This is a genomic window from Paenibacillus sp. FSL H3-0469, assembly GCF_038051945.1.
Taxonomy (GTDB): domain Bacteria; phylum Bacillota; class Bacilli; order Paenibacillales; family Paenibacillaceae; genus Paenibacillus_AQ.
Map to the genome: position 1 here is coordinate 115343 of NZ_CP150302.1, position 56642 is coordinate 171984.

Below are 56642 nucleotides of genomic sequence, written 5' to 3' on the forward strand. Positions count from 1 at the left end.
GCTGCATGGAGCCAAAGCCGAAGCCGTAGCATAGGGCGGCCGGGAACAAGCCCGCTGTTGTGGAGGCGAAGGATAGCAGCAAAAGCCCTGTGGCGATGAACAGGCTTCCCGGGATGAGCAGGGCAGGCGCACCATAGCGGTCGTAGATTCTGCCGGAGAGCGGCCGGATCACGACAATGGCTAAGGCATTGAACAGGAAGAAGTAAGCGATATGCTGGAGGTGCTTCTCTTGCCCGTAGAGCGCCAGGAAGCCGAGCAGCCCGCCGTAAGAGATGGATAAGAGAAAGTTAAGCAGGCAGGGAAGCAGCAGCCTGCGGTAAGGATTGCTTCCGGCAGCTGCTGCCGGAACTGCGGACGGCTCCAAATGACCGCCAGGCAGTGACTTCGCCAGGCGGAAGCCCATCGGCAGGATCAGAGCAAGCGCGACAGCCGTCCCCAGCAGCAGGGACCCGAAGCCTGGTCCTTGCAGCAGGCTGAGTCCGATTAGCGGGCCAGCCGACATGGCGAGGCTGGTGGATAATCCGAAATAGCCCATGCCCTCGCCCATGCGGCGGATGGGAATGACATCGGAGGCCATGGTCGGGAACGCCGTGCTGGCCATACCGAAGCCTATGCCGAACAGGATGCGGAACAGCAGCAGGGTGAGGATGCTGCCTGCGAAATAATAGCCCGCCACCGCAGAGAGGGCAATGGCAAGGCCGAGGAAGATCAGCAGGTTGCGCCCGCCTTTCTCCATGGCTTTGGCGGAGATGAGGCGGGAGGCAATCGCACTGAGGGCGAACAGGCTGGTCACAAGACTGACCTGCACGGGTGAAGCATGCAAAGCACTTTCCGCATAAGCAGGAAGGGTAGATAAGGTCATCTGCAGTCCTATGAACAGCAGAAGGTTGCAAAGGGTCAGTGTAATGAAGGATGTGGTCCATAGACGTTCAGAGGTTTGATTCAAGTGGGTTGACTCCTATTCCTGATGTATATTTCCGGTGTTGTGATAGATCTGCTCTAGCATATTGCGGAGATCTTCAAGCTGCTGCGGCTGCAAACCGGCTACAGCCATATCTATAGTCTGCTGCTCCAGAGCTATAGTGTTCTCAATTAACGCCCTTCCCTCTCCTGTGGCATAGAGCTGGAACGCCCTGCGGTCCTCCGGGTTGGCCGTTTTGGTAATGAAGCCTTTCTTAATCAGAAGCTCCACGATCCGGGCGGTGGTGGGCTGGTCTTTGGCGGAGGCAACGGCCACCTCCTTCTGGTTGACTCCGCTGCGGTCACAGATCATCAGCAGGGTGGACCATTGCTCGGGTGTAATGTCATACGGCTTCAACGCCCGGGCGAAGCTCACTGAGATTCTCCGGTGGGTCGAGCCCAGCAGGAAGCCGAGGAATTGCTGGGGAGAGGACAGGGTCATAAATGAATTGCTCCTTTATAATTACTTGTTGTAACAAGTATAAGCATAACAAGTAAATGAGTCAAGGAAAAATGGTAATCCGTCCCACCTAACAACACCAAAAAAGCCCCGCTCCGCAGAATGCGGAAGGGGGGCTTGAAGATTTGCTTTGTTTTTAAACCTGTGGAACCTTCTCCCAGTCCTTCAGGAAGCGTTCGATACCATTGTCGGTCAGCGGGTGCTTCCAGAGCGATGGCAGGAGTGATCCCGGGATGGTAGCGATGTGAGCACCGGCAATGGCTGCTTGCTCCACATGGGCAATGTTGCGGATACTGGCGGCGATGATCTCGGATTTCAGGTCGTAGTTGGTCAGAATCGTCTTCAGATCCTTGATCAGCTTCATGCCGTCTACACCGATATCATCCAGACGTCCGACGAACGGACTGATATAAGTTGCTCCTGCCTTGGCGGCCATGAGGCCTTGAGCAGCGGAGAATACGAGCGTTACGTTGGTTTTGATGCCTTTTTTGGTCAGTTCATAACAAGCTTCCAGACCATCTTCAGTCATAGGGAGCTTGATGACCACGTTCGGAGCCCATTCAGCGATCTCGTAAGCTTCCTTAAGCATCTCTTCAGCCGTAAGACCGATAACCTCAGCGCTTACAGGACCAGGGACAATAGCTACGATCTCTTTGATTACGTCCTTAAACAATCTGCCTTCCTTGGCGATCAGCGACGGGTTCGTCGTTACGCCATCCACTAATCCGAGGCGGGTAATACGTTTGATTTCCTCAATATTTCCGGTATCCAAGAAAAATTTCATTTCCAGGTATCCTCCCTTGATTTCGTATGGATTTGACAAAACAGCAGGCTCCACTTCATTATGAGACATGCCACGTGAAGTTTCAACTGTTAATTTGAATCTTTCAAAATAACTTTATGGAATCGGCGCAAAAAAATGTTTTTACACGGGTAGGACCATTCACGGACACTTCTGTCCATGATACTATAGAAACGGTATTGTTCATTACAGGCGATGGGCTGGTGACAGGAATGTATACTTTAATTGCGGGAGTGGTGCTGTTTCTGCTGGTCACAGCCGGAATTATTGCTTACCAGAACAGCAGAATCCTTGCGGAGCAAGAGTCGGATGCTTCCAGAGCGCATACCGGCAATCTGATGTACTCGGTATATAATCAGAGATTCTCTGCGGGTGAGGAGCTGCCGGAGGCGGTGCCGCTGTTTCAATTCACGGTGGTTGAGCCCGGGGAAGAAGACCTGCCGGACTCAGAAGCGGGAACAACCCGTGCTTTGTGCAGAGTTGCCGCCGGAACGGGCGAGCTCGTGTTATCGGATGCGCAGAATTATATGCTGGGCATTCTCCGCCAGGCCGCAGTGCAGGGAGGCCGGCTTACGCATGTTTCTTTTTCAGGGAAGGCTGCCCGCAGGGGCGAGAAGGAACTGATTCAGGCGCTGGAGACTGCGGCGAAGGAGGAGACCCGCTATGCAGATCAACGTTAAGGATGTAATCCTGTCGGTTCATGAAGGCGATATCACCTCCTGGCAGGGCGAGATGATCGTCAATGCCTCGAATTCCGGTCTGTATGGAGGCGGAGGAGTGGACGGGGCTATACACCGGGCCGGAGGCCCGGGAATTGCGGAGGAATGCGCGGGAATCCGTCAGAAGCAGGGCGGCATTCTTCCCGGCGAAGCTGCGCTCACCGGTGCGGGGCGGCTTCCTTTTCGCGGAGTGATACATACGGTGGGTCCGATCTGGAAGGGCGGTACGGCCGGTGAAGCGGCTGTGTTGGCGAGATGCTATAAGAGCAGCCTTGATCTGGCTTGCACTCATGGGGTGAAGAGTCTCGCTTTTCCGAATATCAGCACGGGCATTTACAACTTCCCGAAGGAGCTGGCCTGCAAGACGGCGCTGGAAACTGTAGTAGGGTATGTCCGCGCGAAGAGCCCGGCAGAGCTCCCGCTGCGGCAGATCGATTTCGTCTGCTTCGAGCATGAGAATGCCGGGCTGTACGAGGCCATGCTTGGGAACTATAGCTGAACAGCGGCTGGAGCGGCTAGAGAAGAGATGAAGGCCCGGAAGTTAGGCGTGATATTTGCCCGCAGGTGCGTTCAGCACCCATTCCAGCATTAGAATCAGATCTTCCAGCCTGGTCAGCTGGGCGTCAAGTGCTGCCCGCTGAGGGTCGCCGGGAGGCAGCGGGGCCAGCCGTGATTCCAGGGATCTGCGCTGGAGCGTCATTTCGTTGATTTTGGATTGGATTTGGTTCTCGGTTCTCATGCGGATGCCTCCTGATGGATAATTAGTGTCAGGCTGATGGGTTAGGATAAGAATTCCTTGTGGACAGGCACAGCCCATTCCACTTCGTTCATTATAACGGATAACATGGAGGGAATAAAATGAGTATCAATGTGAAACAGCTGGCAGCGGAGAAGGCAGTCGAATATGTGCAGGACGGTATGAAAGTAGGCCTGGGAACAGGCTCTACTGCTTACTGGGCCATCCGCAAGCTGGGTGAGCGGGTGAGCGAAGGCCTGCAAATTACGGCCGTAGCTACCTCACAGGCGTCTGAGGATCAGGCCCGCGAACTGGGCATTCCGCTGGTAGCGTTCAGTGATGTGGACAGCCTCGACCTGACGATTGACGGGGCGGATGAACTCGACGGGGCGCTGCAGCTGATTAAGGGCGGGGGCGGTGCGCTTTTGCGGGAAAAGATTGTCGCCATGGGCAGCGCACGCATGATCGTTGTGGCCGATGAGAGCAAGGCCGTGACCACGCTCGGGAAGTTCCCGTTGCCGGTGGAGATTGTGCCGTTCGCCTGGGAGTGGACGGTCGCCGCGCTCGCTAAGCTGGGCTGCAAGACGGAGCTGCGGCGTAGCGGAGAAGACCTGTACAAGACGGATAACGGCAATTATATTGCCGACTGCCGGTTTGAAGCCATTGAATCGGCGGCAGAGCTGGCGCTTGCCCTCCAGCGTATTCCCGGAGTCGTCGAGCATGGACTCTTCATCGGGATTGCCGATCTGGCGATTATCGGTAAGAGCGACGGCACGATTGAAATAGTTGAAGGTGGCCAGGATCGCTAAGCCGAATGCAGGCCGCCGGAAAGGGAAGACTTCAGCCAAGCAGGCGCTTCCGCCCGGACGCCGCTTCCTGGCCTGGCTGCTCCTGATCGCGTATAGCGGAATGCTGCTGTACTGGATGTTCCTTGGATTCGGACGGACGGTTCAGCTGGACGGACCGCTCCGTTACAATCTTGAACCGCTGCGGACAGTGCGTTTATACTTTGATATGACGAATGGATTATCGTATGCCAGCAGGCTGGTGAATCTCCTGGGGAATGTGGCAGTATTCGCGCCTTTTGGCATTCTGCTTCCGCTGGTGGTCACCGGTTACCGCTCTTTTATCCGGCTGACGCTGCTGTCTGCACTGGGCATCATTGTACTGGAGCTGCTTCAGATGCTGCTGCATGTCGGGAGCCTGGATATCGATGATCTGCTGCTTAACCTGCTCGGGGTGTGGACGGGTTATGCGCTGCTGCGGCTGGTGCGGGGATAGCGGGACGTCGGGTCAGGTATACTTTTAGGAGGATGAGACATATGTTGATTGATTTGAAGCCGCTTGTCGGCACACCGCAGGTGAATGAGCTGCTGGCTTATGCGGTTATAGATGACCCGGATGCGCTGATACGCACTTCGGAGGAATATAGTAAGCTTGCGGCCATGCAGCTGTGCGGCTGGGAGGAGGAAGGGCTGCTGGTCGGACTAACTGGATACGAAGAGACGGAAGACGGCTCGCTCGACATCCGCCATATTGCAGTGCTCCCGGAGAACCGGGGCAAAGGGTATGCGCGCGGCATGATTCTTGAGCTGGTCACCTCCCGTCAGCCGCGTTATCTGGTAGCGGAGACAGAGGACGAGATTGCTGCTGACTTTTACCGCAGTCTGGGCTTTATGGTGTACAGCCTGGGCGAGAACGCTGCCGGAATCGAAATGTTCCGCTGTGTCTATGAGGTGGAAGAGACGGAAGACGAGGAGTAAGCGGGACGGACGGTATCAGGGTATTCAATAGGTGAAATAGTTAATATTAGCCACTCTGCACTATGCGTGCGGGGTGGTTTTTTGCGTTCTTGAAGCTGCTTAATCGCCCTGCTGAAGAACAATGTGAAATTCATGAAAACCAGTTGACTTTTAATGAAAAGGACAATATAGTTTTACTGTGAAACTGTTCTACACGTGAACTATAAGGACAGAAGGAGGAACCGGCTTTGAGAAAAGATGCAGAGCAATGGATTAACCGCTACGTAGAGGCTTATATGGTCGTTACCAGGCAGATCAACTCGCGGCTCCGGGATATTTTTGGAGAAGGCCTGACCTCGGATCAATTCCGCATTCTCAGGCTGATTGGCGGGCAGGAGAAGTGCACCTCCACCTATCTGGCTGAGGCTGTTGCGGTCGGCAAAAGCTCGATTACGGCCATCATCAACCGGCTGGATGAAGCGGGCATGATTCAGCGGACCCGGGATGAGAATGACCGCAGGCAAGTGTACCTGACGATGACAGAGCGGGGGAAGGATGTGTATGAGACCTCTCAGAAGCAGATGCATGAGCTGATCTCCCCGTATCTGTTCCATTTCGATGATAAGGATATTGAGCATTTTGTTGTGATGTTTGAGAAGCTGGCATTTCTGATGCAGGATACAGGGGGGAAAAGCAATTGAGAACGATTTTGAAGGCAAGATGGGCAGTTATCGCGGTATGGCTGGCGGTGGCGGCAGTGTTATTCCTCACGGCTCCCGGCATGTCGGATCTGGTGCGCGAGAAGGGTCAGATCGCTGTCCCGGCCGGCTATACCTCATCGCGGGCTGCGGAGATTATGAAGGAGGTCGCTGCGGCCAAGGACGGGGAGACGGTGCATCAAGTGGCCCTGGTGTTCCATAAGCCGGAGGGGCTGACGGCCGCAGACACCGAGAGTATTAAGCAGGGTGTGGAGAAGCTGGCCGGGAACAAGGATTCCCTGAAGCTTGGTGCGATTACTGATCCTTTCTCCCAACCTGAGCTGAAGGATACGTTAATTGCCGGGGACGGTAAGACGATTATGGTGGCATTGTCGGTGCAAGGCGGAGAAGCGGCGGTCAAGGAGCTGCCGGGTAAGGCTGCTGAACTGCTAAGTAACGTCACGGCGGAGCATTATATGACCAGCGAAGGGCTGATTACGGAGGACACGATTGCCAGCTCGGAAGCCGGTCTGAAAAAGTCGGAATACATCACAGTCGTGTTTATTCTGCTGATTCTGTTCGTGGTGTTCCGTTCGTTCGTGGCTCCGTTCGTACCGCTGCTGACAGTGGGACTGAGTTATATCGTGTCCCAGTCGGTTGTCGCGTTCCTGGTGGACCGCTTTGACTTTCCGCTCTCGACGTTCACCCAGATCTTCATGGTCGCTGTCATGTTCGGGATCGGGACCGATTATTGTATCCTGCTGATCAGCCGGTTCAAGGAGGAGCTTGCCCAGTCGGAGGATACGCAAAGCGCCATCATCGCCACTTACCGGAAGGCTGGTGGAACGGTGTTCTATTCAGGGCTGGCGGTCTTTGTCGGCTTCGTGGCCATCGGCTTGTCCAAGTTCATGCTCTACCGTTCGGCGGTGGCGGTGGCTGTCGGCATAGCGGTGATGCTGCTTGCACTGGTGACGGTCGTGCCGTTCTTCATGGCAGTTCTGGGTCCTAAGCTGTTCTGGCCCTCCCGCGGCAAGCTGGAGCACAGTGAGAGCCGGATCTGGGGAGCCGCCGGTTCGTTCTCGCTGAAGAGACCCTGGGCTGCGCTGCTGATTGTGGCTGCGGTTGTGGCACCGTTCCTGCTTACCTACAGCGGGAAGCTGAGCTTCAACAGTATGGATGAGATCGGGCCTAACTACGCCTCGGTCAAAGGGTTCAATATTATATCTGAGAGCTTCGGACCGGGTGAATCCATGCCGGGCAAGATTGTCATCAAGAATGACGACCGGATGGACACTGCTGAATATATGGGACTTGCCGAGAAAATCAGCCGCGAGCTGGAAAAGGTGGATGGCGTTAAGGCTGTGCGCAGCATGTCCCGCCCTACCGGGGAGCAGATTAATGACTTCCTGATTCCTACTCAGGTGGCTACGCTGTCGGACGGTCTGGATCAGAGCAGTGAAGGGTTAACCAAGATCCAAAGCGGGCTGAGCGAAGCAAGCAAGCAGCTGAAGGACAATGAGCCAAAGCTTGCTGAAGCCGCCTCGGGCAGTGCGAAGCTTACAGAAGGAACGGCTGAGCTGAAAAAAGGCATTGACGCGCTGGGCGCTGGCTTATCACGAATCGAAGAAGGCATCCGCAGCGGCGGGGCCGGAGCGGGAGAGATCAAAGCGGGCCTGGCTCAGGCGGCAGGCAGTGCCAAGCAACTCGCACAGGCCAATGCCGCACTTCTTGAAGGCTACAAGAAGATCGGCAGCGGCCTGACGGCGCTGAACGGGGGCCTCACCGGTCTGCAGTCACAGCTTCAAGGCGTGGCAGATGCGCTTAACGGTCTGGGAGCTTCATTCACCGGACTGGAAGCCTCCTATCCGGAGCTGCTCCAGGATGTGAATTACCAGACGATCAAAGGCACAGTCACGCAGAGCGGTACGGGAGCAGCGGGACTGGCCGGAGGACTGGGCCAGATCTCGGCCCAGCTGAGCGGGGCGGCGGCCGGTTTGACAGAGGCCAATGCAGGGTATTCCAAAGCGGCAGCAGGCCAGGCTGCGCTGGCGAAAGGGCTGGATCAGCTGGTAGCCGGTATCGGCAAGCTGCAAACCGGGCTTGCGCAGGCGGCAGACGGCCAGGGGCAGATCGTCGGCAAGCTTCCGGCGATCAGCAGCGGGCTTACTCAGCTGCAAGGCGGGCAGAAGCAGCTTGCCGACGGGTTCGGCGAGCTTACGGGCCAGCTTGGACAGCTGACGGACGGACTGACGCAAAGTGCGGACGGTCTGGGACAAATCACCGGAGGCTTAAGCTCGGCGCAGGATTACCTCAAGCAGATTCAGGATGCCAAGGATGATGAGCTGAGCGGGTTCCTGGTTCCGGCAGAGGCGCTCAAGGCCAAGGGCATGCAGCAGGTATTCGATACCTATCTGTCCGGGGACCGCAAGGTCATGACCCTGGATGTGGTCTTCGCCGGGAATCCATACAGCGCGCAGGCTATTGACAGTGTCGGACAGATTCAGGCAGCGGTGGACCGTGCCGTAGCCGGCACCAAGCTGGAGAACGCGGAAACTGCCATGAGCGGCGTGACCAGCACCTACAATGATTTGCAGACCATCTCCAATGAAGATTACACGCGTACAGTCATTCTGATGCTAAGCGGTATTTTCATCATCCTGGTGGTGCTGTTCCGCTCGATGATTATGCCGCTGTACATTATTGCCTCATTGTTAATCACTTACTTTACAGCACTGGGCATCACGGAAGCGATCTTCGTGCATCTGCTGAACTATTCGGGCATCACCTGGACGACGCCGTTCTTCAGCTTCGTCATGCTGATTGCCCTCGGAGTAGACTACAGTATCTTCCTGATGGACCGCTTCAATGAGAATAAAACCTGGGATGTGCGTGAAGCCATCCTGCACGCCATGCGTAATATGGGGACAGTGATTCTTTCGGCTGTAGTGATTCTTGGCGGTACCTTCGCTTCGATGTATCCTTCCGGGGTCCTGTCGATGATGCAGATTGCGACGGTTGTATTGTCCGGTCTGGCGCTGTATGCACTGGTATTCCTGCCGTTCTTCGTGCCGGTGATGGTGCGGATGTTCGGCCGGGCCAACTGGTGGCCGTTCCGTCCGGCGGCCGGGGATGATCAGCCTAGATCGCTGGATATGTAACGTTCTTCACCACAAGAGATGAAACCTTAAAGAGCAGGCCTCCCGGTTATACGGGGCCTGCTCTTTGGCTGTTTACGCAGAAAAAAATAAAAAATACCATGCTAATGTAACCTTATCGGCTTGTACATCATCTAAAGAGTATATGAAAGAAAGCACTGAATGGGGATGCGGCAGCTTCCCGTTAGAAGGGGGCAATCATATTTGAACACCGGACAAGGAGATCTGGTCAGGCGTGCCCAGGCAGGTGACAGCGAGGTCTTCATCCAGCTGGTAAAGACTCAGGAGCGGCGGATGTACAGTATGGCCAAGTCCATGGTCAGGAGTGACGAGGATTGTGCAGATGCGATGCAAGAGACTGTACTGAAAGCTTTTAAAGCCATCTCAGGACTGAAAGAAGCGGCGTATTTCAACACATGGCTGTTTCGGATTCTGATCAACGAATGCAACTTGATTCTGCGCAAACGGGAGAGGGTAGTCGTCATGCCCAATCCGCCGGAGAGCGTACAAGCCATATCTTCGTCCGCAGAAGAGATAGATCTGCGCCAGGCCATTGGCAGGCTCGAAGAGATATCAGGGACCATTGTGAAGCTGCATTATTATCAGGGGCTGACTGTGCAAGAGATTGCCGGGCTGCTTGAGTTGTCAGAGAGTGCTGTCAAGACCAGGCTGCACCGCGCCCGCAAGACGTTACAGCAATCCCTGGAGCAACCTGTAGAAAGGAAGGTGAACGGATGAGCCAGCAGCGGTTGGAGAGCAGGCTCGCAGACCTTCAGGAAGAGACTCTTCCTGAACTGCCGGAGCTTGTGCATCTGCGTATGGAGGAGACGTACCGGATCATCAGTGAGAAGGATGATGTTGGCTTGGAGGCGGCTTCAGAGCATCAGGGGACGCTTAGACGTAAAAGAATGCCCCGGTGGCTGTCCCGGGTGATGATCAGTGCAGCATCTGTGGCCGGAGGGCTGGTGCTCCTGATTAGCCTGGGATTCATCTCCCCGGCCATGGCAGAAACCTTGAAGCAGTTACCCTTCATGTCAAGTGTATTCCAGCTTGCCGGAGATTCCGGACTGCGGAAAGCCAATGAAGCAGGGTTAACCACAAATGTTGAGCAGACCGTTACTCTGGATGGAATGACTCTCAGGGTGTCTGAACAAATGTATGACGGAAGCCGCTTCTCGGTGGTGCTGACCCGTGTTGAGGCTAAGGAGGATCAAAAAAAGGAGGGCTGGTGGAATTTATTGACCCAAGGGGGACAGCCAGCGGGAGGAATAAATAATATCGAGTTTTACGTGAACGGGAAGAAGGTCAATACCGGATTCGGTTTTGCCCAGGGAGGTGCCGGCGCACCTGACTCTATCATTGTTTCAGCACTGGATGGACCGAATTTACAAATCCCTGATCAATTTGATCTCACCATGCTGGTCCTTATTAATGGGATGGATGAGAGGTTTCGCTTTGAGTTTCCCGTTAGCAAGAATACTCTGGGCGACCTTGTTCTTGGACCGGGGGAGTTCAAGGTACATGATCATATCCATCTCCGTTATACACGGCTGGAGCTGAGCCAGACATCGACTCGTCTGCTGACCGAAATTAAGGGAGACCCCGGCGCGGATCTCAAGGCTATTGAGGAAGCAATTCCAGATAAATATAAGGATGCGGGGACTTTTATGATCTGGTTTGAGCTGTGGGATGATCATGGGCAAAAGGCTGTTGTGATTAGTGGCAGCGGCAGCGGTAAAGGGGATACGTTCTCATACAGTATGGTCTTTGAACCTTTTGAGAATAGGCCGGAGAGTGTAATTATTAAGTCTTTCGTTATATCAAAGGACGGGGGGAAGCAGTATATTCCCGAACTTGAGATGTCCGTCCCTATACAATAAAACAAACAACCTCCAGGGTCTGCAATGTGCAGTAGCCGGAGGTTGTTTGCTGTCAAAAGGCTATATGCTTATAATCTGCCGCTCACCGCAGCTTCGCGAAATAACTGCGCAGCGCCCAGCCGCGTTCCTGACGCTTCTTATACTTAGGCAGAGAGCGGTAGACAGCCAGCGATTCGTTAAAAGCAAGCTTGGCGTCCTCAGTCCGCCCCAGCGTTTTGAACATCGAGCCAGCCAGATAATAGGCTTCGCTGGAGGAGGATTGAATCTCCTGGAATTGGCTTACATAATGCAGCGCTTTGTCCTGGTCCACATGCCGGAAAATCTCGGCCAGACGCAGGTAAGGCTGCCCGTATTGCGCCCGGCGGTTGATGTCCAGCCCCTTAAGCATCTGCGCTTCGCCTTCGGAAAGCTGTCCCAGCTTGAGGTTGGCGTACCCAAGCTCCACCCAGTATTCAGCGGATGTCTCATAACGGTCAGCGATGGCGGTCAGCAACTCCTTGGCCTCGCTGTAGCGTTTGCGTTCAATTAGCAGCCGGGCCAGATCGAATTTGGCGGTTACATCGTTCGGGTTCTGGGCGATAGTCAGCCGCAGCTTAGACATCTGACGGCTGCGGCGGAATGGCTTGGATAAGCTGGGCAGAATGCCGACATAACGGCGGTCCAGGAAATACAGGACGGCCAGCAGGATAATCAGGGCCAGAATCGGATTACCGAGCAGCCGGTAGAGGAGCAGGAAACCTAGAATTTTAATCATGGATATGAATTCCCTCCGTTACGTGTGTGGTTCGATTGCGCTTCCTGCAAGTTGGATATGAATAGGCAGGGTAATTATACCATATCATCCTTTTTTGAAGCCACGCTAAAAAGAGTCACGGTGCGCTTGTTCGTTAGACCGGTACGATCGGTGGGAGTCTTGCTTCCGCCCTGCACAGCTGTAATTGACAGCCTGCCTTAGAAGTCATAAGCTTTGTGTACAGTTAAATTGTTTCATGGCTATATTAGCTCTTACAGAAAGAAGGATGAAACATGGACACATTGGCAAGCAAGGTCCAGCTGCGTCCGCTGGGACGCTCTGAGCTGTCCGTATCACCGCTTGGTCTGGGCTGCTGGCAGTTCAGCCGGGGCAGCGGAATCGTAGGCCGCTACTGGAGCAACATTACAGATGAGGATATTCTGGAGATTGTGCGGGTCAGCCTGGAAGGCGGCATGAACTGGGTGGATACGGCAGAAATCTATGGCGGCGGCAAATCTGAGCAGGCGCTGGCTCATGTGCTGGATCAGCTGCAGAAGGAGGGCAGTCCCCATGCGGCTCCGCTGATTGCGACCAAATGGTGGCCGATGCTGCGGACGGCAGGCTCCATTACCTCGACGATCGACCAGCGCATTGCCTGTCTGGGCGGTAGAGGAATTGATCTCTATCAAATCCATCAGCCGTTCTCGTTATCCTCCATTGCCAGTGAGATGAAAGCAATGGCAGGATTGGTGAAGGCCGGTAAAATCCGTTATGTCGGAGTGAGCAATTATTCCGCCAAGCAGATGACAGAAGCGCACCGGCTGCTGAAGACTTACGGTCTGTCGCTCGTATCCAATCAGGTCAAATACAATCTGCTGCACCGGAGTATCGACCAGAATGGTCTCATGGCGGCTGCCAAGGAGCTGGGGATCTCGATTATCGCGTATTCTCCGCTTCAGCAGGGCATCCTGACCGGCCGCTTCCATAATGATCCTTCACAGGTGGCTGCCGTCTCGCGTCCCCGGCGGATGATGTCCGGCCTGGACGACAAGAGCTTGGCCCGCAGTAAGCCGCTAATCACTTCGCTGACTGCACTGGCTGACAAATACGGGGTTACTCCCGGACAGATCGCGCTGAACTGGCTGATTCATTATCATGGCGACACTGTAGTTGCCATTCCGGGCGCATCCAAGGCCCGCCATGCCCGGGAGAATGTCGGCGCCATGAGCTTCCGGTTGGAGCCGGAGGAGCTGGAGCTGCTGAACGAGGCTTCCTGGGCAGCCCTGAAGTAGTAGCCTGGAAGAAATCCATAAGTCTGGTGGTGAACACAAATGAATGATAAGCATTGGCTCGTGGTACAGTATCCCTTGAAGAGCGCCAAGGGAAGCAAGCGTGATGAATGGCTTAGAGACAAAGTAACCGAATACTTGAATCTGTTCCTGGCGGATGCCGAACTTGGTTATGTGGATGGCTTTGATATGGGCAAGAGTATGGCTGACCCGGCCAAATATGTGCTTAATCTATTCTGCGTAGTGACAGATGAAGCCCGCGGAATTGCTCTGGTCAAGAGAGTCTTAAAAGATCACAGGCTGGACTATACCCGGATCACCATCGCCACGATGCCTTTTGAGGGCGGAGGAACGTATATGCTGAAGTATGCCGCCAAGAAAGGCGTGACTGATTTTTCGATATAAGTCTTTCTTAAAAATATAAGAAATTATATGTTTCACACGATAACTTGTCCTTCTATTTCTCGCTGAAACGGTACCGTCCTTACAAAGGACGGCAAAGCCGTTTCCACTTGTATCAATCAGGGGTTGTGTATCACGTAACGTGATACAGTACGATTGGTGTAAGAGGTGATAGAAATGAACAATATTATAAGAATGCTATCCGTGAACCAAGAATTCAGAATGGCTGTTGCGGATACCCGTCAGATAGCTGCAAAAGCATTAAATGCGTTTACCGGGACAGCCGGCATGCGCAGCCTTTTGCAGGAGATCATAACGAATGGTGTATTATTATCTTCCATTAATGATGCTCCTCCTAAAATAAGCTTTTCTTTTCGTCTTTCTCAAGGCGTCTCAATTTTTTGCCAGATCTCTGATGCGAAGTTTACTATGGAGTATAGTGCAGAAATGAATAAATTTGACGGGGCAGCCGCTGATCTATTTGACGATAAATCTGTGCTGTCGGTAACAACAGGGAATTGGGAGACGGGGATACACACTAGTACAGTTGAGGCGCATATGGATAGCGTTGTTATGCTGTTTTCTCACTTTACAGTACAGAGCGAGCAGCTTCCAAGTCATATTATACTCGGTGAGGACAATGCTTCCAGGGGGATTTTGATGCAGCCCTTACCCTTCGCAGATCACAAATTGATGGGAAAGGCTGCTTATGAAGTGGTATATCAAGCTAAGGAATTGGGAGAACTGCCTTGGGGGCAGGTTCCCGGGAAGTTGTCCTGTTTAGCAAAGGTAATCTCAGAAAATACGATAGAGTAGAGTGTATGACTATGGAAAAATACATTAAAACCAAAGAATTTGCAGAGCTGACTGGGGTCAGTGTGCGTACTTTGCAGTACTATGATGACATAAAAGTTCTCACTCCGGCCTATGTCAATGAGCAGGGGCACCGCTTTTATGACTCAGATTCCTTCTCCAGCATGTTTGTTATTCTTTCACTTAAAAATATGGGGATGACGCTCAGCGATATTCAGCAATATCTCAACAATGACAGCTTTGACGTCAGGCTCTTTATCCGTGAGGAAAAAGAAAGGACTCAGACAGCGCTATCGGATCTGCAGCTTCGATTCATGCGTCTATCCGCTCTTGAGGAGAAGGTTAGTAAGGAGCAGGACGTAACCCCGTATATTCTTCCGCTTTTTTCACCGCTGCCGGATACAGGCGATCTTCCAAAAGGCAAACCGGCTTCCTTTAACCTTAAGCTTTGGAATACCTTCATCAAGGAATTGGATTTCTGTGCGGAACACCGCTTGTCTGCAAAAGATGATAGAGCGGAAAAATGTGTTCAATACTGGAAAAAGAATATTCTTGAGGCAAATCAGGTGCCGGAGGATACGGTAAAGAAATCAGAGGAATATTACCAGCAGAATCCGGCGAATACTTTCGGGATCACGCAGGAAAATTACCGCTATTTAGTCCAGTTGATTGATGAGTATGATGCCGGCTTGTAAGCCATAACAAAGAGCAACGATTCTCCATGAGGGGAGAACCGCTTGCTCTTTTTATTTGGATAAATGTATAGCATCATTACCAATAATTCAGATAAAACTGTTTAGGACTGGAAAGAGCGGTTTAAATAAGGGATAAGAAACTTCGCACTCACGCAAATTCAGGGTGAAGATTATGGAAGGAGGTTGAACTTCAATGAGTATGAGCGTACATAACCTTATGGCTTTTAATCATCAGTTTTTTAGACCTCAGCCCGTTCTAAGTCCGAAAGTGCAGAGACAGGAAGATAAGGTCCAGAGCTTTCAGGAAGTCCTGAATGAGAAGCTGCGCAGCCATGGCGATATGAAGAAATAAGCAATAGAGCCGCAGAACCATTTTTACACAGAAGACCTTGCAGCAAATCATAGAGCCTTCAGCAAAAACAGCAAAAAGGTGCCTCCCGGAACTCGGAAGGCACCTTTTTGCTGCGCACTGGATATGGGAGCACCAGCATCATCCTGCTGATTAACGTTTGCTTCGCACCCGCTTTGATTTGCGAAGCTTCGGTTCGGCGCCTGGCGCCTGCCGCATGATCCATTTCAGATAAGCGGCAATCTGCGGGTCGCTCCGCAGGCTGTCCAGTGTTGTAAGGCCAAGAACAACGAGATCGCTGTTGGTATACAGGGCATGAATCTGCCGGTGGCAAGCCTTGCACAGAAGGGCAGTCGGGAGCAGGCTGCCGCCTTTCTCACGGGGAATCAAATGATGAACGGTAGTTGCAAGAGGAGAACGGCCGCACAGCTCACACGTGTCCAAGGCCCGGGCAGTCATCCTTTAAGGCCGGACTTCGAAGAATTCACAGCGGCTGCGCGAATAATAGGTTAGATCACTGACCCGCGACTGGATCACAACATCCGAATCCGTGAACCGCACTATAGTTGCGCCGGAATTCACCAGATGGTCATCCTGGAAGACGCGGACGGGCAGCTTGCGGTCTATCGCTTCCTGCAGATCCTGGTCAGTGAGTAGTGGTCGGTTGATGGGCATGGAATAAATCTCCTTTAGATAGGGATAACTGCTGCTTCAGCAAATACGATCAGTATACCCGTCTGTCCGCCAGAAATCCACTTAACACTTACTTGGTCTGTTCCTTCACTTTATAAGTACAGGAGGACGGGGTTCCTTGAATGTCATATCGAAGGGTTAGAACGTCATCCTTCCTTTCGGCCTCGACAGAGAACGCAGGAGCTTCCGGGTTGGTCAACTGCACCTCAAGGGACTGATTTTTGCCGGTTGAATAATTTCCGTAAGACATCTGTACAACGTTCCCGTTAGTCTCTTCTATAGAGACAGCTCCTCCAGAAGTAGCAGGGGTTGCTACAAAACGGACTGTCGTATAACAGCCTGTGTCTCCGGAAGACAAGGCCCACTTGCCTTCGATGTCTGCTGCGATGCCTGAGCGTTTCGTGTAGCCATACCAGCCCAGCGCCGCAATCAGCACGATGAGCACGGGAACTATAATTGTCAATTTCTTCATCGCGGAAGCTCCTTTCCTGGTAACTAATACATTATTTACCCGCTGGAAATGGAAGCTAAGCTACTGCGCGGGGGGCAATCAGAATAATTTCCACCATAAATCAGCAATATGCCTCCTCAAAAAAAACAGTGGCCTACGGTACACTAAATCTTGTAAAAGAAACCTTTGAGAGGGGTACAGAGGAATGAAAAAAACAAAGAACCTGGCGCTGGCGCTGGTCTCCATCATGCTCATGAGCTCACTTGCGGCATGCGGAGGAAGTAACAACGGCGGCAACAAGTCTGCGGAAGGAAATACGGGTAACAACGCGTCAAGCACAGCAGCACCCGCAGGTGAAGGAGACAAGGCAGAGAAGGTGGAGCTGTCGTTCTGGACGCTGGGCAATGTGAACTACGAAGAGCTGGCGGCTGCCTACACCAAGGAACACCCTAACGTAACCATTAAAATTCAGAATACCGGTGACCAGACGGCCCACCACAACAATCTGACCACGGCACTCTCGGCGGGTTCGGGCGCACCTGACATTTTCCAGCTTGAGATCGGTTTCATGGAACGCTTCCTGGGAGCCCAGGACAAATTTTACAACCTGAATGACCTCGGAGCGAAAGACATCCAGGCCAACTATCTCGACTGGAAATGGAAGCAGGCTTCCTCCATCGACGGCAGCTTCCAGCTCGGACTTCCGACAGATATCGGCCCGACGGTAGTCTATTACCGTACTGACCTGGCTGAAGCAGCCGGACTGCCAAGTGATCCTGAAGGCTTCGGTGCAGCCATTGATACATGGGACAAATTCGCCACTGTAGCAAAAGCGTTCAAAGACAAGACGGGCAAGTATTTCTCCGACCTGACCGATCTGACGTACAATGCGCTTCGTGACCAGTCGGCGGACGAGATCTATTTCAGCAAAGCAGACGGCAGCTTCATCGGCGATACCAATCCGCAAGTGAAGAAGGCATATGACTTTACCGTTAAGGGTATTCAAGAAGGCTGGATCAGCAATGTTATGCTCTGGTCGCCTGAATGGGGTCAAGGCATGAACGATGGATCGTTCGCCGTAGTGATGGGCCCGGCCTGGATGGCCGGTAATATCAAGAGCAACGCGCCGGACTCCTCCGGCAAATGGAAAATTGCCCAGCTTCCTGAGGGCGCCGGTAACTGGGGCGGTTCATTCATCACGCTGCCGAAGGAAGGCAAGCACTCCAAGGAAGCTTATGATTTCATCCAGTGGCTCGTGAACAAGGATAACCAGCTGGAATCCTTCAAGACCAAAGGCCTGATGCCTTCTATTCCTGCCCTGTACGAAGATCCTGCGTTCGTAGATTTCAAGGATGACTTCTTCGGCGGACAGCAGACGGCGGTAGAATTTGGCAAAGCGGCTAACCGCGTGAAGCCGGTATACTACGGACCGCTGCATGACCAGACCGATACCTTCTTCAAGAATGCACTGAAGAACGTGCTGGAGAAGAAAGCCGATCCGGCCAAAGAGTGGGACGATGCTGTGAAACAGGCAAAAACGCTTGCAGAACGCGGCTAACCTGTAAGTAGCGGGGAACTGGCTTCCCCAACTGTCCGGATTCATGGGGGATTCCCTCTATGAATCCGGATTTAGATATGAATTCCCTGGAGGTGTGACATGGCAGAGCCCGTAATTACAAGTCCGCATGCCGAGAGCAAACGTCCTTTCTTCACTGAACAAAGACGGAGCCGCTTCACTGCGTATACTTTCATTTCACCGTTCTTTATTCTGTTCTCGATATTCGGACTATATCCAATCTTCTTCACATTCTATTTATCGTTCTTCAAGTGGGATGCCTTGGGTCCAATGAAATACGTGGGCTTCAAAAACTTCGAGCTGATCACCACGGACCCGACCTTCTGGATCTCCTTCAGTAACACGCTGATTATGGGGCTTATGGGTACTGTGCCGCAGGTCATGCTGGCGCTGCTTCTGGCGGTGCTGCTGCATTCGGGGATGACCCGGTTCAAGAAGACCTTCCGCATTCTCTACTTCATGCCGAATATCACTTCGATCGTGGCGGTTACGCTGGTCTTCAGTACGCTGTTCGGCAATAACGGGATGATCAACTGGCTGCTTAACGGAATCGGGTTAGAGAGCATGGCCTTTAACTCCGGCTGGTGGGGGGTCAAAATTGCCATCTCCACCATGGTTATGTGGCGCTGGACGGGCTACAATGCCATCCTGTTCCTCTCGGGACTGCAGAGTATTCCAATGGATCTTTACGAATCCGCCAAAATCGACGGGGCCAACCGCAGACAGCAGCTTTTCTTCATTACACTGCCGCTGCTTAAGCCGTTCATTATCTTCGTATCCCTGCAATCCACTATTGGTGCGCTGCAGCTCTTCACAGAGCCTTATGTCTTCCTCGGCCAATCCGGCACCGGATCTACCCGGCAGGAAGGGATTACGATGGTTACTTATTTGTACAGTGAGGCCTTCCGTAACGGCTTCTTCGGCACAGCGGCGGCTACAGCGGTTCTGCTGTTCCTCGTTACGATCCTGTTCTCTGTCCTCAATATGCTGATCTCCAGAGGCGGCGGCAGACAGACTGGAGGGAAAAAAGCGTGAGTACATTGCGTATGTTCAGAAAAAAGCCGGATGATCCCGGATTCTTCGGTAAGCTGGGCTTCTATTTTCTGCTGATTCTCGGGGCGCTGGTCTCCATCTTCCCGTTCTATTGGATGTTTGTGGTAGGGACCAATGACAAGGGAGCCGTGTTCCACGTACCGCCGCTGCTCACCATCGGAGACCAGTTCTTTGAGAACTTCAAGCGGGTGCTGGACAAATCGGACTTCTTCCAGGCGCTCGGCAACTCGCTGTTCGTCTCGTCCATGGTGACCATTTCGGTCGTGTTCTTCTGTACACTGGCCGGGTATGCTTTTGCCAAATATGAATTCCCTGGTAAAAACATGCTGTTCGTCTTCGTTATCGCCACCCTGATCGTTCCGCAGCAGCTCGGCGTATTGCCGACCTATGTCATTATGGCCAAGCTTCACTGGATCGACAGCTTCAAGGCGCTGATAGTTCCCGCTATGGTCAATGCCTTCGGGATCTTCTGGATGCGGCAGTACATCTCCTCGGCCGTGCCTACCGAACTGATCGAAGCCGGGCGTATTGACGGGGGAGGCCACTTCCGGATTTTCTGGAGGATTGCCGTTCCGGTCATTACACCGGCGATGGCTACCCTGGGTATTCTGAATTTCATGACGGTATGGAATGATTTCTTCTGGCCGCTGGTCGTCTTGAAGAACAAGGAGCATTTCACGATTCAAATTGCATTGCAGCAGCTGTTCACTACACGTGACGGTCTTGATTACGGGATGATTATGTCCGCTACCTTCACGGCCACGCTGCCGCTGCTGGTTGTCTTCCTCTTATTCAGCCGCTGGGTGATTGCCGGACTGACTTCAGGCGCCATCAAGAGTTAACCGTCTTTCTATCGGATAAGTAAGAGGATTTACAGAATGCTTTGAAGAATAATACATGGACATAGACCGCAGGAGGAAGGGACCCGTCATGAAGCTCCGCCGCAAAATCTTGTTCGCTATTATTCTTCTTGTATTCATTCCCGTGATTGTTATGGGGATTGTTACGTATGTGAATTATTCGAACGCCATGGAGAAGAAATCAAGCAATTTCTACTGGATCTCCCTGCTGGAGACGGACCGCAAGCTGAAGTTCGCCCTCAGTGAGATTTCATCGATCACCAATTCAGCGATCACACAGCCTGCGATTCAGCAGTCGCTGAAGCAGCAGAATTTCGTCCTTACCTATGACCGCAAGCAGGAAATCAACAACCTGCTGATCAACCATCCGATGATCACCTCGTTCAGCCTGTACGGCAAAGACCGGCTGCTGTACCAATACAATGCGCCGATGTCTTTTGCAGATATGCACAAGCAGGTCTGGTTCGGAGCTATGGAGGCTGCCGAAGGGCGTCCTGTCTGGTCCGGTCCCGGAGAGAACGGTTCGGCCAGCGGCGATAAGCCGGTGCTGGTCCATGCCAGAGTGATTAAGGACTATTATTCGCTGGAGGATATCGGCTATCTGGTTGTATATGTGAAGCCGGATCTGCTCGATCAGATTTTCTGGGAGGCTGCCACCCTGAAGAAAGGGGATATTCTGCTGGTCAACAAGCAGGGCAATATCGTCTTTAACAAGTCCGGGGAGCATATCGGGGAACGGACGGATTTTCCTTTTTTACAGGAGAATTATAACCAGGATCAGGATTATTACATTGACAATTATCAAGGGGAGCGGTCACTGATCACTTTCCTGCCTTCACATAACGCGGACTGGTATCTGGCGGCCATTACGCCGATGAACCTGATCTCCTCCGAATCGGACTCCATCCGCAATATTGCGATTATTCTCGGCATGGTATCGCTGCTGTCGGCCTTCCTGTTCGACCGTTATTTCATCCGCAGGCTGGTCCGCAGCATTAACAGTGCCGTGAACGGGATGAAGCGGGTCAAGCAGGGGATCTTCACCCCGATTCCGGTACCGCTGCGGGCCAATGATGAGAGCGATTCCCTGATTGACGGCTTCAACCGGATGAGCTCGCAGATCAATGAGCTGATTGACCAGGTCCAGACCGAACAGGGACGGAAAAAGGAAGCGGAGATGCAGGCGCTGATGGCCCAGATCAACCCGCATTTTATCTATAATTCACTGGAATCGATTAACTCCATGGCGGTGCTGGCAGGCAACCGGGATATCAGCAAAATGGTCATCTCACTCGGCCGGCTGCTGCGGATCAGCATCAGTCAGAATCAGGACCTGATCCCGCTGCAGATGGAGTTCGAGCATGTCCGCCATTACCTGGATATCCAGAAATTCCGGTTCGAGGATAAGTTCTCCTATGAGCTGGAGCTGCCCGAGCCGCTGAAATATGTGATGACCCAGAAGCTCATTGTTCAGCCGATAGTGGAGAATGCCTTGTATCATGCCATTGAGCAGATGGAGGAGCACGGGACGATTACGGTTACCGCTCAAGAGAACGGCAAGGATATTATCATTATTGTGAAGGATAACGGCCCCGGGTTCGATCTTGAGGTGCTGATGAGCCAGTGGAACAAGGAACGGAGCAATCCGAAGAAATACAGCGACAGCGGGGTTGGGCTGAAAAATGTGCATGAGCGCCTGAACATCCGGTTCGGCAATCCCTATGGTATTCTGGTCTGTTCCTCACCGGGCTTCGGATCAGCCATCTGCATCCGGATTCCGAGGATACAGCCGACATGAGGGGGAGAAGCCAAATGAAGGATCAGCGGCATGTGCTTAGATGGTTGACCAACTGGGGATGGATTCTCCTCTATATTGTGCTGATGTCCGGCGCCGTATGGTTCATTATGCAGGAGGACCGGGAGCAGATTGAGGATACCTCGCCCGAGAAAATCACACTGACCTTCCGGCACTTTTGGATCAAGGAGCATGACCGGCCGCTTCTGGCGATCTTCGAGGAGGTTGTGCGAAGCTACCAGGAGAGCCATCCGAATGTGAAGGTGAACTTCGAGGGGCTGGATCAGAATATCCACCGCGAGCAGAAGCTGAAGAGTGAGATGGTAACCGGCACAGCGCCCGATATGTTCGTTCTGTTCGGCGGGGCGGAGATTGAGCCATATGTGCGTTCAGCCCGGCTGATGGATCTGACCGATTTCACAGCTGAGAACGGTCTCAGCAACCAGTTCAAGGATCTGCATCTCTGGACATTCAACAACCATATCTACGGATTGCCGATTGAGGGCAATGCAGAACCGCTCTACTATAATAAAAAAATTTTCACCAAGCTAGGCATTAATACTCCGAATACGCTGGCCGAGCTGGATACGGTGATGGCGAAGCTGAAGGCAGCGGGCTATATCCCGTTTGCCCTGGGGAACGAAGACCGCTGGCCTGCGGGGATATTCGCCCATTATCTGATGGACCGCTACGCCGGAGCTGACCTGATTCAGAAGCTGGTAACGGGCGAGGACATGTCGAGCTTCCAGAACAGCGGCTACCTGGAAGCGTTCCGGCACCTGAACAGATGGGTGGAGGCAGGCTATTTCAGTGAAGACTCTAACGATACCTCCACTGAGGGGGCGGTCCGTCTGTTTACTGAAGGCAGGGCAGCCATGTACCTGAACGGCAACTGGGATATCAATTTATTCTCGGGAGACAATGCACCGGACGATTTCCAGAGCCGGGTTGGAGTCATTCCCTTCCCGGCGCGGGAGGCCGGGTCAGAGCCGTCCATCGCCGGAGGGTATACGATTGGCATCGGGCTGTCTTCAAGCCTCACCGGAGCGAAGCGGACAGCGGCCCTGGAATTGATGAAGGGCTTCTATACGAAAGAGATTCAGACACGGATTGTCTATGAGGGGCTCCGGATTCCGTCGATGCGGATCGCGTTTGACCCGGAGAAGACCGGGCCGGTCTTCGCCCAGGTGATGGATATGATGGAGGAGAATCAGCAGAGCTTCGTCCCGTATGACAATCTGTTATCGCCTGAAGTGAAGAAGACCTTCCTCAGTGTCATTGAAGAGATGATTGACGGAGGGCTGCAGGCGGAGCAGGCTTTGCAGCAGCTGCAGGATGCATCCAAGCAGTATTGGAATCTGATCCGGAGTTCATCGGGTCAATAAGCCTGGGGGGTGTAACAGATGAAGGAACAGCAGGAGAAATATAAGGTCCTGCTCGTTGATGATGAGCCAATTATACTTCGCAGCCTGAAGGTTGCGATTCCATGGGATGAGCTGGGCCTGAGCATTGTGGGGGAAGCGAAGAACGGCGAGGCCGCCTTGCAGCAGATTCAGCAGACCGCCCCGCATATCATTATCAGCGACATCCGGATGCCGGTGATTGACGGGATCACGCTGATGAAGGAGGTGCTGCCGCGCAGCGCCAAGCTGATCTTTATCTTCATCAGCGGCTACGGGGAGTTCGAATATGCCAGGGAAGCTCTGCGGCTGGGGGCCTTTGATTATTTGCTGAAGCCGATCGACCATGACGAGCTGGTGGAGATGCTTAAGCGGGCCAGGGAGCGCCTGGACCGCCAGAAGGAGAACGAGCAGCTGATGCTCTCGGTGCAGACCTTGTCGCTGCTGGCCCGCGAACGCATGCTGGCCGAATTCACGCTGGGCAATCCGCGGCCGCTCCAGCACCTCAAATGGCTGGAGAACAGTGAGCTGGAGGGCGAATACTTCATGGCGGTGGTCCGTCTGGATGACTACGCCGCGCTGACGGCGAAATGGAGCGCCGAGGAGAAGCGTCTGTGGCTGTTTGCCGTGCGCAATATCCTGGAGGAGTGGTCGCTTACGAACGGGGCATTGTCCATCTTCCCGTTCTATAACGGGGAATGGATTCTGCTCTTCCCGGCGAGCCTGAATGACAGCAAGCAGGAACTCGGAGAGCAGCTCATAGCCGGGATCAAGCGCTATTCCAAGCTGAACTGCTCTGTCGGCATCAGCAGAAGCACCAGCGGGATTGATCAGCTTAGCACGGTATACCCGTTAGCCTCCCAGGCGCTGTACCAGCGCTTCTATTCCGGCCAAGCCGGAGTCTTCCTGGAAGAGGAGACAGCAGCGGCGGGCAACCGCGAGGTGCAGTATCCGAAGGAGCTGGAGCTGTCGCTGATTGAGAGCATCCGCACGTTGAATCTTACGCGGATGCTGGCTCTTTTTGACGAGATGTCCCTCTTCATTGAAGCCCAGAGTCTGCCCCAGCCGCTGGCGGAGCGTCTGATGATTGAGATGAGTGTGGTGCTGTACCGGCAGTTCGCACATCTGAATACCCATAATGACTGGTCCATCGAAGGGCTGCTCAGCAAGCTGAACGGACTCGGCACACTGCCTGCCATGATGGATGTTCTGAAGACCACCTTTGGCGACTGGCTGGAGCAGAGTCATAAGACCGCAGCCCGGGAGGACGGCCGGAGCATCATTGAGAAGGTCCAGCGTTACATTGAATCCAATTACCACAAGGATCTCAGCATCGAGGAGGTATCCGAGGTGGCCGATCTCAGCATCAGCCATTTCTGCACCCTGTTCAAGCAAATCTCCGGCTACACGTTCCTCGAATTCGTTACCCACTGCCGGATGGAGAACGCCAAATACATTCTGCGCAGCAGCAATGTGAAGGTCTATCAGGTCGCGCCGCTGGTCGGCTATCAGGACCCGAGATACTTCACTCAGGTATTCAAAAAAGCGACCGGCAAGACCCCCACGGAGTACCGTGAGGAGCATGTGAAGCAGGCTTAGCACGGGTGAGGGTACAGATATATACATAGACAGAAGATACTTAACGTGTAAAGCGAAACCTGTGTAAGCACCTAAGGAGACTTAGGTGCTTTTTTGTCGTTTGCTGGAAGGGATAAATCCATTTGAATGCGCCGGAAACGGGCGATACGGGGGAAATGAAAGGGATAAATCCCTTTGAATACGCCGAAAGTAGGCGATAGGGAGAAATGAAAGTGATAAATCCCTTTGAGTACTCTGAAAGTAGGCGATAGGGAGAAATGAAAGGGACAAATCCCTTTGAGTACGCCGGAAGTAGCGGTATGGGGAAATGAAAGGGTTTGTCCCAAACGCTCTTGTCCCCAGATTTTATTTTTCTCTTTAGCGGTGAAAATCCGGAGACCAAGGCGACCTCCATCACTTTTAGGAGGGAGTTCCGTCCGCTCCGCTGGTTCGCCGGTCTTGCCGCCGGACTGTCCAGCCGCTGGGCGTCTTCATCATTATGGAGAATCTGGGCAGAGACAAAAGCTTCCTGCAGTGGGTGATGATGGCGAATGGAGCGGCGATGCTGATGGGCGGAATGTTTATTATGAGTAAAGGCAAAACTATGAAGCCGCAGACAATGTTATCCCTAGGCCTGCTGATTAGTGCGGCCGCAACGGTAGGAATAGGCTGGTCGCATCATACAGTGCTGACGCTGGCGCTCCAGACAGTTAGCGGCTTCTTTTACCCTTGTATTCATATCGGTATCAATACTCTGTTGCTCCGTCATAAAGACACTGCTTATATGGGCAGGGTGGGCGGCATTATGGGGCCGATGTTCATGGCTTCATGGTGATCGGAATGTCTGTAGCTGGCTATGCAAAAGGTATACTCTCCTTATCCGCAGTCTTCACCGTTAGCGGCGTACTGTTCCTGATTGCGGTGCTGATTCTGCTGCCGCTGCTCGGAACGAAGGAGGGGGGCAGACAAGCCATTCAGAGCAGACTATGACATTTGTCATACATCAGAGTTGATATATATGACTTACGGGGATGACACTGTCTTCTTTATACTGGAAATATAAGAAGTGTCCTTGAATGGATGCATCCGAGGAGGAACTGATCCCGATGACCAACAACCAGATACCCCAGCTCTCTACATTGAAGAAAAGCGTAGCCCCTTACGAGAAAACAGACCGCAACACGAGTATAAAACAGCTCATGAATACGCTTGGGCCGCTGGTGCTGCTCTGGGCAGCCGCCTACTTCAGCTTATCCGTGTCCTACTGGCTGACGCTGCTGTTTGCGGTTCCGGCTGCCGGATTTGTCATCCGCACCTTTATTATTTTTCATGACTGCTGCCACGGGTCGTTCTTCAAGAACCGTAAGGCCAATGATATTGTCGGCACCATCACCGGTGTCCTTACCCTGGTCCCTTACCGCCAGTGGAAGCACAGTCATTCGATTCATCATGCCGGAAGCAGCAATCTTGACAAAAGAGGCATTGGGGATATCTGGATCATGACGGTGGAAGAATATATGGCTGCCAAGCCGCTCCAGCAGCTCTATTACCGGATCTACCGCAACCCGCTGGTAATGTTCGTCATCGGACCGATTGCTGTATTCCTTATCCAGTACCGGTTCAATGCTAAAGGGGCAAGACGCAAGGAGCGCATGAATACGTACCTGACCAATGTGTCCATTGCGGCTTTATATACTGGAATTATTCTGCTCATAGGCTGGCAGGCGTTCCTGCTGGTACAGCTGCCGATTGTGTTCGTGTCCGGTTTCCTCGGCATCTGGCTGTTCTATGTACAGCACCAGTTTGAACATACCTATTTCGAGCATGATGAAGAGTGGAGCTATGTGAACGCCGCTGTAGAAGGAAGCTCTTACTATAAGCTGCCGAAGGTACTGCAATGGATTACAGGAAATATCGGGTTCCACCATGTGCATCACTTGAGCCCGAAGGTGCCGAATTATAATCTGGAATTGGCTCACAATGCCAGCCCGCCTTTGCAAAAGGCAACCACCATTACACTCAGCACGAGTCTCGAAGCACTGAAATACCGTCTGTGGGATGAAGAGCATAAGGTCTTCGTCAGCTTCAAGCAGTTGAAGCAGCGCTTGCGGAAGAGTGAGCCTGCCGTGAAAGAAGGGCTGAAGGTAATCAAACCGGGATTCCAGAGCGAATAGAAGAGGGAACATGCAGAAAGACAGATCCGGGGAGCAAGAGGCCGGGTCTGGTCTTTCTTTTTAGAATATACACAGGTTGTTTAGAAGGAAGTTGCCGGTCGGATACTGGTTTATGTTAAAATGGGGGTATAAACTTGCTGGCAAAAAGGATGGCTAACATGCAGAAGTGGCATCATATTTTTCATAAAAGTACGGGACTAAGCCCTTATGTATGGGTTATTTTTTACATTCTTCCCTTCTATTTCATCTTCCGTTCCTCTACGGCGGACCGCTGGGTGTATGGCATCCTGATGATTATGGTCTTCTTCGCCTGCTATGTGCTGTCGTTCAAGTCGAGGGGTTGGGTGGTCTATTTCTGGACGAGTGTGCAGATGGTGGTCTCGATTACGATGACGCTGCTGTTCGGGTATATGTACTTTGCGCTGTTTCTGGCTTTTTTTATCGGGAATATCCAGAAAAGAGCAGCCTTTTTCACCCTCTATCCGATCCACTTGCTCACTACGATTGTAGCGATTAACTATGAGCTGATTATGCGCAATCCCGTCTTCCTCTCGCAGCTGCCGTTTGTACTGGTCAGTATCATTGCGGTGGTGCTGCTCCCGGTCACAACGTATAACCGCAACAGGCAGGATAAGCTGCAGGGGCAGCTGGAGGATGCCAACAAACGGATCTCCGAGCTGGGCATTATGGAGGAGCGTCAGCGGATCTCACGGGATCTGCATGATACGCTGGGGCAACGTCTGTCATTGATCGGACTGAAGAGCGACCTGGCCGGTAAACTGATCACCAAGAATCCCGCGCAGGCCATGATCGAAATTAACGATGTGCGCATGACGGCCCGCAGTGCACTGAAGGAAGTCCGGGAGATGATCACGCAGATGCGGGGCATCCGGCTGGAAGACGAGCTGGTGCGCATCCGCCAGCTTCTCCAGGCCGCTGAGATTGATTATGTGCTGGAAGGCAACACCGATTTGACCCAGACCTCGCTGATTACCGAGAACGTGCTGAGCATGTGTATGAAGGAGGCGGTAACCAATGTGGTCAAGCACAGCGGCGCCACACTATGCCGGATTCAGATCGAATCCTCGCGGACGGAACTGGTCATCAAAGTGAAGGACAACGGCGGAGGGATTGAGGGGACCAAGCTGTACCACAAGGGACATGGCCTGCAGGGAATGAGGGAGCGGCTTGAGTTCGTCAACGGTTCGATGGAAGTGATCCAGGATGAAGGAACTACGCTAGTGATTAAGGTGCCTAATGCGGCTCAGCAGCCGGATATGGAGGTGAACGCGCAATGATATCAATCGTGATAGCTGAAGACCAGCGCATGCTGCTGGGGGCGCTATCGGCTCTCCTGGATCTGGAGGAAGACATGCAGGTAGTCGGTAAAGCGGGCAACGGGGAAGAAGCGGTGAAGCTGGTGAAGCAGCTGCAGCCGGATATCTGTATTATGGATATTGAAATGCCGGCGATGACAGGCCTGGAGGCGGCAGAAGCGTTGAAGGGGGAAGGCTGCAAAATCATGATTCTGACCACCTTTGCCCGGGCAGGTTATTTCGAGCGTGCGGTCAAGGCGGGAGTGGACGCCTATCTGCTTAAGGACAGTCCGAGCGAAGAGCTTGCGCTGTCGATCCGCAGTGTCATGGACGGCAAGCGCATGTACGCGCCGGAGCTGATGGATGAGGCGTACGGGAAGGAAGCGAATCCGCTGACCGAGCGGGAGAAGGAAGTGCTGGGGCTGATCGCGGACGGCAAGAATACGAAGGAGATCGCCAGCCAGCTCTATATCACCACCGGAACGGTCCGCAACTACATCTCGGTCATTCTGGACAAGCTGGATGTGGGCAACCGGATCGAGGCGATTACACGCTTCAAGGAAAAAGGCTGGTTCAAATAAAATATCCCTATCGGGGAAGTATGAACGGCGGCTGTCTCTAGGAGGGCTGGCCGTTTTTTTTGTTCAAATATAAGGTTACATAAACCGCTTAGAACGAGGTTTGACAGGACTGGAATCTAGGACCTACCACCCATTTTTCATCTGAAAGCGATTACTCTATTGGATCGGACGCCAAGATTTGCTAAAATAAATGCAAACATATGATCCTATTTGTAGTCGTTTCATGTGAAGTTGGGTAATAAATACTTGTGCCCTGTATGCACGTCTATTCATTCTGCTTACATCCTAATTCAGCCGGGAGGAATCTAATTTGCCAGAGCTAACATCCACGTATGTCGATTCACTTGCACCCAATGCTGCTGCGATCAAGAACGGCCAGGGACTGGTCCGCAAAAAGAGTTTTGTGGAGCTCCATCAGTCGGAGAACGGAGAGCTATTATTCGGAAAATGTGCCGGAAGCGGCAAAACGCCCTATGAGTGTTCAGTGGACTTCATCGTATCAGACAGCCCGGTTTTCCGCTGCAGCTGCCCCAGCCGCCAATTCCCCTGTAAGCATGCACTAGGTCTGCTGTATGCTTATACCGAAGGCCAGACGTTCACACCTGCTCCGGTTCCCGAAGAGATCGCATCGAAGCGTGAGAAGGCCGAGAAGCGGGAAGAGAACAAGGCCAAGCAGGCGGCTGAAGGGACAGATCCCAAGCCGAAGAAGGTTAACAAATCCGCCCTGAAGAAAAAAATTAACGCACAGCTCGAAGGGCTTGAACTGCTGGAGAAGCTGGTGCTATCCTTTGTACGCAGCGGCCTGTCCACGATTGACAAGTCTGCGGCCAAGACGGTTCAGGGGCATGTGAAGCAGCTCGGGAACTATTATCTGTCCGGTGCGCAGATTGAGCTGCGCCGCTTCGCGAATCTGATGTTCAGCGGCAAGGATCAGGAGCAGAACTATACATATGCGGTGGAGCAGCTGACACGGCTACACGCATTTATCAAGAAGGGCCGGGCGTATCTGCAGGCCCGGAGCGAGGACCCGGAGCTGGCGCTCGATCACGAATCCACTATTGATGAATGGCTGGGCCATGCCTGGCAGCTTAGCGAGCTGAAGGAATACGGGCTGGTGAAGGAGGGGGCGGAGCTGCTGCAGTTATCCTTCTACAGCTACAACGATGCTGCCCGCCAAGAGTTCGTAGACCTTGGCTTTTGGCTGGATCTCACTGCGGAAGGCGGGGAGATCCGCCGGACCTTTAACTACCGCCCATACAAGGCGGCGAAGCTGATGCGTGAGGAAGACAGCTTCTTCGACATTGCTGTGGTTCCACAGCTATACACCTATCCTGGAGACATGAATGCCCGTATCCGCTACGAGTCCATGTCTTCAAGAACGGTACAAGGCTCAGATCTTGAGCGGGCGGCCGCCAAGGCTCACCGTTCATATTCAGAAGTCTTCAAGAAGGTGAAGAACCAGATTAAGAACCCGCTGAGCGACAAGCAGCCGGTCATGCTGCTGCATACCGCAGCTCTGGGCGTTACAGAGAACGGCCAGTATGTTATGACTGACGGGGAAGGTACAAGGCTGCTGCTGGAGGATCTTCCATCGATGCCGCAGGGCACGGTGGGCCTGCTGCCGTTCCTGCCAGCCGGCGCCCGCGAGGATTGTGCGGTTCTGGTCATGTTCGAGCATGACCTGGACCAGGGACGTCTGCGTGCCCAGCCGCTAAGTGTCATTAAGGACGAAGAGATCATTCGTCTGCTGTACTGACAGGAGGGGCGTCTATGAGCACAGCGTTGTTACAGGAGCTGCATCAGGAGTATAGGAGGTTGTATATTGCCGGAAGTGAGCTCGCAGCGGGAGATTTCCGCCTGAAACGGCTGCTTCAGCAGTTTCAGCAGTTCGGTGAGCGGTCGCCAGTCTTCAAGAGACTCGGTGAAGGAATTGCAGTGTTGCTTGAACCCGGCAGTCCTGACGGGCCTGCCCCCGGCGTTCTATTGCAGGAGCAGACTCTGCTGCTGGAATCCGTGCTGTACACCCAAGGGACAACAGCTGTGGAAGGAACCCCAGGCCCCATGCCTCTGAGGAGCTTCACGCTTCAGACTGCTCAGCCGTACCGGAAGCTGGCTCCTGTGCTGGAAGCGCTCAGCACGACGGGCAGCGGCAGATATGAGATCGTGGCCGATGCCTTCCAGAAAGGCGTCTTCGGGGATCTGCGTCTGCTGCCGCTGGCGGTCTCAGCGCTGAATGACTCTTACTCGGAGCTTGCGGATTACGTGAAGGAACATATTCTACCTTCGTATGGGCCGGAGATTAGCGGCTACCTGCTGGAGAGCTTCAATCCGGCAGGCGGTCGGAGTGAGGCCCGTAAGCTGGAGGTCATCGCCAAGGCAGGTGCCGCCGGGCATCTGGAGACGGTCTTTCAGGCTGCTGAGAGCGGCAGCGATGAGGTCAGAGTTGCTGCGATCCCTTGCCTGGCAGAGGATGAGAAATATACACCAGCCTTGCTGGAGTGGTCCGCTGACAAGAAGAAGGCGATTCGTGAAGCGGCTTATAAGGCGCTGGCAGCCGGCGGGAGTGAACAGGGAGCAGAGCGGCTCTACGAAGCTTTCTGTGGCGCAAAGGACCGTGAGATGGTTGCCGAGGTACTCGCTAACCGGCCCGCTGCCCTGGCGGTGGAGAAGCTGGCAAAGTTGTTCATGGAGAAGCTCCGCCAGGCGCCGCAGGATAACAGAGACCCGCAGCAGACGGAGGCTGCCTGGACAGAGATTAAGCAGTTCATGAGAGCGCTGCTGATGGCCCGCAGCCGCAGGCTTGATGAAATCTACAGCTATGTAATCAGCGAATATGATTGCTTCCAGTTGCTGGGATGGAAGTATCTAATCATTCAGGCAGTGCGGTACAAGGAGAGGACAGTAACAGATTCCAGCCTTAGGGAGCTGCAGGAATTGGCGGAGCGTGACTACAACTATCTGCTGTATTATTTCCAGGCCGCCCGGAAAATGATGACTCAACAGGAGCTGTATAACCAGTTCGCCGGGGGCTTGAAGCAAAGGCTGCTCTCCTTCATGAAGAAGGATGCCGCGCAGCGGGAACAGGCACTGATTGACATTCTTGACCGGGTGATTATTAATCCACGGCCACGGTACTATTACAAGGCTGAGGATACCTTTGATCGAATGAGCGCTGAGGCGATTGAAGCCGCCTGGGACCCGCGCTGGCTCGACTGGTTCATCCAGCGGGATGCACATAATCTGGTCTGCACTTTCGCCCGGCCGGGACATAAGGGGGTGCGGGAATATCTGCTGAAGAAGCTGAAGGTTCCCCCGCAACCCATAGATGACGAGGTTCTTCCTAATATTTTCATTGGACTTGAGCGTGCAGGAGTGCCCGAGGCGGAACGCCTGGAGCTGCTTATGTCTGCACTGGAGAGCGGCAGATTCGATCAGACGAAACAGTTTAGCAATTCGCTGACCCGCCTATTGGAGCGGTTGCCGGCCGAATACCGTTCCCGGCTGGAAGCTGCGGCGCCAAGGTACACGTTCGTGGCCAAGCGGCAACTGGAGCACCTGATCAGCATCATGAACTAATTATATTTACTTAGGGAGGACAATCCATGAGCACAGCGTTATTGCAGGAGCTGCATCAGGAATACAGAAGACTGTATATTGCCGGAAGTGAGCTGGCGGCCGGAGATTTCCGCCTGAAGCGGCTGCTTCCGCAATTTCAGCAGCTAGGCGAGCGGTCACCGGTCTTCAAGAAGCTAGGCGAGGGAATTACTGCACTGATTGAACCGGGTAGCCCGGAGGGTCTTGCCCCGGGTATTCAGTTGCAGGAGAATACCCTGCTGCTGGAGTCCGTGCTATACACCCAGGGAACGACAACCGTGGATGGAACTCCCGGACCCTTGCCGGTCCGGAAGTTCACCCTTCAGACGAATCAGACCTACCGGAAGCTTGCGCCTGTGATTGAAGCGCTCACCACTACCGGAAGCGGCAGATATGAGATTGTACTGGATGCCTATAAGGAAGGAGTCTTTCAGGATCTTCGTCTGCTGCCGCTGGCTGTCTCAGCACTGAACGACCCGTATTCGGAGCTGGCGGAATATGCGAAGAACCATATTCTCCCTTCCTATGGGCCGGAGATCGCCGGATATCTGCTGGAGAGCTTCAACCCGGCCGGGGGTCGGAGCGAGGTCCGCAAGCTGGAGGTCATTGCTCAAGCAGGCGCTTCCAGTCACCTGGATGTTATTGTTCAAACAGCCGAGAACGGCAGTGATGAGATCCGGGCAGCGGCCATCAAGTGTCTGGGAGAATATGAGGAATATACAGGACTCCTGCTGGAGTGGTCTGCCGACAAGAAGAAAATCATCCGTGAAGCCGCCTACACAGCGCTGGCAGCGGGTGGATCTGCACAGGGAGCAGAGCGGCTCATTGAGGTGTTCCTCCAGAAGAAGGACCGTGAGATGTTAGCCGCAGTGCTGGCATATGGGGCTCCTGCAGCGGTCTATGCTAGGCTTACGGCATTATTCATGGATGAGCTTACAGCCGCACCGGAGACGAATGCCGATAAGAAAATCACTGAGAAGGCCTGGGATGAGCTGGCTCCCTTCATGGCTGCTCTCCACCAGGCAAAGAGTGCGGAACTGGATGCCATTTATAGCTATGTTCTTAAGGAGTATAACCGTTATACTTCCCTCGGGTGGATTCATCTGATTGACCAGGCAGCCCGATACAAGCAGGAATCAGCGGATAACGCCGCGCTGGAAGAGCTCGCGGAGCTGGCGCAGCGCAGCGTGCGGTATCTGCCGAACTATTTCCATGCCGCGAAAAGGAGGGTCAGCCCGCAGGAGATGTTCGACCGGTTCGCCGGACTCACGGAGACCAAGCTGGTAGGTCAGGCGGCCAAGCAGGCCGCTCAGCGTACACAATTGCTGATTCATACGATCGAGGAGCAGGCCGTGGACCTTTACTGGGACTATGAGGTACGTTGGGATGCCTCGGGCGTAAGACAGTACAACAGACGGATCATGTCGGCTGAAGAAGTTGCTGCGGAATGGGACCCGCGCTGGCTGGAATGGTCTATCAAGCAGGATGCCATGAATCTGGCCTGTGTCTTCGCCCGGCCCGGACATCAGGGAGTACAGAATTACCTGCGGGGCAAGCTGGAAGGAACGCTCAAGCGGTACACGTATGACCGTCTCGCCAATATTTTCAAAGGACTGGAAAGGGCAGAACTGCCTGAGACGGAGCGGCTGGAGCTGCTGATCTCTGCGCTTGAAGAGAACAACGTCCGTAATTTGTATACCTTCGACCACTACTTGTTCGAGATGATGGAGCGCTTCCCGGCCAGCTATGTGGACCGGGTGAAGGAGATCGCCCCCCGGTTCAAATATGAATCCAAGCGCCAGCTGGAATATATACTGGACCAGCTAGTGAGTAAGCAGTAAAGTCTGCAATATACTTACGAGTCAGTACGGAAGAGATTGTCCCGGATAGACGGGGATATACAAAGGAGAGGTGTACATGTCAACAGAACAAGGTCAGCTTCAGGATTACATGCGTCTGCCGGCTGAAATCCTGTACCGTGAGGAGCTGGAGGCTCTGCGCAAGGAGGACACCGGACGTATTCCTGCCGGCTGGCAGATGTCCCCGCGCTCAGTTCTCACCTTCATTACTGGCGGCAAGGCGGGCAAAACCGTGATTACCCCGAAATATATCGGGAACACCCGGCTGATTGAGATGGCCGTTGCCACGCTGGTCACTGACAGGGCACTGCTGCTGATCGGGGAGCCGGGCACCGCCAAATCCTGGCTGTCCGAGAATCTGGCAGCGGCGATCTACGGCAACTCAGGCATGGTAGTGCAGGGGACAGCGGGAACAAGCGAAGAGCATGTGCGCTATTCCTGGAACTACGCCATGCTCCTGGCGAACGGGCCGACGCCGGAGGCGCTGGTCAAGAGCCCGATTATGCGGGCGATGGAGGACGGCGGTATTGCCCGGTTTGAAGAAATCTCCCGCTGTGCCTCCGAGGTACAGGACGCATTGATCTCGATTCTGTCGGAGAAGACGATCTCCGTGCCGGAGCTGGGCAAGGAGACCAGTGCCCGCAAGGGCTTCTCGATTATTGCCACCGCTAATACGCGGGACCGCGGAGTCAATGAAATGTCCGCTGCTCTGAAGCGGCGATTCAATATCATTGTGCTGCCTGCGCCATCGGACCTTGAGACGGAGCTGTCCATTGTGAAGAAACGTGTCGGTGAGATCGCCTCCTCCTATGAGCTGCAGGCTGCTGTTCCGGCAGATGAAGCGCTGCTGAAGGTGGTTACCATCTTCCGCGAGCTGCGCAGCGGCATGACCCTCGACAAGAAGGAGAAGGTCAAGACTCCAGCTGGTGTAATCTCCACGGCAGAAGCCATCTCGCTGCTGACGAACAGCATGGCACTGGCGGCAAGTTTCGGGAGTGGAGAACTGACCGACGAGGATCTGGCAGCGGGACTCCAAGGGGCGATCGTCAAGGATGACGATAAGGATAAGCTGGTGTGGAAGGAATATCTGGATAATGTAATGAAGAAAAAAGGAGCGGACTGGCGCGGACTCTATCAAGCCTGCAAGGAGATGAACGAGTGAGCAGGGCAGTGGTTGCCGGCGTTCATGTCTTCGGAGTCCGGCATCTGTCTCCGGGCGGTGCCAGGCATGTCCTGGAATACTTGAACGAGCTGCAGCCGACCGCCGTCTTGATTGAGGGGCCAAGTGATGCCAGCGGAGAGATCCGTCATTTAACCCATGCGGTAACGAAGCCGCCGGTAGCTATTCTGGCCTTCACTGAGGATCTGCCCGTGCGGACGGTGCTCTGGCCGTTCGCTGTGTATTCCCCGGAATATCAGGGGATGAAATGGGCGCAGGAGCATGGAGCACAGGCAGAGTTCATCGACCTGCCTTCCTCTGTAACACTGGGGCTGCAGGATGCGTTACGGCAGGATGCCGGTGGACGCCCAGAACTGAAGCCTGTGGCTGACGAACAGGGGGAACCGGCGGAAGAGGAAGTTCGTGAGCCGGAGTCAGTATACAGCCGGATTGCCCGGATTGCCGGTGAGCATGACTATGATATGTACTGGGAGCGTAATTACGAGCATAACGCCAGCAGCGGCGCATACCGCGCCGCGATCCTGGCCTTCTCTGCCCAGATGCGGGAGCTGTCGGAGTCCACGGAGCGCGCAGAGCAGCCGCGGGAATATGCATATAACGCATTGCGCGAGTCTTATATGCGGCGGCAGATTCAGCTCAAGATTGACGAAGGGCATGTGCCGGAGAAGATTGTTGTGATCTGCGGGGCATACCACGCCGCCGCGCTGGCCGATCTCTCGGAGGGAATGAGTGATGCGGAGCTGGCGTCACTGCCTTCACGCTCTACCAAGCTGACGCTGATGCCGTATTCCTACTATAAGCTCTCCACTATGTCGGGGTATGGTGCGGGCAACGCAGCTCCGCACTACTTCCAGATGATGTGGGAGCTGATGGCCTCCGGCCGCGCTGAGGAGCTGCCCCATCTCTATCTCTCCTCCGTGGCCCGGATGGTGCGCAGGGCAGGGACGCACCGCTCCACGGCTGAGGTCATTGAAGCGGTACGGCTGGCGGAGTCGCTGGCTGCGCTGCACGGCGGAAGCGCACCTACGCTGCGTGATCTGCGCGATGCCGCCCAGACCTTGCTCGGGCATGGGGATCTGGCTGTTATCGCTGATTCGCTGGCCCGGGTCGATGTCGGTACGAACATCGGAAGGCTGGCCGATGGCGTCAGCCAGACGCCGATTCAGGATGACCTGAACCGGCTGCTGAAGCGCTACAAGCTGGAGAAGTACAGATCGACCGTAGCCAGCGACCTGACGCTGGATCTGCGCGAGAACCGCCGGGTGTCAAGCAGCGAAGCGGCTTACCTCGATCTGCACCGCTCCGTGCTGTTCCACCGGCTGGAACTGCTCGGTATCCACTTCGCCCGGAATGTGCCAAGCGGCCAGTCCGGGGCGACCTGGGCGGAGCACTGGATACTCCAGTGGGCGCCGGAGGTGGAGATTGAGATTGTGGAGTCTACCCTGCTGGGGGAGACCATAGAAGTGGCGGCAGCCTATGTGCTGCGCGAGAAGCTGCTGGAATGCAGCTCCATCGCTGAGGCATCCGCGCTGATTGTCACCGCCTGCGAATGTGCCATGACCACACAGATGGAGGAGAGCAGTCGCGTGCTCCAGCGCCTTGCGGTAGACAGCCGGGATGTCGTCTCGATTGCCACGGCTGCCAGGGAGCTGGCCAAGATCATCGGCTATGGCGACATCCGCAAGGTGGATACGGCCCCGTTCATACCGCTGCTGGAGGAGCTGTTCCGCCGGGGCTGCCTGTTCCTGCTGGATGCCAGCGGCTGCAATGATGAAGCGGCGGCGCTGATGATCGGCGCAATGAATGATCTGAACAACATCTCGCAGGAGCATAGCGAGATTGCAGATACGGCTCTGTGGCTGCAGGAGCTGCTGCAGCTGGCGCAGCGGGATGACCGCAACCCGCGGCTGTCGGGCTTCGCCTGTGCAATTCTGATGGAGCGGGGAGCCATCCCTGCCGGAGAGGTTGCGGCAGAGGTGTCGCGCCGCTTGTCTCCAGGGATACCGGCAGACCTGGGGGCAGGCTGGTTCGAAGGGCTGTCCATGCGTAACCGCTATGGGCTGCTGTCGCGGATGAGCCTGTGGGAGCAGCTGAATGACTATATCAACGCCTTGGAGGATGAGGAATTCAAGCGTGCGCTGGTCTTCCTGCGCCGGGCGTTCAGTACCTTCTCCCCGCGTGAGAAGACGATGATCGCCGAGCTGCTGGGTGAGCTGTGGGGCGTGAACACAGAGCAGGCCGCCGAGATTCTGACAGGAGAACTGAAGGAGGAGGAAGCCAAAATGCTGGATGATCTGAATGATTTTGACTTCGGGGATTTGTAGATGAGTGAAGAAGAACTGAAGGAAGAACTGAAGGATGATAACCGGAACGGAGCGCTTACACGCTGGCGGCTGATTCTGGGGCAGGAAGCAGAAGAGGCCTTGCCCGGCTTCGGCCCGGGCAGCGGACGGATCTTAAGCGAGGAAGAGCTGATTATGGATGCCGCACTGGCGGCTATCTATAATGAGACAGGCGCAGGTAAGGCAGAAGGGAGTGCCGCTGCCGCATCGAAGGGCAGAGGTTCAGGCTCGGGAAAGTCAGCAATTAACCTGTCCAAGTGGCTCGGGGATGTGCGGAATTTCTTCCCGGAGGATGTGGTCTCGGTTATTCAGACCGATGCGATGGAGCGCAAGGGCTGGAAGCAGCTGCTCTTCGAGCCGGAGCTGCTGGCGGCAGTGAAGCCGGATATCCAGCTGGTCGGTACGCTGCTGGCACTTAAGGGTAAAATCCCGGAGAAAACCAAAGATACCGCAAGAATGCTCGTTCAGGCGCTCGTGGATGAGCTGGTCAAGCTGCTGGAGACTGATATCCGCCGTGCAGTTACCGGAGCACTCAATAAGCGGCAGCATTCCCCGCTGCCTTCGCTTAGCGGCCTGGACTGGAAACGGACAATTGAGCGCAACCTGAAGCACTACGATGCGGAGCGGCGGATGATTATCCCCGAACGCTTCTTCTATTTTGACCGGGCCCGCCGCAGCAAGGAATGGACGGTCATTGTAGATATTGACCAGAGCGGCTCGATGGCCAGCTCCGTGATCTGGGCTTCGGTGATCGGCTCGATCTTCGCCAGTATCCCGGCGCTGAACACGCGTGTCGTTGCTTTTGATACCGAGGTGGTTGACTTGACGGAGCAGTGTGCGAATGATCCTGTTGACATGCTCTTCGGCATCCAGCTCGGGGGCGGTACGGATATTCATAAGTCGGTGAAGTATTGTGAGCAGTTCATCGAGGAGCCGAAGAAGACACTGTTCATCATCGTATCGGACCTGTACGAGAACGGCAATCAGGCCGGGCTGGTCCGGCGGATGCGCGAGCTGCGGGAATCCGGGGTGCGGACGATGACGCTCTTGGCCCTCTCCGATGAAGGCAAGCCTTCCTATGATGAACGGCTGGCCGCCCAGCTCGCCCGTGATGGAACGCCTTGCTTCGCCTGTACTCCGGCACTGCTGCCTGTCCTGGTGGAGGGAGCACTCAAGGGCCAGGAGCTGGGTGAGCTGGCGAAGCGGCTGGGGATGACGCGGTGATTTTGTTTAAACAGGAAACACTTACTTTATAATCACATATTGTGTAACATGCCGCTATCATTTATAATCGGTTATTAAAAAGCACCTTTCGCTAGGCGCTGCTTGAAAGGAAATGAATTTCTTATGTCGAGGAAGCTCAGAGCGGGTATTGTTGGCGGTACCGGTATGGTCGGCCAGCGTTTCATTGCACTTTTGGAGAATCATCCATGGTTTCAGGTAACAGCGATTGCGGCGAGCGCGAATTCAGCCGGCAAGTCCTATGAGGAGTCTGTTCAAGGCAGATGGAAGCTGTCCACTCCTATGCCTGACGCAGTTAAAGGCATCATGGTTCAAGACGCCTCCAAGGTGGAGGAAGTGGCTGCGGATGTGGATCTGATCTTCTGCGCCGTAGATATGAAGAAGGATGAGATTAAGGCGCTGGAAGAAGCTTATGCGCGTACCGGAACTCCGGTGATCTCCAACAATTCGGCGCACCGCTGGACACCGGATGTTCCGATGGTGATTCCTGAGATCAATCCGGAGCATCTGGAGGTTATCGCCCAGCAGCGGAAGCGTCTGGGGACAGAGACCGGCTTCATCGCTGTGAAACCGAACTGTTCCATTCAGAGCTATATGCCCACCCTGAATGCACTTCATGAGTTCAAGCCTTCTAAGGTGGTTGTAACCACTTATCAGGCGATTTCAGGTGCGGGTAAGACCTTCGCGGACTGGCCGGATATGGTGGATAACGTGATTCCTTACATCGGCGGAGAAGAAGAGAAGAGCGAGCAGGAGCCGCTGCGGATCTGGGGTAAGGTAACCAGTGAGGGGATCGTCCCAAGCGAGCAGCCGGTAATCACTACCCAGTGTATCCGTGTGCCTGTTGCTGACGGCCATATGGCGGCTGTCTTTGCCTCCTTTGAGCAGAAGCCTTCCCGCGAAGAGATTCTGGAACGCTGGAACAGCTTCCAGGGGCGTCCACAGCAGCTCGGTCTGCCGAGTGCTCCTAAGCAGTTCATCACGTATTTTGAGGAAGAGAACCGTCCGCAGACCCGTCTGGACCGTGACATTGAGAATGGCATGGGCATCTCCGCAGGACGGTTGCGCGAGGATTCACTGTACGATTACAAATTCGTCAGCCTGTCCCACAATACGGTAAGAGGCGCTGCCGGCGGTGCGGTACTGATCGCCGAATTGCTGAAGGCCGAAGGATATATTCAGCCCAAATAAGCATATCTATGCTCTTGGACGGATACCCGTTATGCAGCCTGCCGGAGGCTCTCCGCGCAGGCTGTTTGCAGTTTGACCTGACAATCCGCCCGAAATAATGGTAAGATAGAGTAATGTACGGCGAAAACTGAATATTGACGGAGTGATATTGTGGCAAAAAGTAAAGGCGGCGGCACAGGCAGAGGAACAGGCAGCAAGGGCTGGACCCGCTGGAACAAGACGGCAAAACCCGTGAAGCCGGCCCGAAGCGGCCCTCCCGGCAGCCCAGGTGCCAAAGGAACCAAGCAGGCTAAGACCAGCAGCGGCAGCAACAAAACCGGAGGCGCTAAATAAGCGGGCATCTGCCCCTTGAGGATGACTAAATATAAGGGTTATAGGTTGGAGGCAACATCTGATGGCTATGTGAATCAGATGTTCTTTCATATGTAGGACCTGAAAGCGGGAACTTCATGAGAATTAACAAATACATCAGTGAGACCGGCGTCTATCCGCGCAGAGAGACGGGCCGGCTGATTGCCGCCGGAAGGATCACGATTAACGGGAAGGTCTGTGCGCCTGGAGCAAGTGTTGAACCTGGAGATATGGTGGCTGTAGACGGAATTACTGTGACTCCAGACCGGGAGGAGCGGGTCTATCTGGTGCTGAACAAGCCGGTAGGCATCACCTGTACAGCCGCCCGGCACGTGGAAGGGAATATTGTAGATTATATCAATTATCCCTCCCGGATCTTTGCCGTCGGCAGACTGGACAAGCGCTCGGAAGGGCTGATTCTGCTGACCAATGACGGGTCGATTGTCAACCGGATGATGCGGTCCGAGCATAGTCATGAGAAGGAGTACCGGGTGAGCGTGGATAAGCCGGTCACAGAAGACTTTTTGACGGAGATGTCGGCAGGTGTAGATATTCTGGAGACCCGCACCAAGCCATGCCTCACCCGGCGGATCTCGGAGAAGGAGTTCATGATTATTCTGACCCAAGGGCTGAATCTGCAGATCCGCCGGATGTGCAAGGCGCTGGGCTATCGTGTGCTCCGGCTGGAGCGGATACGGATTATGCATATCACGCTCAGCGGTCTGCCGCAAGGGCAGTGGAGACGGCTGACGGAGGAAGAGCTCGCGGAGCTTCATGCCAGATTGGAAGGATAGCCGCAACTCACATACCAGTTTATGTTTCCGAAGCGGGCTCCGGATGGGTATACAGGAAGTCTTGCTACCACGACACGACATTTAGGAGGATCACATGCGGATTATAAGCTTATTGTTAGCCTTAGCAATCATAGCAGGTTGCTCACGAACAGGGGATGGCGGATCAGCAGATCCGTCTGCAGTGCCAGCCGCTTCCCCGGCAGCGGATCTCTCAGCAGCACCTGGAGGGCATCTTGAGGAAGACGCAGCTGCCGCAGCACTCGCAGAAGTGTCCCCTGAGATTGCAGATGAGTATTCGGGGTTCGTACATATGGATGCGGTTCAGTTGAACGGGCAGATTTTTCAGGTATATTACTGGAACAAGGGAGAATTCAGCTATACACAGTTCGCCATCGTCAAGGAGGGCAAGATGGTCTTTGACAGCAAAAAGGCCGGGCTTACCCTGGAAGGCGGGGACATTTGGAATGAGGAGGAGCAGCTCTGGGCTGAAGCGGTTGTGCAGAACAACCGGAATACCTTCTTGTTCAGTCTGATGGATAACCGTCCTAACTACGCGTCTATTGTGGTCGAAGAGATTGACGGAACGATGCAGGTCACCGTTAACGATCTGTTCAGCGTGAATTATGAGGACGTGGATCAGGACGGAAGCGAGGATCTGCTGGCCAGTCCTTATCCGGGTAAATCGCCCCTGGGTCCGGCGCTGACGGGCATCTACCAGCTGGAAGGGACGAACTATGTACCGGATAAGCTGCTTACCAAGCAATATGCGGACGATCAGCTTCAGCTCAGTGAGCAGGAGTATAAAAACAATCCGTCCGAGCAGACGTTAGAGCAGCTGCTGAACGCCTACCTGATTCTCGGGAAGCGCAGTATCGCACTGACACGGTTCGAAGAGTTCCATGAGTGGGCCGGACAGCTCGCCGGGGACGGCGGTTATGTGGACGAATATCAGCAGCTGCTGCGGAATACAGAGACGGCAGAACAAATCAGCGGCTGGATGGACAAGCTGAAGCCGCTGCGTACTGCGCGGTAAGCCGGGCTGATCGAGGACAAGAAGAGAAGGGATTCCCAGGGCAGGTGATGCTGCTCCGGGAATCCCTTTTTCAAAATATAAGAATCTATTTGTTTCACGCTATACATTATGCTTCTATTTCTCGCTGAAACTGCTTGTTGTACAAATCCCGGTATACCCCATTCTCTGCCAGCAGGGAGGCATGCTGCCCCGACTCTACAATCCTGCCGTCCTGAACAACCAGAATATTGTCGGCTGCCATGATGGTGGAGAGACGGTGGGCGATGACCATGCTGGTCTTGCCCCGCAGCAGTTCATGCATCGCTTGCTGGATGTAATATTCCGATACGGTGTCCAGCGACGAGGTGGCTTCGTCCATGATAATAATGGGCGGATTCTTGAGCAGCACGCGCGCGATGGACATCCGCTGTTTCTCACCGCCCGACAGCTTAATGCCCCGGTTGCCGACTACCGTGTTGTAGCCCTCAGGCAGCTTTAGAATGAAATCATGAATATAAGCAGCTTCACAGGCGGCCGTCAGCTCGGCTTCTGTGGCTTCAGCATTAGCATAGAGCAGATTCTCGCGGATCGTCCCGTTGAACAGGTACGTGTCCTGAGTGACGAGGCCAATCTGCGAGCGCAGCGAATGCAGCGTGAACTCGCGGATGTCCTTACCGCCAATACGTATTGCGCCTGAATCCAGTTCATAGAGCCGGGGGATCAGGTTGGTAATGGTGGTTTTGCCTGCTCCACTGGGTCCGACCAGGGCTGTCAGTGATCCGGCGCTTGCCGTGAAGGAGATCCCGCTCAGAGCGGGCTTGTCCGGGGCGTAGGCGAAATTCACCTGCTCGAAGACGATGTCTTGTCCCTCTACGCGGCTTGGAAGAGCCAGCTTAGTATCCACAATCAGCGGGTCCATATCAAAATAGTCAAAAATCCGTTCAAACAGCGCCACCGAACGGTTCACATCTACATAGAGATTGGTCATCTGCATAACCGGAAGATACAACCGGCCCAGCAGTGCCACAAAGGTGATAATCGCTCCGATGCTCAGCTCTCCCTGGATGAATAAATAACCCCCGTACAGATAAATCAGCATCGGCCCGATAGTGGTGAAGGTGGTTAGGACCAGCATGAACCAGCGGCCGGCCATCGATTCGCGAATTTGCAGCCGTGTTGCCTGGGCATTTACGGTCCGGAAGCTGGCCAGTGCGGTGTCCTCTCTGGTGAACAGCTTCATTAGCATGTATCCGCTGAGGCTGAGCGTCTCCTCGATGATCTGATTCTGCTCCGAGATCTTCTCCTGCGTCTCTTTGGCCAGCTTCCAGCGCACATTGCCCATTTTGCGGGTGGGTACGATGAATAAGGGGATGACCAGGATGCCCAACAGTGCGAGCTTCCAGTTCATAATGAACAGCGTTGCCGCCGTGGAGATCAGAATGAACAGATTGCTGGCACAATTGACGATGGTGCTGTTGAAGACGCCCTGAATTCCGGCAATGTCACTGGTCATCCGGGTGATGACCTCGCCTTGCTTGACGCCTGAGTAGAATTGCAGCGGCATGCTCTGCAGATGGCGGTACATCTGGTTTTTCATATCATGGACAATATTCTGGGAGATAAAAGAGTTTAAATAATTCTGCAGCACGCCCAGCAGTCCGGACACAACCGTTGTAGCCAGCGAGGCGGCAACCAGCAGGAAGAGCAGCTGCAGATTCTTGTCCGGGAGTGCCCGGTCGATAATCTGCTGAATCAGGATGGGAGGGAGCAGCCCCAGCACTGCGGATATGCACAGCACGGTCATCACCAGCAGCGTCTGCTTCCAGTATGGGACAAAATATTTGACAATACGTAATAACAGGGCTTTGGATATATCCGGCTTCGCCTCCTCCTCATTGAACTTTAATTTGCCATGCCCGAAGCCTCCTCCGGGTCCCATGGCTCTGAAGCCTCTCGACAATAGGGTCACCAGCTTTACTTGAATTTTAGGGAATTTATATATGTAAAAATAATCCGGCGCAGGGTCTGACATGGGAATTATACGCCTGGATTTTCTGGATGTAAATGCTAAACTGGATAAGCTCAAACAAAGCTGAGAACGAGGTTGCAGCAGTAACCTTAGGTTCGGGAGGACAGGAACAGAATGATTATAGATGCACAGGAATATAAAAACAAAGGACTCCGCTACATGGTGAGATCCGCCGTGCCGCAGGATGCCCCGCAGTTGTCCGCGCTGAGACTGAAGGTTGACGGCGAGACGGAGAATTTAGACCGGGTTCAGGGTGAAGGATTCATCGACCCGGAGGGATTCAGGTCGCTTATAGCGGCAGATACGGCCAGCAGCACGAACCTGTTCCTGGTTGCAGAGGTGCAGGACAGGCTGGCGGGCTTCGCCAGATGTGAAGGAAGTCCGCTGCGGAGGCTGGCTCATCTGGCCGAGTTCGGAGTCGGAGTGCTCCAGGAGTTCTGGGGATACGGCATCGGCCGGAGTCTGCTGGAGCAGTCTATCAGCTGGGCGGAAGCCATCGGTCTGGAGAAGCTGAGCTTGAAGGTTCTGGAGGGGAATGACAAGGCGATCCGGCTCTATGAGAGCCTGGGCTTCGAGGTCGAGGGTGTCTTGCGCAGAGACAAGCTGCTGGCAGACGGACAATTCTATTCCACTATTGTTATGGGCAGATTACGCGGGGATAGAGGGGGGAGCGTAGGCCGAATGTAATCGGAAAACCGATCATAATTGGATTGGTACATCCTGTACGCGGCTTGAGCATCAACATCGTACCACCCGCGGTGTGCCTGGTCTAAAATTAAGGAGCAGTGATGAGCTGCGCGAATCTCCGCGTGGTCTCGCGTATATCCTCAGCTCCGGCAATGGCCGAGATGATGGAGATTCCATCCGCACCCGCACGGATGACCGGCGGAGCATTCTCCAGGGTGATGCCGCCGATGCCCACCACGGGAATGGTCAGGCCGCTTCGTCTTAGCTCTTCAATGACAGTAGTTCCCCGGACGGCCTGGGCATCATCCTTGGATGAAGTAGGATAGACAGGACCGATTCCGAGATAATCGGCTCCGTCCGCGATAGCCTGCCGGGCTTCCGTCAGATTATGCGCGGAGACCCCGATGATCTTATGCTCACCGAGCTGCTCCCGGATCAGCCGGGCGGGCAGGTCATCCTGGCCGACATGAATGCCGTCGGCATCCAGCGCAGCGGCAAGCTCCAGGTCATCATTCACGATGAACGGAATGTTATAAGCCCGGCATATCTGCCGGAGCTGTTGTCCAAGATGGAGCAGAGCGGCACCTTTGAGCGCGGAGGGACCCTTTTCCCGGAACTGGAACAGAGTAATGCCCCCGTCAGCAGCAGCGGTTAAAGTGTCCTCCGGCGAGAGGCGGCAGTTCACACTGCCCATAATGAAGTACAGCTTCAGCAGCCTGCGTATATCCTCGCTGTCAATCCGTGTCATAGCGTTATCCCCCTTGATCTCATCCGGTTCCTGTAAGCAAAATGATTCGTCGGCCCCTGCCCGGCCCCTATGTTCAGGCTATCCTCAATCGCGGCTTGAATGAAGGCCTTGGCGGTCTGGACAGCTTCTGGCATGGAATGGCCCAGCGCAAGACCTGCCGTCACCGCAGCTGAGAAGGTGCAGCCGGTTCCGTGAGTATGCTTCGTCGCAATCCGCGGGCTGGACATATACTGGAATTCCCGTCCGTCATAGAGCAGATCCACCGCCTCATCTCCTGACGGGTCATGTCCGCCTTTCAAGATAATATACTCGGGTCCCATCTGATGAAGCAGTCTTGCTGCCTTCTCCCGGTCTTTCCTGCCCTGAATCTTCATTCCCGTCAGCATCTCTGCTTCAGGAAGATTGGGGGTAATGGCGAGCGAGAGCGGAAGCAGGCTTGTAATCAGGGCTTGCACTGCCTCCTGGAGCAGCAGCTGTGAGCCGCCCTTGGCGACCATGACCGGATCGATCACCAGCTTTTGCTGCCAGCCGTACTGCTGCACTTTACTGGCAACGATGCGGATAATGTCACTGCTGAACAGCATCCCTGTCTTAATGGCATCCGGCGGCAGGTCACTGCCGATCGAATCCAGCTGGGCTGCAACGGACTCCGGCTCCATCGGATAGACTCCCTGGACACCTAGTGTGTTCTGGGCGGTGAGTGCAGTAAGTGCAGACATGCCGTACACTCCCAGCTCCTGAAAAGTCTTCAAATCCGCCTGGATCCCGGCCCCGCCGCCGCTGTCAGAACCGGCAATGGTCAATGCTTTGCGTATGCTAGTCATCTTGTTCTCTCCTTTGGGGTGTGCGTTTTAGGCTTCGAGCAGCTTCAGCCGGGATCGGCTGTTGTATTGCTCCGGAGTCACCAGTGACAATTGATTCAGGAACAAGGTCTGGAAGCTGCCTGGACCTTGGCCTTCAGCAGCCTCAGCCGCAAGCTCTGCTGCCACGCCGTATAAGGAGAGGGCCTCGGCAGCCGCCTCTAGCACATCCCCGCCGCTTACGGCAAGAAATGCGCCCACTACAGCACTTAGCAGGCAGCCGGTTCCGGTTACCCGGGTCATAATGGAGTGGCCGTTGCTGGCGATATAAGTGCGCTTGCCGTCTGTGATGATGTCTTCCTTGCCGGTGATAATCACAACACAGTTCAGCTTCTGCGCCGCTTTAATGGCTAGAGCGACTACATCGCCTTCGCCTGCTCCGGCATCCACGCCTTTGCTTGCCCAGCTCTCCCCGGCCACATTGGCAACCTCAGCCACATTGCCGCGCAGCGCTGTCAGCTGAAGCTCACTGAGCAGCCCCGCCGTAACGTTCGTGCGGTAGGCGGTAGCCCCGGCTCCAACGGGATCAAGCACTAGCGGCACATGGTGGCGGTTCGCAGCCTTCCCGGCCCGGGTCATGGAAGCGATGGCAGCTTCATTCAGCGTGCCGATGTTCAGCACAACCGCCCCGGACATGGCGGCGACATCCGCTACTTCTTCGATGGCATCGGCCATGAACGGCGAGGCTCCCAGAGCCAGCAGCCCGTTCGCTGTGAAGTTAGCGACTACGATATTCGTGATATTATGCACCAGCGGGTTCGCCTGGCGTACTTTGGACAGATAAGACATATGAATTCCTCCTGAAGGTATAATTTAAAAATTAATATAAGCATTCTTAATATCCACATCCGCTGCCAGCAAGCCGTTCTCCATCAGCCACTGGTTCACCTGCTCCCATGATGCGCTGTCCTGATAGCCGAAGGGCTGGGAACCGGCATCCATCAGCGGCAGCAGGATCTCCAGACTGCGCTGTTCAATCACTTCATCCAGCGGCGCGGTGTCCTCCTGATGGGCAAGCAGCAGCTTCAGCGCTTCATCCGGGTGACCGGCTACATACTGCTGGCCTTTTCTGATGGCATCCACGAATTTCTGATAAAAGCCCTGCGAATCCTGCAGTCCCTGCTCACTGGCGGCCAGCACCAGCTCATAATAATCCGGGACCCCGTAATCCACGGGATTGAAGGAGCGGACCGGATGGCCTTGCTGCTCCAGAATCAGCTGCTCATGGTTGATGAACCCGCCCATAATTCCATCCACCCGTCCGGTGGAGAGGGCAGGAATCAGCTCAAAACCGACATCCACCAGCTTGAGGGAGGAAGGGTCCCCGCCGTCGCTTTTCACCATCGTATTCAGCATCGCTTCATATAACGGAACGGAGGAATATCCGGCCAGCTTGCCTGACAGCTCTCCCGGGCGGGTAATGCCGCTGTCAGCGGCTACCATGAGATGATTCAGCGGGTGGCGCACCAGCGCGGCAATCGACTTGACCGGAATCTGCTCCCCCCGTGCCATCAACACCTGCGGCTGATAGCTGAGTGCCAGATCCACCTTACCCGCAGCAACCAGCTTCAGCGCATCATTGGTATCGGCCGGCATCTGAATCTCAACCTCCAGACCTTTCTCAGCGAAATAACCTTCAGCCTCTGCCGCATACAAAAAAGAGTGAACCGCATTGGGATACCAGTCGAGCATAATCGTTAGCTTATGGGCTGCTTCTTCAGCTCCAGTACCAGCCGGGGAGCCGGAGGCCGCCGGATTGTTCGTATTGGCGCAGCCTGCCAGGACAGGCAGCATACAGAGGAGCAGAGCGGACAGCAGCATGGCTGGCCTTGAAATTGCATGGTGCAGATAACGGGCATAGCGGATAGTAATCATGAATAACGTCCTCTTTTCTTCAGAATAATCTTCTCCAGTGCGGCGACTGCCAGAAACAGCAGGATACCGAGTAGAGATAATAAGACAACAGCGGCGAACATCTTGGCGCTCTGCAGATTCCCGGCCATTCTGCGGCTGAAATAGCCCAGCCCCCGGCTGCCCCCAAGCCATTCCCCGATCGTTGCACCAATCACACAGTACACAGCAGACAGCTTCAGTCCGGAGAAAAAAGAGGGCAAAGCCAGCGGAACGCCCACCTTCCCGAGAATCTGCCAGCGGCTCGCGCCGTAGGTAAGCAGGAGCTCCCGGTAAGCGTCCGTGTTCTTGGACAATCCGTCATAGGTGCCGATGACCACCGGGAAGAAAGCAGTCAGGAAGACAACGGCGACCTTGCTCCACAAGGTATAGCCGAACCACATGATGAACAGGGGCGAGAGGGCGATCAGCGGAACCGTCTGGCTGATGATCAGCAGCGGATACAGTGCCTTGGCCAGCGGACTGAACAGGTGCATGGCGATCCCCAGCAGGCTGCCGCAGATCACTGACAATGCGAAGCCTGTGAGTACCTCCAGCAGAGTAGCAGGCAGATGCACCCCGAATAACAAGCGGCGTTCCTCCAGCAAAGCCATGCAGATCGCAGACGGAGCCGGAAGAATGAAGGGAGGAATCAGGCCCAGCCGGGCTACTGACTCCCAGACCGCAAGCGCCAGCAGGGCGAGCAGGGCCGCCGGACCGTAATGCTGGAGCAATCTTCTAGGAGCGGCGGTTCTCATATAGCTTCAGCTCCAATTCCTGGCGCAGGGCGGCGAACTGCGGTTCATAGTTCAGACTGTGATGACGCGGACGGGGGAGACCGGCTGAGAATTCCTGCATCCCGCTGCCCTCTCTGCCGGTCATTAGATAGATTCTGTCACTGAGCAAGAGCGCCTCTTCCAGGTCATGGGTGATGAACAGCACCGTTTTGTCCAGCTCCGCCCATAACTCCAGCAGCCAACGCTGCAGCGAGCGCTTCGTAATGGCATCGAGCGCCCCGAACGGCTCATCGAGCAGCAGCAGGTCGTTTCCGGCCGCCACGGTGCGGAGGACCGCCACGCGCTGCCGCATTCCGCCCGACAGCTCCTGCGGATAAGCCGCTTCGGTCCCGTCAAGGCCGAAGCGGCGCAGCAGGGTGCGGATCTCGGCAATAGCGGCTGCTTTGGGCCGGCTGCGCTTGAGCTCCCAGGGCAGCAGACAATTGTCCAGTACGGTGCGCCAGGGCAGAAGAAGATCCTGCTGGGGCATGTAGGCCACACTGCCCAGCCTCTTCGCAGCTGCAGAGGACTCGGCTCCGTTCAGCATAATCCTGCCGCTGCCCGGCTCCAGCAGACCGGCGATGATTTTGAACAAGGTGCTTTTGCCGCATCCGCTTCCGCCTACGACAGAGATGAATTCGCCGCGCTGCACATTCATGGACAGCTCTGAGAAGACGGGGGTCCGGGACGAACCGGTCCCGAAGGCATAGGACAGATTGCTAATATTGATCATAAGACTATGTACGAAGCCTCCTTGAAATTGGTATAGATACTGTGCGGAGCACAAAAAAAGCCCCATTCATTCCCGGAGGCAATGAATGGGGCGGAAGGTACAGTCAGCTGCGGCCCTGTGACGGGAACCACTGATACATTCTGCTCCACTTCCCTCCGCTGGTATGATCCAGATCAGGTTCAAAGGGTCCGGAGCTTAAGCTCCGTCTCAGTCGGCCGACTCCCCTAGTGAATAATGTTGCTATTGAATTCGTAATTGCTACTTAATATACCACAAATTTCCCTCTTGTAAAGGGCAGGCGGTCAGCGCTTCGCCAGACCGGTCACGAACAAAGTGACGATGCCCCTGGAGATGTCCAGCTTGGAGGAGTGGTGCCGCTTCTGCTCATACAGGTACAGATCGGGACTGAGGATAGAGATTAAGGCCGTGGCCGCAAAGGCCGGATCAATGTCAATAATCTCACCACCTGCCGCAGCGCGCTCCAGCAGCTCTGTCATCATCACGCCCAGCCGCTGAAAAAAAGGATGCTCAAACTGGGTCAGCTGCTTCTTGCCGGTGAACTCGGCTTTGATCATATTCAGCAACTCGGCATATTGCTCTATGAAATCGGCAATCTGCTCAATGCTGCTCTGCAGCTGAGCGAGAGCCGGGGCTTCGCCGGCACTGGCAGCCACCTGCTGCTCCAGCCCGGACAGGAATTGGTCTGCGCTGCCCTTCAGCAGGGCAGAACAGATCTCACCCTTATCTGTGAAACGGCGGTACAGGGAGCCTTGCCCTATGCCTGCCCGCTTGGCAATGCTGTACATGCTGACCGCCTCAAGTCCGCTCTCGGTGAACAACTGGCGGGCAGCTTCAAGAATCCGCTGTACATAAGGATCGGCGGACATGGGCGAAGCGGATTCTATGGCTTGCGAAGCTGACGGCTGGAGCTGTGCAGCGTCGGTGTCTGGCTTTTTCATGAGAACCCCTTTCAGAAAAGAATTGACACAACGGACAATTGTCCGTAGACTATGAATTGCACTTACGGACAGTTGTCCGTTCACTCATTATATAGAACAATCTGCCCGCAGGTCAATGAAGAACGCGGACAGCTTTAGGAGGAGAAGAGACATGGATCAGACCTTGAAGCAGGAAGCCGATTTCCGGCTGTCCAGCATTCTGGTTCCGCTGCTGGCCATTATTGCCGGAGTATTTATGGTTGTGCTGGACAGTACGGCGATGAACGTAGCCTTGTCCAGGCTGGTGGTGGATTTCAAGACGGATCTGCATACGCTGCAGTGGGTAGTTACCGGATATATGCTGGCCCAGGCTTCAGTTATCCCGTTGTCAGGCTGGCTGTCTGACCGGTTCGGGGCCAAGACAGTCTTCCTGACGGCGGTAATTGTGTTTACGATAGGCTCGATTCTGTGCGCTACACCAAGCAGCGCCGAATGGCTGATTGTTTTCCGGGTCATTCAGGGACTGGGCGGCGGCTGTGTGCTCCCTGTAGGGATGGCCTATGTGTACAGACTGGCTCCCAAAAGCAAGGTTGGCGTAGTCATGGGCATTATGGGCATTCCCGTCCTGTTCGCACCGGCTATTGGTCCGGTATTGTCGGGCTGGCTGGTTGAATACCATTCCTGGCGCTGGATCTTTCTCATTAATATTCCGATTGGCATCATTGCGGTGCTGATTGGACTGCGCAAGCTGCCGAATGCGGCGAAGAACAGCGTGCCCGGCATGGATAAGCTAGGTATGGTTCTTGGCCCGCTGGCTTTTGCTTCGCTCACTTACGGAGTTAGCCAAGGCGCTCAGAGCTGGACCTCCGAGAAAACGCTGATCGGGCTGCTGCTGGGCGCTGTGGCGCTAATCGCTTTTGTCATCGCAGAGCTGCGCTCCAAGACACCGCTGCTGGAGCTGCGGATTCTGAAATCTGTAGATTTCACGACAGGAATCATCGTGCAATGGATCGCCCAATTCGGCTTATACGGCGCGTTATTCCTGCTCCCGCAATTTCTGCAGCAGGCCCGCGGCTTCGGCGCATTTGATACCGGTCTGACGCTGCTGCCGCAGGCGATCGCTTCCGGGCTGATGATGCCTATTGCCGGGATACTGTTCGACCGGATAGGTGTGCGCTGGCTCGTGGTCTGCGGCCTCAGTCTGGTCTCCGGCGCGTTATTCCAGTATTCCCATGTGGATCTTACCACGCAGAGCCGCGATTTGATTCTTCCGCTGATCATGTGCGGGGCCGGCATGGGTATGATGATGATGCCAATGAACACGCATCTGCTCAACAAGGCGCCAAGCCATCTGGTGAACCGGGTAACCTCGCTGACGAACTCGATGCAGCAGGTAATTACTTCGCTGGCCGTCTCGACGCTGGTTACCATTCTGACCGCAAGAACAACGGCGCGCGGCATAGAGATGCAGGAAGCGGCGGCGGCTGCCGGGAAAAGCACCGCAGGCGCTTCACAGCAAGCGCTGCTGCTGGCTAAGCAAACCGTATTATCTCAGGGCTTCGCGGACACGTTCCACATTATGATGTTTGTCGCGCTTGGCGGTGCGGTCCTTGGACTGCTGCTGCGCCGGGGCCGCCATGCCGGAACTGAACGTTCCAAGGAACAGGCGACGCCAGAAATCATGCACGTGTAGTAATGCCCATATAGAAGTAGAGCTTATGTAGTCCAATGAGAGCGATTCTCCTTTTCCCGGAGAGTCGCTTTTTGTGTTGATTTCTCTTCTGGAGATCCTGATGCAGGAGAAGAAATTGGGGCAAGCTAAGCTATGGAAATCAATATACGGTGTCTATAAAGAAGATACGAGAGGGGATTGATCGAATGAAAAAACTTAGTCTGACTATTATGCTGCTCCTGACCATGGTCACGGCTGCGGCTTGCGGAAGCAACAATACGGACAAGACAGCAACGGGCGGCAATACCGGGGCTGAGCCTACGGCTGCGGCTGCAGAGGGTGCAGCTTCCGGGGAGCAGAACACCCTGGAGGCCGTCAAAGCCAGCGGCAAGCTGCGCATCGGCACCGAAGGGACCTACGCACCGTTCACCTTCCATGATGCTGACGGCAAGCTGACGGGCTTCGATGTCGAGATCGCCGAAGAAGTGACCAAGCGCCTGGGTGTGAAGCCTGAGTTCATCGAGACGCAGTGGGACGGGATTTTTGCCGGGATGGATGCGAAGCGCTTCGATGTGATTTTCAATGAAGTCTCCATTACCGATGAGCGTAAAGTGAAATATGATTTCTCCGATCCGTATATTGTCTCCAAGGCTGTGCTGATCGTGCCGGAGGATAATCAGGATATTAAGACCTTCGCCGATCTGAGGGGTAAAAAAGCCGGCCAGTCGCTCACCAGCAACCTCGGCAAAATCGCCACAGACAACGGTGCCGAGATCGTATCGACCGAGGGCTTCAATCAGGCGATTGATCTGCTGACCTCCGGCCGGATCGATGCTACCGTCAATGACGGCTTGTCCTACCTCGACCTGAAGAAGCAGAAACCGGATGTCAAGATCAAGAAGGTGGATGAGATTGCCGAAGGCTCGCATAGTGCTGCAGTCTTCCTGAAAGGGAATGACGGGCTGGTACAGGCTGTGAACGAAGCGATGACTGCTATGAAGAGCGATGGAACCTACCTTAAGATCTCCGAGAAGTATTTTGGCGCTGACGTATCGAAATGATGGATGACCGCCAAATACAAATATTTCTCGATTCACTGCTGCCTCTGTTCAAAGCGGGGGTGGCTTTTACCCTTCCCCTTGCGGTAGCATCCTTTATTCTGGGGCTGCTGCTGGCGGTGATTACTGCGCTTGCCCGGCTGTCCTCCTGGAGGCTTCCGAGGCTGTTCGCCCGTTTCTATGTCTGGGTGATCCGGGGAACGCCGCTGCTGGTACAGCTGTTCATTATTTTCTATGGACTGCCCGCCGCCGGGATTGTGCTTGATCCGTTCATCGCCGCGCTTATCGGATTCACGCTCAGTGTCGGGGCCTATTCCTCGGAGATTGTCCGGGCTGCCATTCTGTCTATCCACAAGGGCCAGTGGGAAGCCGCGTTCTCTGTGGGGATGAGCCGGAAGCAGGCACTGCGCCGGGTGATCTTGCCTCAAGCTGCCCGTGTGTCAGTTCCGCCGTTATCGAATTCTTTTATTAGCCTGGTTAAAGATACTTCGCTTGCGGCCAGTATTACTTATGTTGAGATATTCAGAAAAGCCCAGCAGATTGTGGCGACCTCCTATGAACCTCTGTTGCTGTATTGCGAAGCGGCGCTGTTCTATCTGCTGTTCTGCTCTGTATTGTCTGCGCTGCAGAATAACTTGGAGAAGCGGCTGGACCGGTATTCGGCCAGTTAAGGTTAAGGAGGCACACGAATGATTGAAATACGCGATTTACATAAGTCCTTCGGGCCGCTGGAGGTGCTAAAAGGTGTGGATCTCACCGTTGAACACGGCCAGGTAATGGTCATTATCGGACCTTCCGGCTCCGGCAAAACCACACTGCTGCGCTGCTTCAACCTGCTGGAGACCCCCGATAAGGGCAGTCTTACGCTGAACACGGTTAAGCTGGATTTCACCCCGGGCGCCAAAATTCCACAGCGTACCGTACTGTCCCTGCGCCAGCAGACAGGAATGGTGTTCCAGTCCTATAATCTGTTCCCGCATATGACGGCACTCGGCAATGTGATGGAGGGACAGGTCACGGTACAAAAGCGTTCCAAGGAAGAAGCGCGCAGCAAAGCGCTGGCCCTGCTGGACAAGGTGGGTCTGGCAGATAAGGCAGACTCGTATCCGCATCAGCTGTCCGGCGGCCAGCAGCAGCGTGTAGCGATAGCACGTGCAATGGCGGTCTCGCCGGAGGTGCTGCTATTCGATGAGCCGACCTCGGCGCTTGATCCTGAGCTGGTCGGCGAGGTGCTGAAGGTCATCAAGCAGCTGGCCCGGGAAGGAATGACGATGGTCATCGTCACCCATGAGATGAAATTCGCGGCCGATGTGGCCGACCGGATCATCCTGATGGATAACGGAGTTATTCTGGAGCAGGGAACCCCCCGGGAAGTATTGGAGCAGACGAAGAACCCGCGCGCCCTGCAATTCCTCAACCGGTTGAGCGGGGAAGCGTGATTGCTTAAAACCAAATAAAATTGGCTGGTACAACGGTACATGAGCTACTGTATGTTAAAAACAGTATACATTGTTCTCGCAAGGAGGCATACGGAGCAATGTATGTGGAAAACAGTATACATTATGCTCGCAAGCAGGCGCACGGTCTAAATGTATGTGGAAAACAGTATACATTGTGCCTGCAAGCTGGTATATGGAGCGAACGTGTGTGAAAAACAGCATACATTGTATTTATGCGAAGGTGAAGTGGGCGGTGAGCGTAAATGAAGAGCAGAAGTGCACTTGAAACTGTGTTTGTAACTCCCCCTGTTAAACAGCGGAGCGGGCGGAATGATTGTGGAGAAGAAGCGGAGCGGTCGCCTTTGTATCCGGATTTTCACCGATTAGGGGAATGAAAAAAATCTGGATGCAAGAGCGATTGGAACAACATTCCGTTTGCGGAGCGTGCTCCTAAGCGTCGCCGTAATTTATACTCCATTTCAAAGCTCCTCATTTTTATAAACTAATTTGCCTGTGTATGTGATGTGATCTTGTGAATGAACCTGGATCGAGCTGCTGCCCAGCTTGGTGTTATCCTTGATGGCTGTAATCTCTAGACTGCTGTCAGAGACAGTGTTTTGAACGGATTTGTCGGTTAAAGGAGGAGACCAGTAGACCGTATCCCCAGGCTTAACAATGGCCTTACTGTTCTGAAGGATCACCTTACCGTCGGCTGGATTCCACAACAGCAATTGTCCCTCAGTGGCCCGTACCTGAATGGTATCTGCACCTTCAGCAGCAAGCTTGATGGGGAAGCCGGGCACACTGCTCATATATAACGAGTACTGGCCAAGCGGAAAATCGACATCGGGTTGAACCGCTACCGTGACGCCGTCTGCCGCATATGCAGTAACAATGAACCCGCTGTACAGGGAAGAAGGGGTAGCTGTTTCGCCGCTGTTCACAAGGAGCGGGCCCCCGATGGCGATTAAGAGGATGATCACACAGGAGAGCACAGTGGTCATAATTTTTCTGCGAAATGTCCAAACTGAGGTCTTATATTTATCCTTCATCCTTCCATTCCTCCATTATCTTAGTCTTCAGCAATGTTTCATTTCACAATAAGCCTACGTATTTCCTGCCAACAAAACAAGGCTGCCCCTAGCCGTAACGGCTTCCGGGACAGCCTTTTATCTATCATACGCGGGGGAACGGTATGAACGAATCCAACTTCCTTTACTTCTGTGTGCCGCCATCGCTAACGGACTTCAAGTAGTCCAGCGTGTTGTACAGCATAACTGCTGCTTCAGCGCGGGTAATCGTGCTCTTCGGATTGAACTTGCCGCTGGCATCGAGAG

59 protein-coding genes and 1 riboswitch (2 of these 60 running past the window's edge) are annotated in these 56642 nt (G+C 54.4%); of the genes, 40 read left to right on the plus strand and 19 right to left on the minus strand.

Annotated features, from left to right (window positions below; translation table 11 throughout):
* From NSS83_RS00515 to fsa, 3 genes are all read right to left on the minus strand, one after another.
* Positions 1-946: the 5' portion of an MFS transporter gene (locus NSS83_RS00515; RefSeq protein ID WP_341021274.1), read on the minus strand. The gene continues 251 nt to the left of window position 1, outside the view; the window shows 946 of its 1197 coding nt (coding positions 1-946); its start codon is at positions 944-946; its stop codon lies off the left edge, out of view.
* Between the two features lie 12 nt (positions 947-958).
* Entirely contained in the window at positions 959-1402 is a 444-nt protein-coding gene (locus NSS83_RS00520) for a MarR family transcriptional regulator (protein WP_341021275.1), read from the minus strand.
* 154 nt (positions 1403-1556) lie between these two features.
* Positions 1557-2204: a fructose-6-phosphate aldolase gene (fsa, locus tag NSS83_RS00525; protein ID WP_036694437.1), complete on the minus strand. Its 648-nt coding sequence runs from the start codon at positions 2202-2204 to the stop codon at positions 1557-1559.
* Between the two features lie 230 nt (positions 2205-2434).
* Between fsa and NSS83_RS00530 the strand changes: the two genes are divergently transcribed.
* Entirely contained in the window at positions 2435-2902 is a 468-nt protein-coding gene (locus NSS83_RS00530) for a hypothetical protein (RefSeq protein WP_341186229.1), read from the plus strand.
* Complete coding sequence (locus tag NSS83_RS00535; RefSeq protein WP_341021278.1) at positions 2886-3440, plus strand: macro domain-containing protein; 555 nt, start codon at positions 2886-2888, stop codon at positions 3438-3440. The genes NSS83_RS00530 and NSS83_RS00535 overlap by 17 nt, the downstream gene beginning before the upstream one ends.
* Before the next feature lie 42 nt (positions 3441-3482).
* Here NSS83_RS00535 and NSS83_RS00540 read toward each other — a convergent pair whose 3' ends face one another.
* On the minus strand, positions 3483-3680 hold the full coding sequence (locus tag NSS83_RS00540; RefSeq protein ID WP_036694433.1) for a hypothetical protein: 198 nt from the start codon (positions 3678-3680) through the stop codon (positions 3483-3485).
* 125 nt (positions 3681-3805) lie between these two features.
* Here NSS83_RS00540 and rpiA point away from each other — a divergent pair, with 125 nt between their 5' ends.
* From rpiA to NSS83_RS00575, 7 genes are all read left to right on the plus strand, one after another.
* The gene (gene rpiA / locus NSS83_RS00545; RefSeq protein ID WP_341023285.1) at positions 3806-4486 is read left to right on the plus strand and encodes a ribose-5-phosphate isomerase RpiA; all 681 of its coding nucleotides are present in this window, start codon (positions 3806-3808) and stop codon (positions 4484-4486) included.
* On the plus strand, positions 4470-4958 hold the full coding sequence (locus NSS83_RS00550; RefSeq protein ID WP_341021279.1) for a VanZ family protein: 489 nt from the start codon (positions 4470-4472) through the stop codon (positions 4956-4958). The genes rpiA and NSS83_RS00550 overlap by 17 nt, the downstream gene beginning before the upstream one ends.
* Positions 4959-4999: 41 nt before the next feature.
* Positions 5000-5440, plus strand: coding sequence for a GNAT family N-acetyltransferase (locus NSS83_RS00555; protein WP_341021280.1), 441 nt, complete (start codon positions 5000-5002; stop codon positions 5438-5440).
* 227 nt (positions 5441-5667) lie between these two features.
* Entirely contained in the window at positions 5668-6120 is a 453-nt protein-coding gene (locus NSS83_RS00560; RefSeq protein WP_341347478.1) for a MarR family transcriptional regulator, read from the plus strand.
* A complete protein-coding gene (locus tag NSS83_RS00565) occupies positions 6117-9275 on the plus strand; it encodes an MMPL family transporter (protein WP_341347479.1) in 3159 nt (1052 codons plus the stop codon). The genes NSS83_RS00560 and NSS83_RS00565 overlap by 4 nt, the downstream gene beginning before the upstream one ends.
* Before the next feature lie 201 nt (positions 9276-9476).
* On the plus strand, positions 9477-10010 hold the full coding sequence (locus NSS83_RS00570) for a sigma-70 family RNA polymerase sigma factor (RefSeq protein WP_340826932.1): 534 nt from the start codon (positions 9477-9479) through the stop codon (positions 10008-10010).
* The gene (locus NSS83_RS00575) at positions 10007-11152 is read left to right on the plus strand and encodes a DUF4179 domain-containing protein (RefSeq protein ID WP_341347480.1); all 1146 of its coding nucleotides are present in this window, start codon (positions 10007-10009) and stop codon (positions 11150-11152) included. Before NSS83_RS00570 ends, NSS83_RS00575 begins: the two co-directional genes overlap by 4 nt.
* 82 nt (positions 11153-11234) lie before the next feature.
* On the opposite strand, the gene NSS83_RS00580 is transcribed toward NSS83_RS00575, so the two are convergent.
* Positions 11235-11906, minus strand: a complete 672-nt coding sequence (locus NSS83_RS00580; protein ID WP_341168828.1) for a tetratricopeptide repeat protein — start codon at positions 11904-11906, stop codon at positions 11235-11237.
* Positions 11907-12178: 272 nt separating this feature from the next.
* Between NSS83_RS00580 and NSS83_RS00585 the strand changes: the two genes are divergently transcribed.
* From NSS83_RS00585 to NSS83_RS00605, 5 genes are all read left to right on the plus strand, one after another.
* Complete coding sequence (locus NSS83_RS00585) at positions 12179-13177, plus strand: aldo/keto reductase (RefSeq protein ID WP_341021289.1); 999 nt, start codon at positions 12179-12181, stop codon at positions 13175-13177.
* Between the two features lie 39 nt (positions 13178-13216).
* The gene (locus tag NSS83_RS00590; protein WP_341021291.1) at positions 13217-13579 is read left to right on the plus strand and encodes a hypothetical protein; all 363 of its coding nucleotides are present in this window, start codon (positions 13217-13219) and stop codon (positions 13577-13579) included.
* A 174-nt stretch (positions 13580-13753) separates the two neighbouring features.
* Positions 13754-14392 (plus strand): Hsp33 family molecular chaperone HslO, encoded by a 639-nt coding sequence (locus tag NSS83_RS00595; protein WP_341347481.1) that lies wholly within the window; start codon positions 13754-13756, stop codon positions 14390-14392.
* A gap of 5 nt (positions 14393-14397) precedes the next feature.
* Positions 14398-15084 (plus strand): MerR family transcriptional regulator, encoded by a 687-nt coding sequence (locus NSS83_RS00600; protein WP_341347482.1) that lies wholly within the window; start codon positions 14398-14400, stop codon positions 15082-15084.
* Positions 15085-15277: 193 nt separating this feature from the next.
* Positions 15278-15436, plus strand: coding sequence for a hypothetical protein (locus NSS83_RS00605; RefSeq protein WP_341021297.1), 159 nt, complete (start codon positions 15278-15280; stop codon positions 15434-15436).
* A gap of 150 nt (positions 15437-15586) precedes the next feature.
* On the opposite strand, the gene NSS83_RS00610 is transcribed toward NSS83_RS00605, so the two are convergent.
* The 3 genes from NSS83_RS00610 to NSS83_RS00620 all read right to left on the minus strand — a co-directional run bounded on the left by NSS83_RS00610 (position 15587) and on the right by NSS83_RS00620 (position 16598).
* The gene (locus NSS83_RS00610) at positions 15587-15892 is read right to left on the minus strand and encodes an HNH endonuclease signature motif containing protein (RefSeq protein WP_341021298.1); all 306 of its coding nucleotides are present in this window, start codon (positions 15890-15892) and stop codon (positions 15587-15589) included.
* Between the two features lie 3 nt (positions 15893-15895).
* Positions 15896-16108 carry a hypothetical protein gene (locus NSS83_RS00615; protein ID WP_209873220.1) on the minus strand — a complete coding sequence of 71 codons (213 nt, stop codon included), beginning with the start codon at positions 16106-16108 and terminating at the stop codon, positions 15896-15898.
* An 88-nt stretch (positions 16109-16196) separates the two neighbouring features.
* Entirely contained in the window at positions 16197-16598 is a 402-nt protein-coding gene (locus tag NSS83_RS00620) for a hypothetical protein (protein WP_341021302.1), read from the minus strand.
* Positions 16599-16782: 184 nt separating this feature from the next.
* Here NSS83_RS00620 and NSS83_RS00625 point away from each other — a divergent pair, with 184 nt between their 5' ends.
* From NSS83_RS00625 to NSS83_RS00720, 20 genes are all read left to right on the plus strand, one after another.
* Entirely contained in the window at positions 16783-18135 is a 1353-nt protein-coding gene (locus tag NSS83_RS00625) for an extracellular solute-binding protein (protein ID WP_341186223.1), read from the plus strand.
* Between the two features lie 99 nt (positions 18136-18234).
* Complete coding sequence (locus tag NSS83_RS00630; RefSeq protein ID WP_341021306.1) at positions 18235-19188, plus strand: sugar ABC transporter permease; 954 nt, start codon at positions 18235-18237, stop codon at positions 19186-19188.
* Positions 19185-20048, plus strand: a complete 864-nt coding sequence (locus tag NSS83_RS00635; RefSeq protein WP_341021308.1) for a carbohydrate ABC transporter permease — start codon at positions 19185-19187, stop codon at positions 20046-20048. The genes NSS83_RS00630 and NSS83_RS00635 overlap by 4 nt, the downstream gene beginning before the upstream one ends.
* An 88-nt stretch (positions 20049-20136) precedes the next feature.
* The gene (locus tag NSS83_RS00640) at positions 20137-21864 is read left to right on the plus strand and encodes a sensor histidine kinase (RefSeq protein WP_341186222.1); all 1728 of its coding nucleotides are present in this window, start codon (positions 20137-20139) and stop codon (positions 21862-21864) included.
* Between the two features lie 14 nt (positions 21865-21878).
* Positions 21879-23246 (plus strand): extracellular solute-binding protein, encoded by a 1368-nt coding sequence (locus NSS83_RS00645; RefSeq protein WP_341186221.1) that lies wholly within the window; start codon positions 21879-21881, stop codon positions 23244-23246.
* 18 nt (positions 23247-23264) lie between these two features.
* Positions 23265-24860, plus strand: a complete 1596-nt coding sequence (locus tag NSS83_RS00650; RefSeq protein ID WP_341186220.1) for a response regulator — start codon at positions 23265-23267, stop codon at positions 24858-24860.
* A 478-nt stretch (positions 24861-25338) separates the two neighbouring features.
* Positions 25339-25674: a hypothetical protein gene (locus NSS83_RS00655; RefSeq protein WP_341347483.1), complete on the plus strand. Its 336-nt coding sequence runs from the start codon at positions 25339-25341 to the stop codon at positions 25672-25674.
* A gap of 5 nt (positions 25675-25679) precedes the next feature.
* Positions 25680-25829: a hypothetical protein gene (locus tag NSS83_RS00660; RefSeq protein ID WP_341347484.1), complete on the plus strand. Its 150-nt coding sequence runs from the start codon at positions 25680-25682 to the stop codon at positions 25827-25829.
* A 116-nt stretch (positions 25830-25945) separates the two neighbouring features.
* Positions 25946-27013, plus strand: coding sequence for a fatty acid desaturase (locus NSS83_RS00665; protein WP_341023286.1), 1068 nt, complete (start codon positions 25946-25948; stop codon positions 27011-27013).
* A gap of 158 nt (positions 27014-27171) precedes the next feature.
* Complete coding sequence (locus NSS83_RS00670) at positions 27172-28311, plus strand: sensor histidine kinase (RefSeq protein ID WP_341021320.1); 1140 nt, start codon at positions 27172-27174, stop codon at positions 28309-28311.
* Positions 28308-28910, plus strand: coding sequence for a response regulator transcription factor (locus NSS83_RS00675; RefSeq protein WP_341021321.1), 603 nt, complete (start codon positions 28308-28310; stop codon positions 28908-28910). The genes NSS83_RS00670 and NSS83_RS00675 overlap by 4 nt, the downstream gene beginning before the upstream one ends.
* Before the next feature lie 310 nt (positions 28911-29220).
* Positions 29221-30666, plus strand: coding sequence for an SWIM zinc finger family protein (locus NSS83_RS00680; RefSeq protein WP_341347485.1), 1446 nt, complete (start codon positions 29221-29223; stop codon positions 30664-30666).
* A gap of 14 nt (positions 30667-30680) precedes the next feature.
* Positions 30681-32486 (plus strand): HEAT repeat domain-containing protein, encoded by a 1806-nt coding sequence (locus NSS83_RS00685; protein ID WP_341347486.1) that lies wholly within the window; start codon positions 30681-30683, stop codon positions 32484-32486.
* A 26-nt stretch (positions 32487-32512) separates the two neighbouring features.
* On the plus strand, positions 32513-34345 hold the full coding sequence (locus NSS83_RS00690; RefSeq protein WP_341347487.1) for a HEAT repeat domain-containing protein: 1833 nt from the start codon (positions 32513-32515) through the stop codon (positions 34343-34345).
* Positions 34346-34421: 76 nt separating this feature from the next.
* The gene (locus NSS83_RS00695) at positions 34422-35525 is read left to right on the plus strand and encodes an AAA family ATPase (RefSeq protein WP_341347488.1); all 1104 of its coding nucleotides are present in this window, start codon (positions 34422-34424) and stop codon (positions 35523-35525) included.
* On the plus strand, positions 35522-37867 hold the full coding sequence (locus NSS83_RS00700) for a DUF5682 family protein (RefSeq protein WP_341347489.1): 2346 nt from the start codon (positions 35522-35524) through the stop codon (positions 37865-37867). Before NSS83_RS00695 ends, NSS83_RS00700 begins: the two co-directional genes overlap by 4 nt.
* Positions 37868-39109: a VWA domain-containing protein gene (locus NSS83_RS00705; RefSeq protein WP_341021329.1), complete on the plus strand. Its 1242-nt coding sequence runs from the start codon at positions 37868-37870 to the stop codon at positions 39107-39109.
* A 123-nt stretch (positions 39110-39232) separates the two neighbouring features.
* Positions 39233-40318 (plus strand): aspartate-semialdehyde dehydrogenase, encoded by a 1086-nt coding sequence (gene asd, locus NSS83_RS00710; RefSeq protein WP_341021331.1) that lies wholly within the window; start codon positions 39233-39235, stop codon positions 40316-40318.
* Between the two features lie 147 nt (positions 40319-40465).
* Complete coding sequence (locus NSS83_RS00715; RefSeq protein WP_341023288.1) at positions 40466-40651, plus strand: DUF3934 family protein; 186 nt, start codon at positions 40466-40468, stop codon at positions 40649-40651.
* A gap of 116 nt (positions 40652-40767) precedes the next feature.
* Positions 40768-41463, plus strand: coding sequence for a pseudouridine synthase (locus NSS83_RS00720; RefSeq protein WP_341021334.1), 696 nt, complete (start codon positions 40768-40770; stop codon positions 41461-41463).
* Between the two features lie 128 nt (positions 41464-41591).
* On the opposite strand, the gene NSS83_RS00725 is transcribed toward NSS83_RS00720, so the two are convergent.
* Positions 41592-41723 carry a hypothetical protein gene (locus tag NSS83_RS00725; protein WP_341021336.1) on the minus strand — a complete coding sequence of 44 codons (132 nt, stop codon included), beginning with the start codon at positions 41721-41723 and terminating at the stop codon, positions 41592-41594.
* Positions 41724-41773: 50 nt separating this feature from the next.
* Between NSS83_RS00725 and NSS83_RS00730 the strand changes: the two genes are divergently transcribed.
* Positions 41774-42496, plus strand: a complete 723-nt coding sequence (locus NSS83_RS00730) for a hypothetical protein (RefSeq protein ID WP_341347490.1) — start codon at positions 41774-41776, stop codon at positions 42494-42496.
* A 106-nt stretch (positions 42497-42602) separates the two neighbouring features.
* On the opposite strand, the gene NSS83_RS00735 is transcribed toward NSS83_RS00730, so the two are convergent.
* On the minus strand, positions 42603-44414 hold the full coding sequence (locus NSS83_RS00735) for an ABC transporter ATP-binding protein (RefSeq protein WP_341186214.1): 1812 nt from the start codon (positions 44412-44414) through the stop codon (positions 42603-42605).
* A gap of 204 nt (positions 44415-44618) precedes the next feature.
* On the opposite strand from NSS83_RS00735, the gene NSS83_RS00740 reads away from it, so the two are divergent.
* Entirely contained in the window at positions 44619-45191 is a 573-nt protein-coding gene (locus tag NSS83_RS00740; RefSeq protein ID WP_341347491.1) for a GNAT family N-acetyltransferase, read from the plus strand.
* Between the two features lie 88 nt (positions 45192-45279).
* On the opposite strand, the gene thiE is transcribed toward NSS83_RS00740, so the two are convergent.
* From thiE to NSS83_RS00775, 7 genes are all read right to left on the minus strand, one after another.
* Positions 45280-45939 carry a thiamine phosphate synthase gene (thiE, locus tag NSS83_RS00745; protein WP_341186212.1) on the minus strand — a complete coding sequence of 220 codons (660 nt, stop codon included), beginning with the start codon at positions 45937-45939 and terminating at the stop codon, positions 45280-45282.
* Complete coding sequence (gene thiD, locus NSS83_RS00750; RefSeq protein ID WP_341186211.1) at positions 45936-46763, minus strand: bifunctional hydroxymethylpyrimidine kinase/phosphomethylpyrimidine kinase; 828 nt, start codon at positions 46761-46763, stop codon at positions 45936-45938. The genes thiE and thiD overlap by 4 nt, the downstream gene beginning before the upstream one ends.
* A gap of 27 nt (positions 46764-46790) precedes the next feature.
* Complete coding sequence (gene thiM / locus NSS83_RS00755; protein WP_341186210.1) at positions 46791-47588, minus strand: hydroxyethylthiazole kinase; 798 nt, start codon at positions 47586-47588, stop codon at positions 46791-46793.
* Positions 47589-47612: 24 nt separating this feature from the next.
* Complete coding sequence (locus NSS83_RS00760; RefSeq protein WP_341347492.1) at positions 47613-48674, minus strand: ABC transporter substrate-binding protein; 1062 nt, start codon at positions 48672-48674, stop codon at positions 47613-47615.
* Positions 48671-49447: an ABC transporter permease gene (locus NSS83_RS00765; protein ID WP_341186208.1), complete on the minus strand. Its 777-nt coding sequence runs from the start codon at positions 49445-49447 to the stop codon at positions 48671-48673. Before NSS83_RS00765 ends, NSS83_RS00760 begins: the two co-directional genes overlap by 4 nt.
* Positions 49428-50198 carry an ABC transporter ATP-binding protein gene (locus tag NSS83_RS00770; RefSeq protein WP_341186207.1) on the minus strand — a complete coding sequence of 257 codons (771 nt, stop codon included), beginning with the start codon at positions 50196-50198 and terminating at the stop codon, positions 49428-49430. Before NSS83_RS00770 ends, NSS83_RS00765 begins: the two co-directional genes overlap by 20 nt.
* Before the next feature lie 133 nt (positions 50199-50331).
* Positions 50332-50434: riboswitch (TPP riboswitch) on the minus strand.
* A 66-nt stretch (positions 50435-50500) separates the two neighbouring features.
* Complete coding sequence (locus tag NSS83_RS00775; protein ID WP_341186206.1) at positions 50501-51157, minus strand: TetR/AcrR family transcriptional regulator; 657 nt, start codon at positions 51155-51157, stop codon at positions 50501-50503.
* Between the two features lie 151 nt (positions 51158-51308).
* Here NSS83_RS00775 and NSS83_RS00780 point away from each other — a divergent pair, with 151 nt between their 5' ends.
* The 4 genes from NSS83_RS00780 to NSS83_RS00795 all read left to right on the plus strand — a co-directional run bounded on the left by NSS83_RS00780 (position 51309) and on the right by NSS83_RS00795 (position 55305).
* Positions 51309-52829 carry a DHA2 family efflux MFS transporter permease subunit gene (locus tag NSS83_RS00780; RefSeq protein WP_341186205.1) on the plus strand — a complete coding sequence of 507 codons (1521 nt, stop codon included), beginning with the start codon at positions 51309-51311 and terminating at the stop codon, positions 52827-52829.
* A 185-nt stretch (positions 52830-53014) separates the two neighbouring features.
* Positions 53015-53869 (plus strand): amino acid ABC transporter substrate-binding protein, encoded by an 855-nt coding sequence (locus NSS83_RS00785; RefSeq protein ID WP_341186204.1) that lies wholly within the window; start codon positions 53015-53017, stop codon positions 53867-53869.
* Entirely contained in the window at positions 53869-54537 is a 669-nt protein-coding gene (locus NSS83_RS00790) for an amino acid ABC transporter permease (RefSeq protein ID WP_341186822.1), read from the plus strand. The genes NSS83_RS00785 and NSS83_RS00790 overlap by 1 nt, the downstream gene beginning before the upstream one ends.
* A gap of 18 nt (positions 54538-54555) precedes the next feature.
* Complete coding sequence (locus tag NSS83_RS00795; RefSeq protein WP_341186203.1) at positions 54556-55305, plus strand: amino acid ABC transporter ATP-binding protein; 750 nt, start codon at positions 54556-54558, stop codon at positions 55303-55305.
* A gap of 479 nt (positions 55306-55784) precedes the next feature.
* On the opposite strand, the gene NSS83_RS00800 is transcribed toward NSS83_RS00795, so the two are convergent.
* Both NSS83_RS00800 and NSS83_RS00805 read right to left on the minus strand, forming a co-directional pair.
* Positions 55785-56357: a hypothetical protein gene (locus NSS83_RS00800; protein WP_341186202.1), complete on the minus strand. Its 573-nt coding sequence runs from the start codon at positions 56355-56357 to the stop codon at positions 55785-55787.
* A 163-nt stretch (positions 56358-56520) separates the two neighbouring features.
* Positions 56521-56642: the final stretch of an S-layer homology domain-containing protein gene (locus NSS83_RS00805; protein WP_341186201.1), read on the minus strand. Its footprint extends 553 nt past the window's final position; only the last 122 of its 675 coding nucleotides appear in the window; its start codon lies beyond the right edge, outside the window; its stop codon occupies positions 56521-56523.

What these genes read in the sequence shown, in the direction of transcription:
- NSS83_RS00520 (WP_341021275.1), bottom strand. Translation starts at nt 1,402, where the DNA reads ATGACCCTGTCCTCTCCCCAGCAATTCCTCGGCTTCCTGCTGGGCTCG.
- fsa (WP_036694437.1), bottom strand. Translation starts at nt 2,204, where the DNA reads ATGAAATTTTTCTTGGATACCGGAAATATTGAGGAAATCAAACGTATT.
- NSS83_RS00530 (WP_341186229.1), top strand. Translation starts at nt 2,435, where the DNA reads ATGTATACTTTAATTGCGGGAGTGGTGCTGTTTCTGCTGGTCACAGCC.
- NSS83_RS00535 (WP_341021278.1), top strand. Translation starts at nt 2,886, where the DNA reads ATGCAGATCAACGTTAAGGATGTAATCCTGTCGGTTCATGAAGGCGAT.
- NSS83_RS00540 (WP_036694433.1), bottom strand. Translation starts at nt 3,680, where the DNA reads ATGAGAACCGAGAACCAAATCCAATCCAAAATCAACGAAATGACGCTC.
- NSS83_RS00555 (WP_341021280.1), top strand. Translation starts at nt 5,000, where the DNA reads ATGTTGATTGATTTGAAGCCGCTTGTCGGCACACCGCAGGTGAATGAG.
- NSS83_RS00575 (WP_341347480.1), top strand. Translation starts at nt 10,007, where the DNA reads ATGAGCCAGCAGCGGTTGGAGAGCAGGCTCGCAGACCTTCAGGAAGAG.
- NSS83_RS00580 (WP_341168828.1), bottom strand. Translation starts at nt 11,906, where the DNA reads ATGATTAAAATTCTAGGTTTCCTGCTCCTCTACCGGCTGCTCGGTAAT.
- NSS83_RS00585 (WP_341021289.1), top strand. Translation starts at nt 12,179, where the DNA reads ATGGACACATTGGCAAGCAAGGTCCAGCTGCGTCCGCTGGGACGCTCT.
- NSS83_RS00590 (WP_341021291.1), top strand. Translation starts at nt 13,217, where the DNA reads ATGAATGATAAGCATTGGCTCGTGGTACAGTATCCCTTGAAGAGCGCC.
- NSS83_RS00595 (WP_341347481.1), top strand. Translation starts at nt 13,754, where the DNA reads ATGAACAATATTATAAGAATGCTATCCGTGAACCAAGAATTCAGAATG.
- NSS83_RS00600 (WP_341347482.1), top strand. Translation starts at nt 14,398, where the DNA reads ATGACTATGGAAAAATACATTAAAACCAAAGAATTTGCAGAGCTGACT.
- NSS83_RS00605 (WP_341021297.1), top strand. Translation starts at nt 15,278, where the DNA reads ATGAGTATGAGCGTACATAACCTTATGGCTTTTAATCATCAGTTTTTT.
- NSS83_RS00610 (WP_341021298.1), bottom strand. Translation starts at nt 15,892, where the DNA reads ATGACTGCCCGGGCCTTGGACACGTGTGAGCTGTGCGGCCGTTCTCCT.
- NSS83_RS00615 (WP_209873220.1), bottom strand. Translation starts at nt 16,108, where the DNA reads ATGCCCATCAACCGACCACTACTCACTGACCAGGATCTGCAGGAAGCG.
- NSS83_RS00620 (WP_341021302.1), bottom strand. Translation starts at nt 16,598, where the DNA reads ATGAAGAAATTGACAATTATAGTTCCCGTGCTCATCGTGCTGATTGCG.
- NSS83_RS00625 (WP_341186223.1), top strand. Translation starts at nt 16,783, where the DNA reads ATGAAAAAAACAAAGAACCTGGCGCTGGCGCTGGTCTCCATCATGCTC.
- NSS83_RS00630 (WP_341021306.1), top strand. Translation starts at nt 18,235, where the DNA reads ATGGCAGAGCCCGTAATTACAAGTCCGCATGCCGAGAGCAAACGTCCT.
- NSS83_RS00640 (WP_341186222.1), top strand. Translation starts at nt 20,137, where the DNA reads ATGAAGCTCCGCCGCAAAATCTTGTTCGCTATTATTCTTCTTGTATTC.
- NSS83_RS00645 (WP_341186221.1), top strand. Translation starts at nt 21,879, where the DNA reads ATGAAGGATCAGCGGCATGTGCTTAGATGGTTGACCAACTGGGGATGG.
- NSS83_RS00650 (WP_341186220.1), top strand. Translation starts at nt 23,265, where the DNA reads ATGAAGGAACAGCAGGAGAAATATAAGGTCCTGCTCGTTGATGATGAG.
- NSS83_RS00655 (WP_341347483.1), top strand. Translation starts at nt 25,339, where the DNA reads ATGGAGAATCTGGGCAGAGACAAAAGCTTCCTGCAGTGGGTGATGATG.
- NSS83_RS00660 (WP_341347484.1), top strand. Translation starts at nt 25,680, where the DNA reads ATGTCTGTAGCTGGCTATGCAAAAGGTATACTCTCCTTATCCGCAGTC.
- NSS83_RS00665 (WP_341023286.1), top strand. Translation starts at nt 25,946, where the DNA reads ATGACCAACAACCAGATACCCCAGCTCTCTACATTGAAGAAAAGCGTA.
- NSS83_RS00670 (WP_341021320.1), top strand. Translation starts at nt 27,172, where the DNA reads ATGCAGAAGTGGCATCATATTTTTCATAAAAGTACGGGACTAAGCCCT.
- NSS83_RS00675 (WP_341021321.1), top strand. Translation starts at nt 28,308, where the DNA reads ATGATATCAATCGTGATAGCTGAAGACCAGCGCATGCTGCTGGGGGCG.
- NSS83_RS00685 (WP_341347486.1), top strand. Translation starts at nt 30,681, where the DNA reads ATGAGCACAGCGTTGTTACAGGAGCTGCATCAGGAGTATAGGAGGTTG.
- NSS83_RS00690 (WP_341347487.1), top strand. Translation starts at nt 32,513, where the DNA reads ATGAGCACAGCGTTATTGCAGGAGCTGCATCAGGAATACAGAAGACTG.
- NSS83_RS00695 (WP_341347488.1), top strand. Translation starts at nt 34,422, where the DNA reads ATGTCAACAGAACAAGGTCAGCTTCAGGATTACATGCGTCTGCCGGCT.
- NSS83_RS00705 (WP_341021329.1), top strand. Translation starts at nt 37,868, where the DNA reads ATGAGTGAAGAAGAACTGAAGGAAGAACTGAAGGATGATAACCGGAAC.
- asd (WP_341021331.1), top strand. Translation starts at nt 39,233, where the DNA reads ATGTCGAGGAAGCTCAGAGCGGGTATTGTTGGCGGTACCGGTATGGTC.
- NSS83_RS00720 (WP_341021334.1), top strand. Translation starts at nt 40,768, where the DNA reads ATGAGAATTAACAAATACATCAGTGAGACCGGCGTCTATCCGCGCAGA.
- NSS83_RS00730 (WP_341347490.1), top strand. Translation starts at nt 41,774, where the DNA reads ATGGATGCGGTTCAGTTGAACGGGCAGATTTTTCAGGTATATTACTGG.
- NSS83_RS00735 (WP_341186214.1), bottom strand. Translation starts at nt 44,414, where the DNA reads ATGGGACCCGGAGGAGGCTTCGGGCATGGCAAATTAAAGTTCAATGAG.
- NSS83_RS00740 (WP_341347491.1), top strand. Translation starts at nt 44,619, where the DNA reads ATGATTATAGATGCACAGGAATATAAAAACAAAGGACTCCGCTACATG.
- thiE (WP_341186212.1), bottom strand. Translation starts at nt 45,939, where the DNA reads ATGACACGGATTGACAGCGAGGATATACGCAGGCTGCTGAAGCTGTAC.
- thiD (WP_341186211.1), bottom strand. Translation starts at nt 46,763, where the DNA reads ATGACTAGCATACGCAAAGCATTGACCATTGCCGGTTCTGACAGCGGC.
- thiM (WP_341186210.1), bottom strand. Translation starts at nt 47,588, where the DNA reads ATGTCTTATCTGTCCAAAGTACGCCAGGCGAACCCGCTGGTGCATAAT.
- NSS83_RS00760 (WP_341347492.1), bottom strand. Translation starts at nt 48,674, where the DNA reads ATGATTACTATCCGCTATGCCCGTTATCTGCACCATGCAATTTCAAGG.
- NSS83_RS00765 (WP_341186208.1), bottom strand. Translation starts at nt 49,447, where the DNA reads ATGAGAACCGCCGCTCCTAGAAGATTGCTCCAGCATTACGGTCCGGCG.
- NSS83_RS00770 (WP_341186207.1), bottom strand. Translation starts at nt 50,198, where the DNA reads ATGATCAATATTAGCAATCTGTCCTATGCCTTCGGGACCGGTTCGTCC.
- NSS83_RS00775 (WP_341186206.1), bottom strand. Translation starts at nt 51,157, where the DNA reads ATGAAAAAGCCAGACACCGACGCTGCACAGCTCCAGCCGTCAGCTTCG.
- NSS83_RS00780 (WP_341186205.1), top strand. Translation starts at nt 51,309, where the DNA reads ATGGATCAGACCTTGAAGCAGGAAGCCGATTTCCGGCTGTCCAGCATT.
- NSS83_RS00785 (WP_341186204.1), top strand. Translation starts at nt 53,015, where the DNA reads ATGAAAAAACTTAGTCTGACTATTATGCTGCTCCTGACCATGGTCACG.
- NSS83_RS00790 (WP_341186822.1), top strand. Translation starts at nt 53,869, where the DNA reads ATGGATGACCGCCAAATACAAATATTTCTCGATTCACTGCTGCCTCTG.
- NSS83_RS00795 (WP_341186203.1), top strand. Translation starts at nt 54,556, where the DNA reads ATGATTGAAATACGCGATTTACATAAGTCCTTCGGGCCGCTGGAGGTG.
- NSS83_RS00800 (WP_341186202.1), bottom strand. Translation starts at nt 56,357, where the DNA reads ATGAAGGATAAATATAAGACCTCAGTTTGGACATTTCGCAGAAAAATT.